The sequence below is a fragment of the Bradyrhizobium sp. WSM4874 genome (genome assembly GCF_055811835.1).
The window spans coordinates 1-47,269 of sequence record NZ_JBVVPR010000053.1 but is presented as its reverse complement, the minus strand read 5'-3'; the positions used below and the strand labels follow the sequence as shown (position 1 = coordinate 47,269).

The following is a 47,269-nucleotide window of genomic DNA, read 5'->3' as shown; positions in this document are numbered from 1 at the left end:
CAACGACAAAATCGTAAAGCCCCGCGTTCAGCATAACCCGGCAGGAATCCACTTAAATCCAGCGGGGCGCTGTCCAAACAACCGGGGCCAGCTCTGTGTATTTCCGGTTTCCCTTAAGCTTGCGCATGGTCGAGGAAATGCTGGCGGCGATAAAGAGGGTCCCGGGCGGTCGGCATGCCCGTCGTCTACCCCCTCGGCCGCTCCAATTCGTTAACTTTGCTACCGGGAATGACGTCATTCGGGGTTCATCCAGATTTGCACCTTGCCTCCTCGGCAGCGTTCTTCTTCCGCCGGAGAGCTCTTGAGATTAGGATTTCAGCATTGCGGCCGGCGCCTGATAGATGCCGCCTGCTGACCAGCAAGACCCAGATCGTGCGCGCAATCTTATTGGCGAGCGCGACCGATACGACCTTGACCGGCCGTCTTTGCAGCATGGTCCGAATCCAGAGTGGGACTTTCAAGCCTCGTTTAGCAAGCTTGATGATAGAGGTCGCACCAACGATCAAGAGCGTCCGTAGTTGCCGATTTCCACGCTTTGATATCGCGCCGAGCCTTTCTTTTCCGCCGCCCGACTGTGCCCTCGGTGTGAGCCCGGTCCAAGCGGCAAAATCTCGTGCAGTCGCAAAATCGCGAGCATTCGCGACGGATGTCCGAACGGTAGCGGCGATGAGAGGACCGACACCCGGTATGCTCATCAGACGCCTCGCATCGGGGTCCTTTCTGACGGCAACCAAAATCTCTCTGTCGAGCTTCTCTATGATCTGTTCAGCGAATAGGATCAGGGCAAAGCGGGCGGCGTCGGAGACCCTATTGTCTTTTTCGTCCCGGAGAAGCACCAGGAGTTTTGCGATGCCGGCCATGCCTGTCCCGGCGATAATGCCCAATTCGGCCATATGAGCACGCAGAGCATTTGCCGTCTGGCTGCGCTGCCTCATCAGCATCTCTCGCGTTCGCAAAATCATGCTGGCTGCTTGTTGTTCGGCAGTCTTCACCGGTATCCACTGGTTGGGCACTCGCCGGAGCTGTCCTCGTGCTGGCCGGATTGGTCGGATGGGTTTCAAAGGATCGCCAATCGCCCGATGCTGAAAAAACCACTGTCGGACCCGACGAAACGTCGAAAAGCGGCGAGAAATGAAACGACCCCAGTGCGTAACGCGCTGGGGTCGTTCCGAGGTAAGCGCCAGACTTGGGCTGGGGGGCTGAGGGTCAGGCGCCTACAACAACAAATCAGACACGCAGATTTTCCGCGCTGCTCTTACCCCGCTTCGGGTCGACTTTAACCTCGTAAGAGACTGTCTGCCCTTCGCGCGGGTCCGAGAGGCCAGCGCGCTCGACGGCGCTGATGTGCACAAAACCATCTTGGCCGCCCTCATCCGGCTGAATAAAGCCGAAACCCTTGATCGCGTTGAACCATTTTACAATAGCCTTCGCCACGTCCGTCTCCTATCAAAGTTCGGCTGTCGGGAGCCTGGCGATCCTGCTTCCATGCCAGAGAGTGGTCACAGCCGACTAGTTTGACGCAGGTGAGTTTTGATCTTTGCGCGATCCGCGTAGGCTGCGCTCATCGCATCGTTCTGATCCTCCATCCTGTTGCGTCACTTGGTTGACGAAGCTCACGTGCAGGGTAATCGGCCCCCTCGAACCATCAAGCAAGACGCGAAGCCTACTCCGCGTAGCGCTCGAACCCGAGAACGACTCTCTGCTTACCGCTGAGACGCGATCCCGCCGCATCGCAAACGACCACACGTTCTCCCGCGGTCCATTTGTGCCGCGTTCCTTCGCCGATGCATGCCACTTCGAGCGTCTCCAGGCTCAGAACACCAGCCCCAACGCCAGCCAGGCCGTAAAGAGACACGCAGAGGCCAATTCCCACGTAAGGCAATACTGTGCACATCGGCTCCCTCCCTGGTTCCGACACGCCATGGAATGCTGCAAGACTCCTCGTGGCACAACCTGTTTGGATAACACACGCGTAACAAACTTCGCCGAGGGCCACGCGCAGGCCCGGCATTTCACCCAAAACCCGACAGATGCTTGGGTTTGCGCTATCGACCATTCTGCGGCCGGTTTTCCTCGCGGTGAAGCCACGACATTGCATCGGCCCAGAAATCAGCCTCTTGTAGCGCAAGTCCCGTCAGTGTGACGGTGCCCCGGTACGCCACCTGCCCGGTCATGGCATCGACCACAGTCCACCCGAGCGCGTCACGGCGGATCATATACCGCATCGGTGCATCTAGAAGGCTCATCGGCCACCATTTTGCCGACATGCAGCGGCCTCGCAACTACCAAAAGGGGTCGCTGGGCGCGCGTACCGCACCAAGTTAGCCTCGTCCGATGACCGTTCGGGGAAACACACAAGATGGACTGGAAGAAGGAACTAGAGGCCGCTGCTTCAACAATCCGCGGCAATGTCGAACGCGCAGGAACATTAGCGCCTATTCCAAAGCCGACAGCGCCCATCGCGCCGATTGCAAACGCTCCCCAACGGGCTTCCACGCCCGAGCCAAAGTTAAACGATCTTAGGTCGTCAGTTTGCTGGTGCAGAATATGATGCCTTGCCAATATTGCCAGTAAGGCTGTCGCACTTGCGACGAATGTCGCAATTGCGACAGCGATCGTTGGGCTGGCTAGAGCCGGAGTCTCAAATTGCTTGTCATTGTGCGAGATTTCGCGAGCGCACTAGCTGGTACGACACTTGCTGGGCCAAGTTCAGGTCCGTCCGCCCGGAAAGAAGCACATGCACAGTCGCTCCATCAAGACGAGTATCCGACCGGGAGAAAGAGTGCTCTGCAGCGCGAACGAGAAGTATGCTTGTCGCATTCGGTCGAGAACTTCGCAAGCAAGAGGAGCCCGAAATGGCGCCGAAATCCCCTCAGACAGGCTTCAGTGAAACCACGCAGTACTGGCCTGCCTAAGTCGGCGGCGTGAGGCGCCAAATGGACTTATTTAGCTTCGTCGACTGTGCAAGACAAACGCGATCTCTCACGGCGCTGTTCGATCTGCTTGTGAGCTGTTCGAGCGAACTGGGGTTCGGTCAAGTGGCTTACGGGTCACTGACCGACACGGGGCCGACTCGCCTGCCAGAGTATCTCCGGGCGCCAGTGACGGTGAACTTTCCTTCCGATTGGTGCGAGCGCTATTCTGAACGCGGGTACAATGAGATTGACCCCGTGGTTCGGCGGACGACGATGCTATCGGCGCCGTTTCTATGGGATCGACTCGCCGACCAACATCAATTGCAACCGGGCGAAACGCGTTTGTTGAATGAGGCCAGAGAGGCCGGCCTGAAGCATGGCGTGACCGTACCACTGTTTGGACCATTCGGACGGCTATCCGTCGTATCGTTTGCGTCCAGTTTCGACGATGCCGACCCTGAGCATCGTCTCAGTCATCTCAACGCATTGGCTTGGCAGTTTCATCATGCGTTTGCAGAGATCGCGCCTTCATCGGAGGGCAGATGCCAAATGGAAGTGGCTCTATCCGAACGAGAGAAGGACTGCCTCCGGTGGGTCGAACAGGGAAAATCATCTTGGGAAATCGGGGTGATTCTAAAGGTCAGCGAGAATACCGTCAACTTTCACCTCAAGAACGCAATGCGAAAGCTGGAGACGAACAGCCGTACCCAGTGCGTCGTCAAGGCGATTCGCCTTAATCTTATTTGAATTGACATATGCGACCCAAGGAAGCGAGCGACGTCATTGTTTGACAATAGCTGCGAGCGCGCCCACTCCGATATCCCCTTAGATGCAGCCGCTGTTGCCATGAATAGGAGGGCGGACTATTAGCCGCATCGTTGATTGCGTGCCGTCAGAGTGATCTTCAGCGCAAGCGTAACCCGGCTGCTGATCTCAGCGGATGAAGCGCACCGCAAGCCAGATGACCCCCAGCCAAACCGCAACCGAGAAGAGCAAAGCACTTTGCAACGTCCTTGCGCGTATCCTGTGGCGCCATCTAAGGAGCTGCGATGAGCAACCGGTGAAGCGACGACCGCGTAAAACAGCTATTACTTCATCGTAATCTGTGAACCGGAAGTGAGAGCGATGCTTGCGAATATACGCCAGGCGCTCGGTGGGTGAGAGGCACTGTGCCCATACCTCCCATGCCTCATCATCAAAACACGCGCTGTTTTCAAGGACTTCGGCGAGGCGCTCGTCAGGCTTCATGATGCATCCGCTGTACTGACCATCGCGGATCGAGTTCTAGGAAGGAAACCGCACCTTCGAAACCTCTTAGTTTAGGTAGGCTAGCTCAACAATCGAACTCGGCCAGGAACTATTGGTCACGGTCAGCGCGACGTTGATCCTGACGCGAGATCAAAGCGACGTCCGGCAAGGTTTTGGATCTCTCTTCTCGTAGCCTGAGACAGCTCTGCAGGTCAGTCGTGGAGCAGTCCACGCCGTCATGGTTGCAGGAAAGAAACTCGTGATGGGCATCGATGTGGTGTGGTCAGTGGTGCAATCTCCCGACGGCATCGTCCCACCCGCTGCGCAATCGGCGCAACTGTCGTAGCGCGCCGGCTGTTTGAGGGTCGGCAGGCTGCCAGCCGGCCGCATTGAAGTGCAAGGGGGGCCGCACGCATCCTCTGAGATCGAGGGCCGGAATTGCGATTGTCGCCCTGATAGTGCCGGAGAAGGTGCCGCAGCCATGCTTCCCGCGGCCTTGCCTACTGACGAGACCATCTGTGATGAGAAAGACGCTGCTCTACGTGCACGAGTGAGTTAACCAACGTCTTAAGCAGAATTCCGCCAGGTGCTAGGCGAAACCTCGAGTTGGTTAGACGAGCAATGCCAAATGTCGCGGCAAGCGATCGATGGAGCGGAGCATGCATCAATGCATCTCGGGATGAGCGCTGGACATACCGACTTCGCTACGAGGATGCTGAGTGCGGCGCGGTTCTCTGGACATGAACATTTTCATTGCAGAATCGAGCGACCTATATGCTCGGTCGCGGGCCGCCTGCGGCAAATCGGGAGTTGCATCAATTGCAGCGCGCGCGTCGCTCATGATCTGATCCTTAGCGGCAAGAAGCTTTGCGTCTAACATGACATGAAGCGTCTCTCGAACATCAGGTGGGATCGAGCTGTCGCCGTCGATCAATTCTCTAAGTTTCCAAAACATACGCTCGACCGCTACCATCGACCCGAGGACTGACATCAGTCTTGGCGACATCATCGGCTATCTCCTTCTCCAGCCAGATTCTGGCGAGCATCCCAGCGAAATCAGATTGGTCCCCGTTTGACACCGGCACGCTAGCCGACGCCTGAAGAGGCGAATGATCTCGATACATTTTCCACTGCTACGCCCCAGCGGGTGTGAGACGGACGTTCGAGTTATGCTCAGGGAAACTCGCAAGGTGTGCGATTTGCGAGCAAAGCATCCTTCTTCCGATGCTCCAGGCCGTAAGCGTGCGGTGGCTCATGATCAAAACCGAGATGGAGCGTGTGTGCGGCGTTCCATTCGCCACAAGACTTGCAGCAGCCGGAGTGGAACTTTTGGTGGCACGCGTCCGTGCTCTTTCGTTTGTTCACTCAGATCGCTCTGTTGATGAGACCGAATTGACTGAGTGATCCCGGTCACGCAAACATGGTGATCCGATGTCCCAGTGCTCGGGGCGCCCACGCGGTGTGATTGCGTAGGGCATCGAGATCGAGCCTCGCGGCGGTGTGTTGGTCGTGCGCCAGGTTGACTTCGATAAATCTCTTGATTTTCCATTGGCTGTCCGGTCGAGCCCAGAGGAGATACCAACTTGAACGCACAGATCATTTCCATGTACCGCTTCCGGATCTTGATCCATTCTCTCTTACTGTCCTCGTCACTGCACGGCTATGCTGAGCAAAACGTGCATTTCACCCACCAGCGGCCACCGCGTTTCTCCGCACGCAACTTGCCGCGGCGGATCCGAGAGAGCACGGCTTCGGGGCTTATGTGATTCATAGCCGCGAACCGCTGAACAGTGAGGTAGTCATCATCGAGAGGTGGCGGGGTGCTAATGCCGTGCGCAGCCAGCAGAATGCGCAGTGCAGCCAACTCCGCCAGCACGATCTCGAGCTTGCGCGCGATCTCCTCCGTCTGGTCCGAGCGCCGCCGGCACTGCGTCACGACAGGCCCGACCGGACGATAGGGCACACCTTCGATTCGTGTGAAATGCGATAGACGAACTGGCGTGCCAGAGCGGGATCAGCGTGAGCTAACTCTCCTGTCCATGCCGGCCACTGTTCGGTCGATACCCACGCACGCAAAATTAGAGTCAGTGCATTTACTGCCGTAAAGCGTCCTGTTTGGTAATGTAGTCGAACGGATCGCATGCGCGTAATGGCCATTTGAACGATAAGAGCAGCCTGATCGATGCATTCGGCTGCGGTACTCATTGGCCTCGCTGTCGCCATTGCCGGGTCAAGGGCGAAGTTATTGAACCGCTGTCGGGTCACCGTCAGTGATCTGCCGCTATGAGCTCGGAGTGAATGGCATTTGCGGTGTTGAGGCAGGCATCCAGTGGTAGAGATCCGAAGGCGAGCTGGCAAAGGAGATAGTTGACGCCTGCCTCTTCGACGTGATCGAGAAGCGTTTGGCGCACCGAAGCGCGCGTGCCGACAACGCACAGTTCACTCTCAATTGCGGCATCCAATGTCAGGGGCAGGTTGGACGGAGGCAGGATGTCATTGAGGTCGTACAGGAACTTAAAGCTCTTGAGCCATGTTGCGTAGGCTCGCGCCGCGAGTGAGCGGGCCACTGCTTCAGAGCTGGCAATAACGACCATGCGGAGCAACGCGAGAAATGGTGCTGAACTGTTGACGTCACCCTCGGCGTTTTGATGAGCGCGATAGACATCGGTTATCTTACGAACGGCAGAAGAAGCGCCCATGCACGCGAGATTGGCGCCATTTGCCGCCGCCCAGCGGGCGGAGCCTGGCCGATTTGTCGCAATCCACGTTGGGGGACAAGGACGCTGGTGAGGTGAAAGCGTCAAAGGGACTTCGCGCAGCGCAAAATGCTGCCCTTCGTATGAGAGCGGGCCCCCATTCATCGCGCCAACGAAGATTTGGGAAGCTTCCTCGTAACGGCTCGAGGCCACATCGGCTCCAACGCCAAAATAGCTCAATTCGATCGGCAGAGAGCCGCGACCAAGGCCGACCTCAACCCTGCCGCCGCTCAGGTGATCCAACATGCAGATCTCCTCGAATGCCCGCAGCGGGTGATAGAGGTTGAGCAGCATGACCAAAGGACCGACGCGAAGTCGCCGTGTGCGTTGTATGACGCTTGACAGAAACAAGTTCGGCGACGGACCCAGTCCATGCGGAGTGCAATGATGCTCCGCCAGATGATAGGCATAGAAACCGAGCCGGTCGTAGGCCTCCGCCAGCGTAAGGCGGTCCGCGTATTGCCGTGCGATATCGCGGCCGTCCTCGTCAAGATGATCAAAGATGCCGCAGGTCAGATTTGAGGGAACCACGTTTCTCACTCACTCATCTCCTATATAGAGAGGACCGGAGTCCGCCGGGTTTTGGGAGTGCAAGAGGCGCTCGCTGGCAATGCGCTGTATTACTGCGAAGCCGTTCACAACGGGTCGTAATGCGGCGACTGGAGAACAAACTGGCTCGGGGCTGCCTCGCGAAGCTGCATCATGTGTGGGTCCGGATCGATTACGACAGACATCTGTGACATGAGTGGAAGGGACCATTAGCCACGACATCCCACTTTCCTAAGAATGCTGCCGACGGCGCCAAGAAACGCATCCATCTGGCGCTTTGTACCGATGCTAACCCGAATGCACTCTTCCAGGCCGGCATCCGGAAAGAAGGCAACAAGGACTCTCTGGTCTTGCAACGCCGCCTGCCACCATCTGCCACCCTGGCCTACCGGCACACGGGCGAGGAGGAAGTTCGCGTGGGAAGGCGTTACGCAGAATCCAAATTCAGAGAGGGCGGCCGTTACGCGCTGGCGCTCAAGCCTGACGTGGCGATGGTTCTCCTCATAAGCGTCGCGATGCGCAAGGACGCTCATCCCCACGGCGTGAGCGACCACATTCATATTGAAGACATTCTGGATGTTGCGAAGTCTCCCGATCAGCTCGGGATGGCCGAAGCCGAATCCGACGCGGATGCCAGCGGCGGAATAACTCTTGGAAAATGTGCGCAGGACCACAAGATTCGAATGTTGCTCAACGAGGCGTAGGCCGTCCTCAGGTGCGAAATCGACGTAAGCTTCGTCCAGTACGATCAATCGGTCAGATCGTGTAACGAGGCGTTCGATCTCGGCGAGCGGAACAAAGGTTCCAGTTGGATTGTTCGGATTGGCCAGCAGAATGAACTTGGCATGTTTAGCCGAACCGAAAAGCAGCTCGTCCATCGGCAAGCAGTCCGGTTCAGACCAGGGAATTTCAATGAAGCGGGCCCCTTGCAGCATGGCAAGCTTGCGATTGAATGAAAAACCCGGCGACATCATTGCAACGTCGTCGCCCGGGGCAAGAAAGGCTCTGTAAATGAGGCTGAGCAGTTCAGACGATCCATTGCCAGCCATCACGCGATCAGTTGCTATGCCATAGGCAGCTGCGGCCGCTTGCCTCAAGCTGACATTGTCGTCTTCTGGATAGCGGTATTGCAGCTCGAGAGCTGCAATTGCGCTTCGCATCACGACGCTTGGCAAAGGAAAGGGGTTCTCGTTCGTGTTTAGTTTCACGCAATTGTTGCCGGTGGTGGGCCGCCCGGACGGTAGAGCATCCAATTCGCGAACCACCGGCGAAAGCGAGGAAAGCATAGTCTGCAACTTTGCATCCAAAGTGGTGTTCTCCCTTTTTGTCGACGAGAGTAGTTGAGGGCGTTCGGCGAGCCTACGTGGGTGCGTGCGCTTTGTTCGGACCCGAGAAGCGCGAGGCCCGCGTGAATGTGAGTGTTGGGAGGCAGACTTGGCTCTAAGGGCCGTACCGGATCAGACTCCGTCTCAAGGTCCGATAGCGATCAGCACGGATCAGGCGTCGCACGGCGTTTTCCGAACCAATACCTGCTCCCAGGAAAGGGATGGAAGTCCCTCGACCGAACAGCGCAGCTAACGATTGGCTCAAGCTCGCGCAATCCGCAGACGGACTGCGCGTGACTGACATCGTTTCACGACGTACGGTCGTTCTAAAGAGGTCCTGACAGCTCACTCCCGAGAGCGAGGCGGGCATCAATTTCACTGACTGGAAGAAGACACCGGTCTTCGTCGGCCTTACGAATGTGGATGTGATGCTCACTGCAGTGGCACCAGACGAATGGGAACGTACTCTTCGGGCGGCCCTGCGAGCGCGCACGATAGCTGTGATAGCATTGCTGCGAGGGTGAGAAATGCTGCGACTGCCGCGATTGCGAGGCACGTGAGCAGCGCGTAATCGATATATCGAGGATGGTTCATCATTCGAACGCTCCGTACGGTGTTGGCACGGGCGGTCAGTTCTGCTCGACCGCTTCGACGGTATTGTCGCGCCAGCGGTAAACGATGAAACCAGGAGCGGCATTGTCTCCCTTGAAGTCGAATCTAACAGTGCCAATAGCCGTGTCGATTAACTCGGAGCGGAGGGCCGCAGCGACCCGCATAGCATCGAAGGTGCCGGCCCGTTTGACGGAGTCGGCCCATGCTTGAACCGCGGCATAAGCGTAGAGCGTGTAACCTGCGGCGGCTAGGCCCGAACCCTTGAGCTTGGCGACAGCAGCTGCGCCTGCAGCATTCTTCGTCGGGTCCGGCATAAACGTAAAGAGCGTGCCGTTCGCGGCCTCGCCGGCAATGGCCCAAAAGTCGGTTGTCATCAGCGGATCGTTGGCGATCACGGTCAGACGTGCGCCCGCCTCCGCGGCTTGACGCACGATCAGGCCGATCTCGTTGTAATAGCCGCCGATATAGACGAGCTGGATTCCCTCTCTCTTCAGTCGCGAAACGAGAGCGGTATAATCCTTCTCGCCTGCAACATAGCTTTGTCGAACGGGATGCTCGCCGGCTGCACGAAGGCGCGATTCAACGATATCGGCGATACCCCTGCCTGCTGTGCTCTTGTCGTCGAGGACTGCGAGCTTTGCACCTTGGTGATGCCGCGCGATGTATTCGGCGGCAACTCTGCCTTGCTGGTCATCGCGGCCGCAAATCCGAAACAGGGTCGTTAGGCCACGCTCTGTCAGACGGGGATTGGTGGACCCAGGTGAAATCTGAATTACCTCGGCTTCGGCGTATATGTCTGAAGCCGGAATCGACGAAGATGAACAGAAGTGACCAACGACGAGCTTGATTCCGTCAGTTGTCAGGCGATTGGCGACAGCGACAGCCTGCTTGGGATCGCATGCGTCGTCGGCGATTCTCAATATGAGCCTTGTGTCAGGCAGCAGACCCGAAGCATTTATCGAATCCACAGCTGCGGCCGCTCCATCGCGTATCTGCGCGCCGAGCGCCGCAGTGCTTCCCGTCATCGGACCCGCTATGGCAATGTAAACATCTTTTGCCCTGGCGCTCGAGCTCAGGGCCACGGAAAGGAGCGCAGCAGCTGCAAGCCTGTGAATGCGAAGGATCGTCATATTATGACTCCCGGTGTCTCGCGAGACGACTTGGTCTGCTTCGCCATTCTGGTATGACGCGGCGGCCAACAGTCTGGCGCAATGATGTTTGGATCGAACTCAGGTTGCGTACGAATAGGCTCAGGTTGTTGCCAGGTTGGGCCATAAGCTTCGGGCGGGCACGGACGAGCAGACGTTCCGACACTGGTCAAGAGAAGCGGTCGTCTAGGGGCTGACAGGACCAATATCGAACATTCTGCTGATACCCGGTAGATTCGCCAGTCTCCCGTGCTCGACAGGCGTGTGCCGAGGAGGCGCTTGGAAGGCGCGTACGACCATCCATCGACTTGTTCTCGTCGAGAACTCTCACCGAGAACTTCCGAAACTAATGCCGATCATTGGAGTCTACCTCGGTTTAACCGGCGCTCTGTCTGTCGCCCCGTCGATGCTTTAGAAGGTACAATGTGACGCTACGTACGAATCAAGTACTTCGAAGCGTGCTCGTTGGGGTTGATTGCCAAGATCGACAGAGCGAAAGACCCAACCGACAACGCAGAGTCCGAGGCGACTGCTAGGGACAAACCATCCGCGGTCAGACAGGATCACCATCACCTCATCCGGTTTAGAGACATTTCAGTAATAGGGCGTCGCAACGGGTGCGCTCAACTCTTTCCCAGCTGGTCCTCCAGCGCGGCGAGGGCGAGATCGAGGTATCGCATGAGGCTCGCATCCCAGCCGGCGAGATTGTGTGGTTCGGTCAATCGCGTCAGCACCTTAAGTATCATCGAGACAGTCGAATCAACTCCTGCGATCTCAGTCAGCAGCGAACGGGCCTGACGCGCGATTGCATTTGCCCGCTCGCAGCACGGAGGCTCACCCTGGTCCATGCAGCTTCGCAGCTCGTCCCGAATCTTTCGCCACCGATCTTCGCGGCTAGCGTTAGAGGCGCACGTGCAGATGGCAGAGGGGGTACGCTCCTCAATCCGCGACATGGCATCTAGCGTCGCCGGCAGCTCGTCGACACCGACTTCTCTCTTACCTTGCGTCGTCATAGTGCGCAATCGATCCCGTAATAATGTCGCGCGCGCGACTTGAAGCTCAATCCGCTCCAGATGGTTTCGCAACAGGTCCGTGAGAGATGTCCGCCCCTCGATCGCCTTGCGGATCTCAGGAAGCGAGAAGCCGAGCTCACGTAGAGCGCGAATCTGGGAGACGCGTTGTAGGCTTTCCCGATCGTACATGCGGTGACCGCCACAGGTACGTTCCGACACCGTCAATAACCCGGTATGTTCGTAATGATGCAGAGTGCGTACGGTTACACCGGTCGCCTCTGCAAGTTCTCCAATGCGCCATCGGCGCCGTCGTGGTATCGCGTTTGTCATGATCCTCAATTTGCAAGCCTACAACCTGACGTCACGTGAGAATCAAGTTATTTCAATGATCTAGATGATGCGTCTCTTGCTGCAGGCCCCAGAAGGTTAGAGTGCATGCCGGTGCTCAAGCGGCCGAGACAAGTGCAAGCATCAAGTACGCTAGCGACGCCAATTCGTCCCTCGCTGCGCGTTGCATCACCAGTCTGGCGATCGCCACGCGATTCTCGCTGGTTCGCATGCATGACGGTAAAGACGCGATCGCTTGATCGAACAGCCTTCCCAAGCTCGCGAGATCATCCGGATCGTAGACTCCGCTCGGCTTATCCAACAGAAAGCTCCCTTGATGATTGCACTCGCGCCGCACGTGACGAAGCCGTTTGGCTGTGGTGGGGCAAAAAGGAGACGGAGCGGCGACGTGTGCGAAAGAATGTGACGGGTGCGTCCACGTGGTGCCGTTGTGCAACACGGCGTTTGCTTCCCTTTTGCCCAAGAGCGCACTAACCGAACTGTACATGTCTCCTCGATCCTGCAGCAGCGGTGGCTATTTGCGGCCTGATCATCAGGAGAAGCGAAAGCATGTGCGTGGCAACCCGCTGAGACACGGCCTCCCGAAACGGGAAGCCCAGACACAGCACTGATCTGACCAGATGGCTCTTTTTCAGTCGCAATCCTTGCTGTGACGTCTATTACCTAGGCGCGCGGTGCGGTTGATTGGGTTGATTATCGTAGATCAGTCGCGCGATCACGTGCGCGGCGCGGCGCGGCGGCCGGCTCGGCGCCTAACAGCTTCTTCGACCGTCGGCTAGCCCTCTTGTGTTGGCAATGTGGGCTCGAAGGCGTCGCTCGCGCGATTGCTCCCAGGTTTTGAGTGCCGGAAGATGATGGCTGCTCTTCAACGACGCAGGTCCGCCGCCGTAAACGTCGGGAGAATGAGGGGAGGCGGAGCTCAAGACCGGTCCTGAAGACATCATCTCAACGCAGGCGCATCTGAAGCGCCTGGCAAAACGTTGCTCCCAATTTAAGGACCGGGTCTCGAACAATCGTGCCATATCCGTCGCATGTGGCGGCACTCAAAACGCGTCTACGGGCCGCCCCAGGTGCCGCGCGCTCACGCCCGGGGAAAGCCTTGGCATAACTAATACAGCAATAACTTGCGTGTTTAGGCTTGCGCCGGCTCGGTGTCGCGGAGCGCAGTACATCGGACGGCCCTCGGCAGATGTAATCCACCCGAAGTGCAAGGATTCCTAGCGACACAGCCTTTGCAGAATCACTTGGCAAGCCTTTGTTAGCCCCGCTATACGGCTCCGCAATAGCAAAGCAGAGATGCTAGAGATGCTGTAGCTTGGTGGAGGAGTTTAATGCGCGTCTTAAGACCGTGCTCAAGTCAAAGCGACTCCCCAGATCGGGGGGGCAGTGTCTGGCGGATTCGCCGCAAGGATCCCATCGAACATAAGGCTCGACGGCGAGCTGTCGCGGTATTGGCTTGCTCGTCCGGCCGCTCACTCACTCAATTCCAGCCTCTAACAGTATCGCTTTGGCAAGCGCGCTGGACATAGATGCTTCGGGTAAGATAGGCAAATCATCTTGCCGCAGCAAAGGAGCCCTTCGGGGTTAGCGGTGCGAGGCAGCAGCTCGAGATGGACGGCGGTGGCGCGGTGTGAGTCACGCCGCGATCTTTCGAAAAACACGATTGTTGCGACATCGGAAAGAAGGACCCCGCGCCGATGATCCGATTTGGCTCGGGTGAACATGTCGGCCGAAATGATCGAAAGCTGGAGGAGGAGCAGGCTTGGCGAATGGGAGCGGCGAGCGCTTACGCGGGCGCACCTTGGCACAGTTGCGGTCCTCTCATCATGAACACTCCTCACCGCAACACGCGCGCAGCCGGAAAAGTGCCGCCAGCTGATGTCACTTGATCCGGGTTGGTCCTGCGGTCTGCAAGCTTGCAGTTGCACTCGATCACGCGGCATCGCGCGCATCGAGAGGAAGATAAGCGCCGTTGAGAGAGGAAGTGTTCCGAATTTTCATTGTGACATTGTGCAAAGACACGCAGTCTTCCCCGCCCATCCGGGTTTGCGCGAGCTGGCGGTTGGCTTTGGGGTGCGCGATCGTGGGCGGCGTTTGCGTTCAGCTTTCATGTCGAACGACCTGAACGAGCAGGAAGCGCCTCTGCCGGTCATCAGCCATTTGTATCTAGTGGCGCGCTTCGGGACTAACTCCATCGCTGTTGAAGGCAAATGAGATCCACCAGTTCAGGCAAACAGCACGGGTTCGCTACCAGGTGAAGCCTGCAACTTCGATCGCAGGTGCTGGCCTTGAACCTGACGCGGAGTGCGATTCAGGCGAGTTTGGTGCTGAGGCCGAACATTGTTCGCCGGACACGCCACATAATTTCTGCGTACTCTGAAGCTGGCGCATGCACCTGTGATGCGGTCCCGTCCGAATCAGCGGAAAGTCCTTAGCCGCCAAGCGAGCTGTGTGATGCGCAGGATCGTCACGGCACGGCGAGTCAATCGGCTGCGACCCGACCAAACTACGCTTAAGCGCGCTTTTTTTCACTATGCCAAACGTCAATCAGAGGACCGGGGGCTTCGGGCCTGGCGTAAGTTCGGTCAGCGGGAGCAGGCCGCAACCGGCCCGAACAGTCCTACGACGGGCCGTGACATTGGCTGATCTCGGATGGAGAGACCATCGTGGATGCCTGCTGCAAGAATATGTTGCGCAACCACATGCTTGCAGGATCAGTATTATGAATGGCGGGCCATTGGACGGCCTCTGTGAATGTGAGAAGTCGCAGGGGGGGTTCGACAACCCGCAGCGGCATCGTCTGTGCGAAATGGCTGACCAATCTTGAGGGCATGCTCGCTATACGGTTGGTGCCCAATAACATAGGCGGAATCATGCCAAAACCCTGCACCGCGACCTCGGTGCGTATCTTGAAACCATGCTCGAGCAAGAGCCATTCGTGGAAGGAGGGCCTCAGGGAGCGCCCGAACTGGGCTTCCACGTGCCCGATCGAGATGTATTTCTCGAACGTGAGACGCGATGCTAGCTGCTTGTTCATGGGGCAGCCCACGCAGACGAAAGTGTCCTCGAACAGAGCCGCCTTCGGATGCGCGCTCGACATGAACATCTGCGGATACATGAGAAAATCGACTTCACCGCGCCGGAGAAGCTCATCAGGTTCCTCTGCGGGCGGCAGCAACTCGAAACTGATTGTTGGTGCTTCCCGCGCGACGCGGTCCACGACCCCTCGAAGAAACACGACGGTCATGAAGTCAGACAGGATGATCCTAAATCGCCGATTCGATTGAGACGGATCGAAGCCGTCTGGAGAAATAATGGAGTGCTGAATGTGAGCGAGAGCCTCGCGAATCGGGGCTGCGAGCGCTTCAGCCCGCGGCGTTGGGACAAGCTTACGTCCTTTCATGGTGAATAGCTCATCGCGAAAGTAAGTGCGAAGCCGCGCGACGGCGGCACTCATGGCAGGTTGACTGAGGTTGATGCTTCTTGCCGCCGTAGTGAGATTGCCTTGCGTCACCAGGGCGTCGAACGCGACGAGTAGATTCAGATCAAGGCCCTTGAAACGCATAATCCGGAGCGATCCACGCTGTGAATGTGTTCTATCGATATAATCGATTTTACCATTTGTACCGAATGAGGATAGCAAACGATAGTTTAGAGAGATGTCAGATCCATCAGAATGGTTACAAACCGTTGCGCGTCTCAGCCCAGCGCTAGGTATCAATCAAGACGTCTCGATCGAGCGGTCGCAGTTTCGCGCGTGTTGCGCAAGCCATATCGCCGTGAGCTAGAACGATCGGAATCCGCAAAGTTGCGTGGGCGTATACGACGAGCAAACCATCGTATGGCTTCGCCAACCCATTCTATATCCACCGTGTACCGCCGTAGACTTGAGCGAACCCTCAACCAGGCCGTAGATTGCCGTCCGGTCGCACCCCTCCGGTTGCGGGTGCCAAATGTGCCTTGGTCGCATCCGATTGGATTGCGTCCTTGCGACGGTGAAATCGTGCGGAACATGCAAGCGAAGGCGTCCTTGGCGAATCTGATGAAAGTTGCGCACACGCGCGATGTGGTCGCGATTGTGAATGCAGATCAGTCAGTGCGTGAAGATCTGACGGATATGGTGTTTTCCGCAGGTTACGTGCCTGAACCATTCGAGAGCGCAGAGGGGTCCTCGAAATCAGACCGCCGTTCGATCACGTCGTGCTTGATCGCGGACATGCACTCGAGCGCGATGAGTGGCCTCGAGCTCTTCGATCATCTGGTTGCATCCGGATGCGCGATTCCCGCCGTTCTGCTCACAGGCCATTCCAAACACGATGTGAGGCGAGGCCCTGGACTCCAGTTCATGAGCAAGCCTTTCGAAGGTAGCGAACTGCTGGCCAGGAGCCAGATAGCGAACAGGAATGACGCCCTATGAACATGATCGTGCCAGAATCCACACGAGGTGTTTCGGCGCGCCCTCCAGTCCGTTGGAGGTTGTGCTGGGAGAATGACCTTGAACTTGCTGACCACATTGAATTATCCGACTTCTTCCGGAAGACCTATGGTCCGACCGGGGAATTCAATGCAAAGCCCTTTGAAGGTCATCGAAGCTGGGCCGGCGCAAGGCCTGAAATTCGGGCAATCGGCTACGATGATCGTGGCGTTGCGATTCACATCGCGGCACTACGCCGCTTCATAAAAATTGGTCAGACCGATCTGCTCGTGGCTGAACTCGGATTGTACGGGGTTCGCCCGGATCTGGAGGGGCTTGGAATAACCCACTCGATCCGAGTGATGTATCCCGTATTGCGAGATCTTGGCGTGCCGTTCGGCTTTGGCACGGTCCGAGCTGCCCTGCAGAAACATATTACCAGGCTGCTCGGGCGACAGGGATTGGCGACTGTTCTGCCAGGGCTCCGCGTCCGGTCCGCTCGTCCGGACATCTACCTCACTGTGCCTCCGACGCGTGTGGAGGACGTGGTCGGCCTCGTTCTGCCGATTGCGAGACCCATGAGCGATTGGCCGGCGGGTGACACGATCGAACGGAACGGGCCAGAACTGTGAGGTCCACAAACGACGCGACTGAAGCGCGGAGCGACTACCCCGATGCCGGCGGAGAGCCTTGCGTCTATCTGAGCTTTGATGATGGTCCCAACCCGCTTTGCACGCCGGCTATCCTGGATGTTCTGGCGCAGCATCGGACGCCCGCCACCTTCTGCGTGATCGGTGCATACGCGGCGGCCCAGCCACAGCTGATCCAGCGCATAATTGCAGAAGGGCACGAGGTCGCAAACCACACAATGACGCACCCGGACTTGGCCAAATGCATAGCGGATGAGGTGGAATACGAGATCCTCACGACGAATAAGGTCATTGGAATGGCCTGCCCCGGGGCCTCTGTGCGGCACATGCGTGCGCCGTACGGGATCTGGAGCAAGGAGGCCTTCGCCGTGTCGGCGAAGGCCGAACTGGCAGCCCTGCACTGGTCAGTCGACCCGCAAGACTGGTCGCGTCCCGGCGTTGAGGCGATTGTTGCCGCGGTGCTGGCCTCGGTCCAGCCGGGCGCAATCGTGCTCCTGCACGACGGATGCCCTCCCGACGAGTTGGGACGCTGCCCTCATGCTGGTCGGCGCGACCAGACCGTGACGGCGCTCGCGCAACTCATTCCAGCACTGCATGACCGTGGATTTGCAATCCGGTCGCTTCCTCAACCTCACTGAATAGATCGATTCCCATGAGCCTGCTTGCCACCATCAGCACCGCTGCTGTTGCCTCCTACGCGTTGCTCTCCAGCGTCCACAAGAGCGCGCAGGCGCTTTATGCGCTGCGAAGCGACGCTCCCCTGCCGCCGTACGACGGGGTCGACGCCGATGCTCTGCCCAGCGTCGATGTCATCGTGCCCTGCTTCAACGAGGACCCGCGCACGCTGGCGGCCTGCCTGAAGTCTATCGCAAGTCAGGATTACCCAGGGCGATTGCAGGTCTACGTGGTCGACGACGGCTCGGCAAATGTCGGCGCAGTGGCCGCGGTCCATGCGAGCTACGCGTATGACCCGAGATTCACCATCATTCTGCTGCCAAGCAATGTTGGAAAACGCAAGGCGCAGATCGCAGCAATTCGCCGCTCATTCGGCGATCTCGTGCTCAACGTCGACTCTGACACGGAAATCGACAGCGACGTGGTCAGCAAGCTCGTGCGCAAGATGCAGGATCCAGCCGTCGGCGCGGCCATGGGCCAATTGAAGGCCAGCAACCGAAACGACAGCTGGCTGACCCGATTGATCGACATGGAGTACTGGTTGGCTTGCAACGAGGAGCGCGCGGCGCAGACGCGGTTTGGTGCCGTCATGTGCTGCTGTGGGCCGTGCGCCATGTACCGGCGCTCCGCGCTGCTGTTGCTGCTCGAGCAATACGAGACGCAGTTCTTCCGGGGAAAACCCAGCGACTTCGGTGAGGACCGTCATCTGACCATCCTCATGCTCAAGGCAGGGTTCCGAACGGAGTACGTTCCGGACGCCATCGCCGCCACGGTGGTACCGGACACGCTCTTGCCGTATCTGCGCCAACAGCTCCGCTGGGCGCGCAGCACCTACCGCGACACCCTGCTCGGTTTGCACCTGCTGCCCGGCCTCGACCGGTACCTCACGCTGGACGTGATTGGACAGAACCTCGGCCCGCTGCTGCTCGCCATCTCATCGATTGCCGCGCTCGCTCAGCTCGCGCTCACGGGCACCGTGCCCTGGTGGACCGGTCTGACCATCGTCGCGATGACCCTGATTCGATGCAGCGTGGCCGCCCTGCGCGCCGGCGAGCTTCGATTTATCGGCTTCTCGCTGCACACCCCGATCAACATCTTCCTCCTGCTCCCGATGAAAGCCTATGCGCTCTGTACCTTGAGCAACAGCGATTGGCTCTCGCGAAAAATAGCGAAATCACCAGACGTTGATGAATCGAAGGGCTCGACCGAAGACGCGACAACTGGACCAAGCCTTAACCCCGGATCGGAAATGCCTGGCGCAATTCGCAGGGCAGGTCTTTCGCGCGCTCCATCGCAGCTGATCGCGCCGGATGGCATTGCGGCCGAGACTGAGTAAGCAGCTTTGTAGGAGATTAGGTCGTGAACGTGCACCAGACATATCAATCGTTGGAACGGGAGCTGTCTCATGAGGATCCGTGGCGGCTCGACGACAATCCGTTCGAACGTGAGCGTCACACCCAATTGCTGCGGCTGTCGCTGTCGAACAGCGCCGTCTCAAATGGCCTCGAAATCGGGTGCGCGGCCGGTGCGTTTACAGAGAAGCTTGCTCCTCACTGCAAACGGCTCACGGTCATCGATGTTATGCCGCGAGCGATCGGTCGCGCGGTCCAGCGGACCAAGAGGTGGTCGCATATCAGCTGGGCGGCGACTGACGTTCTGCAGTTCTCGGCCGCAGAGCTGTTCGATCTGATCGTGGTCGCCGAAGTTCTCTATTATCTCGAAGACATGACACAAATGCGTATTGCAGTCGACAACATGGTCAAGATGCTTGCTCCGGGTGGGCATCTGGTCTTCGGATCTGCACGTGATGCGACCTGCAAGCGCTGGGGGCATGTCGCTGGCGCCGAGACGGTCATCACGATCTTGACTGAAGCCCTCATTGAGGTCGAACGCGTGCAGTGCCAGGGGCAGTCGGCTGACGAAGACTGCCTGTTGGTCCGCTTTCGGAATCCGGAGCCATCTTCGATCCCACCCAACGGCCGAGGCTGAGAGGAGCCACTATGCGTATCTGCGGTATCAAGTTGACGCATGACGGGGCCGTCGCTCTGATTGAGGACGGGCGAGTGGTGTTCTGCGTCGAGCAGGAGAAGCTGAACAATAATCCGCGTTATCAAACCATCGACAACCTGGATTCCGTTGTTAGCGCCTTGGCGGAGCACGGGCTCGATCCGAGCGATGTCGATCAGTTCGTCATTGATGGTTGGGATGGAGAGTTCGAATCCCAGTTTGAAGTTCTTAGTGGGACGACGACCGTCAAGCTCAAGGGCGCGCCGTATATCGAACGCCAAGGCGATAGCCCCCTCGCGTCCCGTGATCGCATCGGCCTTATGCTTGATGGGAAACTATATCCCTATCAAAGCTATCCGCATGTCACCGGGCACGTAGCATCCGCATACTGCACCAGCTCGTTTGCCAAATCCGCACAATCTGCTTTCTGCTTGGTGTGGGACGGCTGCATGTTTCCGCGCCTCTACTATGTCGAGCCGCACGGCATCCGGTTCATCGAGTGCCTGTTTCCGATGATAGGCCACGCCTATGCGACGGCAGGACATCACTTTGGACCTTACAGGCGGGCAGACCGGACCAGCTGGGATCTCGGCATCGCCGGCAAGCTGATGGCCTATATCGCACTGGGAGCTCCCGACGAGGAGATTATTGCGACGTTTCAGGAGCTTTATCAGGCGCACTTTGCCACGGATGCTGAGGGCGCTTGTCATGAGCTTGCACAGATCAACAGCTCACTATCACCACTTGAAGCTCTGCACGACTTCTTCGATGCGTGCGCACTGCGATTGAAGGCCAAGCAGGCCGAAGACATCCTTGCGTCATTTCACGTCTTTCTAGAGCGCCTGCTGGTTCGCACAATTGCCGATGTTGTGCAGCGACATTCGGATCTTGCGGGGGTGCGTAACCTCTGCATAGCCGGCGGCTGTGGCCTGAATATCAAGTGGAATAGTGCATTTCGTGCGACCGGCCTGTTCGATGACGTGTGGGTGCCGCCCTTTCCGAACGACAGCGGCTCAGCGATCGGTGCTGCTTGCTCTGCACTGGCGGCACAGCAAGGCTTTAGAGCTCTGGAATGGACGGTCTACAGTGGACCGACCGTTCGTCCCAGCGAAGTCCCGCCCGGATGGGACGGCGCGCCCTGCACTATTGGCGAACTTGCGGCAATCCTCGCGAGTGACAAGCCCGTGATCTTCCTTGCCGGGCGTGCCGAGCTTGGACCACGTGCGTTGGGTGGCAGAAGCATTCTCGCGGCTGCGAGCTGGGAGGGAATGAAAGACCATCTCAACGACGTCAAGCTTCGAGAGCATTTCAGGCCGGTAGCGCCGATATGCCTGGAGGATCGTGCCGCGGAGATTTTTAGCCCTGGAGTACCTGATCCGTACATGCTGTTCGATCACCAGACGCGACCGGAATGGCGGGACAAGATTCCCGCCGTCGTGCATCTCGATGGATCCGCTCGCCTACAGACGGTTTCCAGAACATCTCAGCATAAAGTGGTCGAGCTTCTCATCGCGTACGAGAAGCTCACAGCCATTCCGCTGCTTTGCAATACCAGCGCCAATTTGCATGGACGCGGCTTTTTCCCGGATGCTGCCGCCGCGTGCCAGTGGGGACGCGTCGATCACGTGTGGTGTGACGGCCTGCTTTGGACGAAAAAGCACGCAACAAAGGACGCGGTGCGAACAACGTCCGTCGCGATCGCGTAAGCAAATGTCAACCCCGGCAATCGACCTTTTCGAGGTGAGCAAGTCCTACAACGACCGGACCGTCGTGGACGCTCTTTCGTTTACGGTCTCGCCCGGAGAGTGCTTCGGTCTGCTGGGACCAAACGGCGCGGGTAAAAGTACGCTTGCGCGATTGATCCTTGGTGTTGCATCACCCGACGCAGGTAAGATCTACGTGCTTGGCGAGCCGGTGCCGGCACGTGCGCCCTTGGCGCGTCGGGGCATCGGGGTTGTTCCACAGTTCGATAACCTCGATCTTCAGCTCACCGTGCGCGAAAACTTGCTCGTTTTCGGTCGCTACTTCGGCATGAGCGCGACCGAGGTCAAAGCGGTGACGCCGTCACTGCTCGAATTCGCCCGCTTGGAGAACAAGGCGGACGCCCGCGTCGCCGAACTGTCCGGCGGCATGAAGCGGCGGTTGACGCTGGCACGTGCCCTCATTAACGACCCGCAGCTCTTGGTGCTTGACGAGCCGACGACTGGCCTCGATCCGCACGGCCGGCACCTCATCTGGGAACGCTTGCGCTGGCTATTAGCGCGCGGCAAAACGATTCTTCTCACCACCCATTTCATGGAAGAGGCGGAGCGATTGTGCGACCGCCTGTGCGTGCTTGAGCACGGCCGCAAGATCGCCGAAGGACAGCCTCATGCTCTGATCGAGCAGCAGATCGGGTGTCAGGTGATCGAGATTTACGGTGGTAACCCGCATGAGTTGCTGCCGCTGCTCAGAACCCAAGTGCAGCACGCTGAGGTGAGCGGGGAGACGCTGTTTTGCTATGCCGCGGATCCCGAGCAGGTGCGTCGCCGGCTTGCCAACCGTCCGGATCTCCGTCTTCTGCAGCGTCCTCCAAATCTGGAGGATGTCTTCTTGCGGCTAACCGGGCGAGAGATGAAGGACTGAACGATGTGGCAACGTTTTGCGCCCGCGCTCCCTGCTAATCCATGGAACTGGATCGCGGTATGGCGTCGCAACTTTCTGGTCTGGCGGAAAGTCGCTCTGGCATCGATTCTTGGGAATCTGGCCGAGCCGATGAGCTCTCTGTTCGGTCTTGGCTTTGGCCTCGGAATAATCGTAGGTGGCGTTGAGGGAACTTCATACATTGCGTTTCTGGCGGCTGGTATGGTCGCCACAAGCGCAATGGTCTCCTCAACCTTTGAAACCATCTATGGGGCTTACGCTCGCATGCAGACAGGTTGCACGTGGGAGGCGGTGCTCTGTACGCCTCTTACGCTCGGCGACATTGTTCTAGGTGAAGTGGCATGGGCAGCGAGCAAGGCCTTGCTCGCCGGGACGGCGATCACGATTGTTGCCGTCGCGCTGGGGTATGCAGAGTGGTCGTCCATTCCCTATGCGTTACCAGCCATCGCCCTCACTGGCGCTGCTTTCGCGAGCCTCGCGATGGTCGTTTCAGCTCTTGCACCGAGCCACGACTATTTCATCTTCTACCAATCACTTATCCTCACCCCCATGATGTATCTGAGTGGCGCGATCTTCCCAATCAGCCAGTTACCGGGTTCATTTCAACGCATATCGGCCTTGTTGCCCCTGACACATTCGGTCGATCTCATTCGTCCAGTAATGCTCGGTCGGCCGGTCGACAGCGTCGGTTTGCATGTGGGCGCACTTTGCATCTGCGCAGCGTTGCCCTTCTTCGTCTCGGCCGCGCTGCTTCGGCAACGCCTGATGCGGTGAGAGGAATAAGGCGTAAAGCGAAGCGCCGCGCGTGCGAGATCAGACACCGGACGTAACGAACGCTCGATTCGCGGCCGACGCTTATATGAACCTCGTTTCGTTGGCGATGCCTGCGGCCCCGCAACGACGTGCGGCCGACTCGCCAAGCGAGCGATACGAAATAGGTCAACAGACCTCTCAGAATGAACGGAGAACAAGATGCTGTGTCTAGGATTGAGTGGCGGGCTTGACAGGGTCTATGAAAACCCGCTGCAACTACCGAACACGTTTCTGCACGACGGCGCCGCGGTGCTCGTCAAGGACGGTCGCGTGATCGCTGCCGTCGAAGAGGAGCGTCTCAACCGCATCAAACATTCAAACAAGCTTCCGAGTAGTGCGATTGAATACTGTCTAGCAGCCGCGGGCGTGGAGCTTCGCGACGTCGATCGTATTGCGTTCTACGCGACTGAAGCCTACTGCAATTCGATGCTCGAACGGTTGTTCATCTCACAACCTGAGATCTCAATACCGCTGGATGCGAATCTCCTGTTGCGGCACCTTCTCGCGGCAGAGTTCGGTACCCAAGTTGACCCTTCGCGGGTGTCATTCGTAGGCCATCATCAGGCCCATGCCGTAAGCGCTTTGGCGATGTCCGGTTTTGAAGAAAGCCTGGTTCTCGCGATCGACGGCTGTGGCGACTTCCTCTCGGGTCTGTTGGCGGTGGGGTCGGGCACCGAAATGACCGAGCTCATGACGTTTCCAGAGACCAACTCTCTCGGACTGTTCTATCTGGAAACGATCCGATACCTCGGCTACGGCCTGTTCGACGAATATAAGGTCATGGGATTGGCTCCTTATGGAGATCCCGCTCGCTATCGAGAGCTTTTCTCCCAATTTTATGAGCTCTCCCCCAACGGTGCCTACCGCGTTCACCTCGACCGTATCGGCCCGGCATTGCTGCGCAATATCGAGGTCCGGCGAAAGGGAATGCCGTTCACGCAACAGCACCGAGATGTGAGCGCTTCGTTGCAGGAGGCGCTGGAGCGGATCGTCTTTCACATTCTTCGGCATTATCGTGAGCAGACCGGAATGAAACGGTTGTGCCTGGCTGGCGGGGTGGCCCACAACTGCACGCTAAACGGAAAACTGCTGTACTCAGGCCTGTTCGAAGACATTTTTGTGCAGCCGGCCTCGCATGATGCCGGATGCGCATTGGGCGCAGCACTGATGGTATCGAACGAGGCCGGGCAGGCTCCGCCCCGTGAGCGACTACAGGCGGTTTATTGGGGGCCCGATGTCGGCAGCGACGACAGCATTGAACAGCAACTGAAGGGATGGACCGGACACCTCGAGATTGAACGGACCGCTGACGTCGCAGCCAGAGCAGCCGAGTGGATCGCTGATGGCGCTGTGATCGGGTGGGTACAGGGCCGGTCCGAGTTCGGCCCTCGTGCGCTCGGCAACCGCAGTATTCTTGCGGACCCGAGGCCCGCGGCAAACAAGGACCGGATCAATGCGATGGTCAAGAAGCGCGAGAGTTATCGACCGTTTGCGCCATCGGTTCTCGAGGAGGATGCGGGCGCGTTCTTTGAGTTGCCGGATGGTCGCGCAGAATATCCCTTCATGAACTTCGTCGTTCGCGTGCGCGAATCCATGCGTGCGTTGCTGGGCGCGATCACGCATATCGATGGTACGGCTCGGCTGCAAACGGTGTCCCGCACGAGCAATGCCGCCTATTGGGAACTTATCAATGCGTTCAAAGCTCGGACGGGTGTCCCGATTCTGCTTAATACGTCGTTCAACAACAATGCCGAACCGATCGTAGATTCCGTTGCCGATGCGATTGCAGCCTTCTTGTCGACCGAGCTGGATGGCCTTGTGATCGGGTCATTCCTCATCAAAAAGCGGGCAACAACGATCGAAAATTGGACTGCGCTCGCTGTATCACTGCCGCCCCATGTATCTCTTTACCGGGTTCGCGCTCATGCGGGCCGAGACCGCCAGGAGACAATCTGCGAGATCCGCATGGGTCACTCCAGCCATGACGGCGTTCGCGTCTCGCATGACCTATTCGACATGCTGATGCAAATCGAGAAGGAAGCTGTTCTTGCCGATCTTCTCGCCAGGGTCACCTCTGACAGGACCAGGCGCGAAGCTCTCCTGAACGAGCTGCGCGGGCTGTGGGATCAGCGTCGTATTCGGCTGCATCCGTCACAGACTGTGCAGTCGTAAAAAGTGCGCAATGTGACACCTCTTGCATGACCTGCCAATCACAGTGCCGTGCAGGATGAGTTTGCGGGTTGAGTGACTTGCGTCCAGGTGACCAGCGTCCGGCGTGGATCGGCATCGCAGATCAGTTGGTGCGCCACACTCGCGGAACGAGAAGGATTTGGTAAACGTGACGAAGGAACGCTTTGTTGTTTCTCGGAGGCGCACCGGCTTTGGTGATTGCCTCTGGTCGTTGGCATCAGCCTGGTCGTACGCGCAGCGGACCGGGCGAACGCTCGCTATTGACTGGCGCGGTTCCTGTTATGTCGACCAACCGTTCAGCAATGCCTTTCCGGTGTTCTTCGAGCCGGTTGAGGAGATCGCTGGCGTGCCGGTGATTTGCGATGACAGGGTCAACCAGCTCTCGTTTCCCGGCCCATTCTTCCCGCCGTGGTGGAATAGGCCATCGATCGACTGTATCAATCGTCCGGACGAGCAGATCTTCCGAGAACGTGACGAACTGACTGAGCTGTTCCAAGCAGGAGACGATAACGAGGCCAACACCATTGTCTGTGACGCTTGCCTGATGTGGCGTTGTGGTGAGGAAGCCGAACGACTGATCTTCCGAAACATCAAACTCAGGTCTGAGATTCGAGCGCGGATCGAGGACTTGTATGAGCAACACTTTAGCGGCCATAGTATCATCGGCGTTCATGTTCGGCACGGCAATGGCGAAGATATCATGGGGCATGCTCCGTACTGGGCCGATTCGGAGCTCGCTCTTCGTCAGGTCTGCATGGCAATCCGTAAAGCCATGGCTTTGCCATATCCAAAGCCTGTTAAGATCTTCCTGTGCACGGATAGCGCACAGGTGCTCGATCACATATCGGGTCTGTTTCCCGATATCTTCGCCGTACCAAAACGGTTCCAGGCCGATCTGGCAGGGCCGTTGCATAGTGCGGAAATGGGAATTGAAGGTGGAGCTTCCGCGCTCATCGACATGTATCTTCTTGCGCGATGCGCCACCGTGATCCGCTTTCCCCCCACCAGCGCCTTTACGCGCTATGCCCGTCTGCTCGTGCCACGCATTATTGAATTCGATCTAAGCAATCCGGAGCAGTTGACCCTGGTCGATAATCCATACGAGCATTTCGCGGCTTCATGAGGTGCCGCGAATCTGAACCTGAGCAATCGTCGCCTAGATCGTCGGCCTGATACTGCTGGCTTCCACAGCATCGGGTTTCGCAACGTCCGCAGCTGAGGGCTGACCGACGCACTGCCGGGATGCAGTGGTACAGCGAATGCCCGGCGAAGCGTAGGCCAATGCCGGCGAGCGTCGGCGGCCTTGTCCCAGGATACGTCGGACCGCGACGTGTAAGTCGACTGGCCGGAGAAAAGGTTAGGGTCCCGGCATCGCCGGGCCGAAACCGCCATCGGTGGCCACGCGGTGAAGAGCACGGCAATGGTGGCCCGGGCCGCCGAGGAATTTGACGTAGCAGACGGCCACGTCAGAATGTCCCAGCAGCAAGGACGCGCGTCAGGTAGACGTACCGCCGTTTCTGCGTTAATCCCTTCGCGGTCAGCTCGTCTTCTGGACGACGGCCTTGTTCATGCGCTGGTTGCGAAATACTTTCGACCGCATCTGATCAACGGCACGAGCCCCAGCCCATCGATGTCGAACCAGAGCCGCATCTGCGGCGGCGCGTCCAACCGAGGAAATTGAACGAACTGGCCATCGATCCTGATCTCCGCACAAGGCAGCTAAACTATTTCCGCCAATTCGAATGAGCCACAGACCACCCCTGGAGTGCGACGCGGTCAACGGGCCGGGGGGGTGACGCGGCGTTGCTGTTGTCGAAAAGCAAACAGGCCAGATGTTCAGAACCTGCCATTTGTCGCAAAAGTGCGCCCCTTATGCCCTGCGTCGCTTTGGCCCGGATCCTGCACCAGGTGCACAGCCGATGGGAGCGGAAGGGAGCCGCGTGTGAATCTAGATCTACCAGATGACAAAGCGGTCGTACCTCAATCGTCGGAAACGGACCCTAGCGGTCCAATTCACGCCGATCGAGCGGGCCGTCCGCTGCGTGAGCGAAAGACGCTGGTATTGACTGGGGCATCGCGCGGTATCGGTCGCGCCACCGGAAAATTGTTTTCGAAAGCCGGTTGGCGCATCATTTCTTGCGCGCGCCAACCATTGGACGCGGCGCGCCGGCCATCAGACTCAGAGGGCGACAGCTATATCGAAGTCGACCTGGGCGATCATCGGATGCTGCCGCGCGTGATTGCCGAGATCAAGGAGCGCCTTGCTGGCGCACCGTTGCACGGACTGGTAAACAATGCCGGCAACTCACCAAAAGCGGCAAACGGTACCAGGCTGACATCGCTGGCGACCTCAGTCGACACCTGGATGAGCGTGTTCCACCTCAATCTGGTGGCACCGATCCTACTCGCTCAAGGCCTGTTCGACGAATTGAAAAGGGCGTCAGGCTCGATCGTCAACGTGACGTCGATCGCCGGCTCGCGGGTGCATCCAGTTGCAGGCTCGGCATATGCGACTTCGAAAGCTGCGCTCGCTTGTCTCACGCGCGAAATGGCGCACGATTACGCCGCGCATGGCATTCGCGTCAATGCGATCGCGCCCGGCGAAATCAAGACGGACATTTTGTCGCCTGACACGGAAGCGCATCTTGTGCCAAAGATCCCACTCCGCCGAGTGGGTACACCCGAAGAGGTCGCCAAGGTCATTTTCTTCCTATGTTCCGATGCGGCAAGTTATGTTACCGGCGCCGAAGTGCCGATCAATGGCGGGCAACACTTATAATTCAATCCGCCCCTAAAGAGCCCCGGCTGTTCTGAGCTTCATCGCTGGGAAGTCATGTTGGTTGGGGTGAATCCGCGCAGCGAGTTGGAAAGAACAAAGCGGCAAAGCTAGTCACTCTAAGTGCTGCCGACGTGCCATGAAGAGGGGTAATCTCTCGTTCCGCCCTGAGAACTAGATGTCAGATCGGCATGCAACACGAATCCAGCAAGTCCGATGGGGAGGATCGAGAAAGGAACGGAGAAGTCGGCATGCTAGACAGCATATCCCTGCGCGAAAAGCCAAACTCAACCTCCGACGCGGACGCTTCCGCTTGTATTGTGCGGTCCCAAGAGAAATCGCTAAGCACGATTGTTGAAATAGCGCACACGCTCACTGGCCTATGTCGGCTCGAGGCTAAGCTGACGAGCGTCATCGAGCGCCTGGGATCGCTCGTGCAGATGCGGCGCGGCATCGTATGTTTGTTCGAGCATGACGGCGGGCCGGAGATCATCGTAGAGGACGGCAGGAGCGAAGACCGCGATGCGCACTGCCGGGTGCGCTTGCCGCAAGGAGCAATCGATCAAATCGTCGCCTCGGGGCAGCCGCTCATCGTGGAGAATGTAGCGCTGCATTCGGCCTTCAGTTCTTCGGAGGTCGATATGCTAAATGGCGGCGGTCATACGCGTGTTGCGTTCATCGGCGTTCCCATAGACGTTGACGGCAAAGTTGTGGGTACGCTGAGCATTGACCGCATCGCGGACAATGGGACGCGTGCGCAGCTCGAGGACGACCTCCGCCTTCTGACGATGGTCGCCAGCCTGCTAGGCCAGACGACGAAGCTGCATTGCTCGTTTGTGCGCGATCGCGGGCGCCTTATGGACGAGGAGTTCCGGCTGCAGAAGCAACTCTCCGAGCTCAAGCCTCATGGGCGTGACCGTAAGAAGGTCCAAGTCGAGGGAATGATCGGCGACAGCCCGGCGCTGCGCGCGCTACTTGACAAGATCGAGGTGATCTCAAAATCAAATAGCACGGTTTTGTTGCGTGGCGAATCGGGTACCGGCAAAGAGCTGGTCGCGAAGGCTATTCACGAGCGTTCAGCGCGCGCCAAACGCCCCTTTATCAAGCTGAATTGCGCAGCCCTCACCGAGACCGTGCTGGAATCCGAATTGTTCGGACACGAGAAGGGGGCGTTTACGGGCGCATTCAACGCGCGCAAGGGGCGCTTCGAGATCGCCCACAAGGGAACGCTGTTTCTGGATGAGATTGGAGAGATCTCGGGCTCGTTCCAGGCGAAGCTTCTGCGCGTGCTTCAGGAGCAGGAATTCGAGCGGGTGGGCGGCAATCAGACGATCAAAGTCGACGTTCGCGTGATTGCGGCCACGAACAAAAATCTTGAAGAGGCGGTGGCAAGGAACGAGTTCCGTGCCGATCTCTATTACCGCATCAGCGTTGTTCCTCTGCTATTGCCGCCGCTGCGGGAAAGACGCACTGATATTCCGCTTCTCGCCGCTCGTTTTTTGAAGAACTTTAACAATGAGAACGGCCGTACTCTGGTATTCGATTCAAGTGCGATTGAGGTTCTCATGAATTGCGGATTTCCCGGTAATGTCCGTGAGCTCGAAAACTGCGTGCAGCGGACCGCGACGCTAGCGCGAGGATCGTCGATCGTAAGAGATGATTTTGCGTGCTGCCACGGGCAATGCCTGTCGGCTTTGCTATGGAAGTGTGGACCGGCGGAAATGGCCCGACAGCCGAGCCCGACAATCTCACTGCCTGCTAGGCTGAGCATGCCGCCAACACAAGCCGTCACACCCGTTCAGCCGGTGAGCAGCGAGCTGACATCGCTGGGGCCACCCGGGCGCCCCGTGGTGGGTGCCGCGAAAGTCACCGATCGCGAGCGCGTCATCGCAGCCATGGAAAGATCCGGGTGGGTACAGGCGAAGGCGGCGCGCCTGCTTGGACTGACCCCGCGCCAGATTGGCTACGCCTTGCGAAGACACGGCATCGAGATCAAATGCTTCTGAGCCAAGCGTCGAGCTCGCTCCTCTCTCTCTCGCTCGGCCGACTGGCATAGGAGAGCGTGGAAAAGAGGCGGTCGCCAGCTCGGATGCATGATGGGATGCTAGCGTTGTGCCTTGGTTGGGATTTACTCGTCGGCGACGCGTAGGGCGTCTTCGCTTCGGCCAGTCTTGTCATCGTCTGTTTGCAACGTACGCGCCCTGAAAATGGCTTTGGCTCGAAGCGGCGCGTGATCGCTGCGGCTCCGTTGCCGCCCCTGAATCCGATCAGCTTGAGATCACGCCGGTGCGTAAAACATCGCAGTTGCGACAACCGGCTCGTTCAGCCTGCATTCATTCCTCGTTGGCGAAATGCCTTGGATGGTATGACATTTGCTGAGTCGGGAGTTGGCTCGGCATCTTAGGAGAAGTACATGCACAGCATCGTCTGCATCAAACAGGTCCCCGACTCCGCGCAAATCCGCGTGCACCCTGTTACGAATACGATCATGCGCCAGGGTGTGCCGACAATCATCAACCCCTATGATCTCTTCGCATTGGAAGCTGCACTCGAGCTAAGAGATCAATTCGGCGGCGAAGTCACCGTCCTGACAATGGGACCGCCGTCGGCCGAAGAATCTCTCCGAAAGGCGCTGACATTTGGTGCCGATCGCGCTGTCCTGCTCACCGACCGTAGCTTCGCGGGCTCGGATACGCTGGCGACGAGTTACGCGTTGGCGAGCGCGATTCGCAACATCGGCAAGGAATATGGCCCACCGGACGTCATATTCACCGGCAAGCAGACGATCGACGGCGATACGGCGCAGGTGGGACCTGGCATTGCAAGGCGGCTCGGGGTCCAGCAGCTCACTTATGTTTCCACGATCAAAGCGTTGGACCTCAAGCTACGGACCATCGAGGCCGAACGGCGCTGCGAAGGGGGCGTCCAGGTGTTGGGTTCCAAGCTGCCGTGTCTCGTCAGCATGTTAGAGGCAACAAATCAAATTCGCCGCGGCGCAATGATAGATGCGTTGCGTGCCGCCCGCACCACAATCGTAAAATGGAGCGCCCAAAGCGCCGGCGTGGATGACATGACTAATTGCGGTCTGAGGGGTTCGCCGACCGTCGTCAAACGTGTTTTCGCGCCCTCCGCGCGAGCGGAGAAAGCGACGTGGGTGGAGGCGGCCGAGCAGCCGGCGCAAGCATTGATCGACGCTATGTTCAAGCGCAACCCTGTGCTCGAAACTGAGCTCGCACAGCTCGCCTCATCCGCGCAAGCTCGCGGTGCGTGAAGTCGCGTCTGATCGAGCGGAGCGAGCAACGACCTCGGTGGTGGTTATGCATTGGCCGCGGCTCGTTACACAGGCACGATGAAACTTCTCGACCACTCCCGCCAGACGAAGAAGGTGAGCCTTCAACCTGCTTGTCCGAGGGCCGAGAGGCCGGCATCGGAGCAGGATACAAGACGACTGGCTACGCTAACGTTCGGCGCTACCTGCGAGAAGACCAGGCCACTGGGGGACTTCACGCAACCCGACGATGAGCGCGCTCGAGTTTTGTGACAGTCGCACAGAATATCAGCGCGTGGAGCTCGCGCGAGGGATCTCAGTCCTCGCGCGAGATCTGCCGTGTTTCACGCGACTGCAAAGTGCGGGCAGTGCACCGTCCGACCGCAGGACTGAATGGAGGTTAGATAGACTCAGCCATCCTCGGTCAACATCGCCGCCAGTTCGTTACTGCCCCAGATCACATAGGAAGAAACCGTGTCGGGCAGAACGGGCCGCTCACCATCGTGAAAATCACCGCAGGGATAGTCGCGCACCAATTTCAGTTCAGCCTTGGGCGGTCAACGTCCCGCGGGCGCGCGCGTGCTGGTAAATTGCGCGCTTACGGCACGGTTAGAGCGCTCGGGTCGCAACGGCTTCGCAACTCTCTTGGTGTTTCCTGGATAAACCGTGAGTGCGGCGATAATGCCGAGCAAAGCCGCAAACATCAACCAGAAACCGGGCGAGGCCTTGTCATCGGTCCGCTCGATCAGCCAGGTTGATGCGAGCGGGGTAAACGTGCCAAAGAGAGCGGCGGCGAGTGCGAAGGCCAAAGAAAAGCAGGTTGTGCGAACGTGCTTCGGCACGATTTCGACCAGAGCGCCCAACATGGCGCCGCTATAGGTACCAAAGTAAAACGAGAACATCATCTCCACTATCAGCATCTTGCCGAAGCTTGGATCGGTTACAAGCCAAGACAACGCCGGATATGCAGTCGCCAAGGCAAGGCCGGCAATGGTCAGCAGGACCGGTTTCCGGCCGATTCTGTCGGAAATCGCGCCGCCAATTGGGTTCCAGATGAAGTTCGTCACCGCGACCAAAAGCGTCACTAAGAGAGTGTTCTGCGAGGACAACTGCAATACGTGCCTGCCGAACGTAGGCGTGTACACCGTCACGAAATAGAAAGTCGTGGTCGTCAGCATCGCGATCATCATGCCGAGAATGACGATGCGCCAGTTCGCAAGTGTGGAGGCAAAGACCTCGCGGGCCGTTGGGTGGTTCTTCATGACCAGAAACTCCGGAGTTTCCTCCAGCGTCCGGCGCAGGAAGAAGATAAGCGGTACGATCAAGCAGCCAAGGAAGAACGGGATCCGCCAGCCCCAAGCGGCAACCATTTCGGCCGGAAGTGCTTCGCTCAAAAAATATCCGATAAGAGCAGCGACAAAGATCGCAACCTGCTGGCTCGAGGACTGGAAAGATGTGTAAAAACCGCGGTTGCCCGGAGTGGCAATCTCGGAGAGGTAAACGGAAACACCACCAACCTCAACGCCGGCAGAAAAGCCCTGCAACAGCCGTCCGAACAGCACGATCGCAGGTGCGGCAATGCCGATCGTCGCATAGCCCGGACAAAAGGCGATGATGATGGTGCCAATGGCCATGATCGAAAGCGTGATGATCAGGCCTTGCCGACGGCCAATCTGGTCAATATAGGCTCCAAGCACGATCGCACCAACAGGTCGCATCAAGGCACCCAGCCAGAACACACCGAAGGTGTTAAGCAGTGAAGCGGTTTCGCTTCCTGATGGAAAGAACGCGTTTCCGATGGCACTGGCGTAGAACCCGAACAAGAAGAAGTCGAACTGCTCGAGGAAGTTGCCGCTCGTGGCACGTAAGATGGCGCCAATGCGCGATTTGGCATTTGAGGCGTGCGCAATGGGCGCTGGTGACATGGCGAGTTTCCTCTCGATTTTGAAATGGCCGCTTCCGGAGAAAATCTCACCGCAGCCGCGTGCAGTTTCATGGCCGCGAATCGGCCATTAGGGCACTGTCGACCAAGCCGTAAGCGCCTGACGTTTCCGGCATATTTTCGGCAATTGCCGCAAACCCTCACAATTTTCGCTCGTTATTCCGCTCGTGCAGCAGGAGTGGCTCTCAAGCTACTGAACCCTCGGGCAATTCTCGGCGCCAAGGTCGGCGACAAGGTTGTTGTCTGTGGCGTGGCCGAAGTTCTCATCAAGCGTACCGATATGCAGTGAAAGGGGAAGAACGAGATCGGTGGCATACAAGCCGCAGCGAGGAGCTCCGTGAGATGTCGTGCTAGAGCAGCTCGCGAGCCTGCGATTGGGGCCGAACTGCGCTATTATCCCGCCCGATCTCCAGCGATGTCGATATGCTCAAAGTTAACCGGAGGTTCCCGGATAGGATTTTGTGAGCGCGCCGGCGATCAAGCGCGGCGCCGATGGCTATGCTTGTAAACAGCCACGTTGTCTTCGAGCGAGGCGCGCCTCGTACTTCGAGTGGCGCTCCGGTTCGTATGTGGTCCAAACCCGGCGTCTCCGTAAACAGGGCAAGAACAGGCACAAGCCTCGGTGGCATCGGGGCCTGGAGCTGGGCGGCACATCGCGAGTCGATCTGACCGCGGCTTGCGCATTCGGAATCTGACCACGACAACCGAGGTCGCATCACTTTGCCTTATTCGACGGTTACCGATTTCGCGAGATTTCGGGGTTGGTCGACGTCCGTGCCCATGAGGATGGCCGTGTGGTAGGCTAGGAGCTGCACCGGAATCGCATAGACAATCGAGGTGAATGTCGCACCCATCTCCGGCAGCACAATGGTCGCGAGTGAATCCATGGATACTTCTGCGGCTCCCCTGGCGTCCGTTATCAAGATAATCTTGCCGCCGCGTGCAGCGACCTCCTGCATGTTCGAGATGGTCTTTTCGAACACCCGGTCGGAAGGAGCGATGACGATTACGGGAACACTCTCGTCGACCAAGGCGATCGGGCCGTGCTTGAGCTCCCCGGCCGCATAGCCCTCGGCGTGAATATAGGATATCTCTTTCAGCTTCAGTGCCCCTTCCATGGCCAGTGGAAACGACGTGCCGCGACCAAGATATAGCACGTCACGCGATTTGGTGATGTCGCGTGCGAGCTTCTCGATCTGCGGCTCGTTGGCCAGCGCCGCTGAAACGAGCCGAGGAATTTCGATCAGCTCGCGTACCAGATCGATGCTGTCGCTCTCCGACAATTCACCGCGGGCCTTGCCGGCAGCGACTGCCAGCGCCGCCAGGACGACCAGCTGGCATGTGAACGCCTTGGTCGAGGCAACACCGATTTCGGGCCCCGCGAGTGTCGGCAATGCTGTCCCGCTTTCGCGCGCAATGGTCGAACTGAGTACGTTCACGATCGAGAGGGTATGCAGACCTTGCGATTTGGCGTAGCGGAGCGCGGCCAGCGTATCGGCGGTCTCGCCTGACTGCGAGATGAAGATAGCAAGATCTCCTTGGCGCATCGGTGCCTCACGATACCGAAATTCGGAGGCGACATCGAGCTCGACCGGAATACGAGCCAGCCGCTCGAACCAGTATTTGGCGATGTGGCCGGCGTAGCCTGCCGTACCGCAAGCCGTGACCGAGATATGTCCGATCTCATTGAAGTCGAACGGAAGCTCCTGCGGCAGTGCCACGCTCTCGCGGGCAATATCGACGTAATGCGCCAGCGTCTGCCCGATCACCTCTGGCTGTTCATGGATTTCCTTCGCCATGAAGTGCCGGTAGTTCGCTTTATCGACGAGTGCCGACGACGCGCCAGAGTTCACCACATCCCGGCGGACGACTGTGCCTTGTGCGTCGTAGACCACGCTGAAGTTGCGGTTGAGCACAGCCCAATCGCCATCCTCAAGGTAGGTGATCAAGTCGGTAAGGGGCGCGAGCGCGATAGCATCCGATCCGAGATACATTTCGCCTTCGCCATGCCCGATCGCGAGTGGTGAGCCCTTGCGCGCACCGATCATGAGGTCGTGTCGGCCCTTGAACAGAATTGCAAGCGCAAACGCGCCCACTAGCCGCGGCAGGGACGCTTTTACTGCCTCCTGCGGCGAGCTGCCATTCTTCAGATAAGACTCGATGAGATGCGCCACCACCTCCGTGTCCGTTTCAGAGGCGAAACAGGCGCCATGCTGTTTCAGCTCCGCGCGCAGCTCCCGGAAATTCTCGATTATGCCGTTATGTACGACTGCAACATTGTCCGTTGCATGCGGATGAGCGTTGTGTTCGGTTGGCTTGCCATGAGTAGCCCAGCGCGTGTGCCCAATCCCGACATGGCCTGAAAGCGGATGGCAGCGAACACGTGTTTCAAGGTTTTTCAGCTTTCCCTCGGCGCGTCGAAGCTCGATATGATTTCCTTTGAGCGTTCCGATGCCAGCTGAGTCGTAGCCGCGATATTCCAGTCGTTTAAGTGAATCGATGAGGCGATCCGCGACCGGACCGCGCCCCAAGATGCCTACAATTCCGCACATGGCAACCAGTTTACCTCAACTTCAAAACAGAGCGTCTCGCAAGACGCGCCTGACCAATTCGCTCGCTATTTATCGACCGGTGTAGTCGTGCCGGCCTTCCATCGCGCACGCGTCACTCGGCGTGCGCGAGCTCAAAGCAACACCGGAAGCTTAATCGAAGTCGCCAGACGATCTGAAGCAACTTTCTGGGAATCGGACAATGAGCGCCGTCAGCAATTAACAGCTGCATGATTCTCTCCTTTGTCCGATTTGGCCGATACCGCTAAGAAGTCCTGGTAGGTCTGCCGCATTCCATCTGTAAGCCATGTCCTCGCGCGCCAGCCGAGCTTTGCGAGGCGGCTGACGTCGAGCAGCTTGCGCGGCGTGCCGTCGGGGCGCGAGGTGTCGAAAGCGATCTCGCCGCTGTAGCCGACGATCTCTGCGACGACGCGCGCGAACTTGGCGATGGTGATGTCCTCGCCGGTGCCGATGTTGATCAGCTCTGCTCCCGAATAGGTCTTCATCAGGTACACGCAGGCGTCTGCCATGTCGTCGACATAGAGGAATTCGCGCCGTGGCGTGCCGGTGCCCCACACGGCAACGCTTTTGGCACCCGCGACCTTCGCCTCGTGGAAGCGCCGGATCAGCGCCGCGACGACATGGCTCAGTTCGGGATGATAATTGTCGCCGGGTCCGTAGAGATTGGTCGGCATCACGCTGATGAAGTCGCTGCCGAACTGGCGGCGATAGGCCTCCACCATCTTGATGCCGGCGATCTTGGCGATCGCATAGGGCTCGTTGGTCGGCTCCAGCGGACCTGATAGGACCGTGTCCTCGCGCAAGGGCTGCGGCGCCAGCTTCGGATAGATGCAGGAGGAGCCCAAAAACATCAGCTTCTCGGCGCCATTGAGATACGCAGCATGGATCACGTTCGCCGCGATCGCGATGTTGTCATAGATGAATTCGGCACGCAGCGTGTCGTTGGCGACAATGCCGCCGACCTTGGCGGCAGCAACGAAGATCACCTCTGGCCGCGTCTTGGCGAACCAGTCGAACACGGCGGCCTGGTTGCAGAGATCGACCTCGCGCCGGTCCACCGTGACGAGATTCACGTTCTCCCGCCCCAGCCGGCGCACCAGCGCACTGCCAACCATGCCGCGGTGGCCGGCGACATAGACGCTTCTGCCCTTCAGCTCAAATGGTGCGTTTGCCACTGGCCACATCCCGTTTGGCATCCGCCAGGTCGCTCGCCATCATTTCCGCGACGAGTTGGGCAAACGTCCGCTTGGGCGTCCAGCCGAGTACCTTGCGCGCCTTGCTGGCATCGCCGACCAGGAGATCGACCTCGGTGGGGCGGAAATAGGTGCGATCGATCCGGAGTACGGTGTTGCCGCTCTTGGTATCGACGCCGGTCTCCTCGATGCCCTTGCCGCTCCATTCGATACGGCGGCCGACTTCGGCAAAGGCAAGCTCGACCATCTCTCGCACCGAGCGCATCTCACCGGTGGCGAGCACGAAATCGTCCGGCTTGTCGGCCTGGAGGATCTTGTGCATGCCTTCGACATAATCCTTGGCGTGACCCCAGTCCCGCTTGGCCTCGAGGTTACCAAGATAGAGCGTCTGCTCCAGCCCGAGCTCGATGCGGGCGACGCCGCGGGTGATCTTGCGGGTGACGAAAGTCTCGCCTCGGATTGGGCTCTCATGATTAAACAGGATGCCGTTGCTGGCGAACATGCCGTAGGCTTCGCGGTAGTTCACCGTGATCCAGTAGCCGTAGAGCTTGGCCACGCCGTAAGGCGAGCGCGGATAGAACGGCGTGGTCTCCTTCTGTGGGACCTCCTGCACGAGGCCATAGAGCTCGGACGTCGAGGCCTGGTAGAACCGCGTCTCGTTCTCCATTCCGAGGATGCGGATCGCTTCCAACAGGCGCAACACGCCAATCGCGTCGGCATTGGCGGTGTATTCCGGGCTCTCGAAGCTGACGGCGACGTGGCTCTGGGCGGCGAGATTGTAGATCTCGGTCGGCCGGATCTGCTGCACGAGACGAATCAGGTTGGTCGAATCCGTCATGTCGCCGTAATGCATCAGGAACGGCACATTGCCGAGATGCGGGTCCTGGTAGAGATGATCGATCCGTGCGGTGTTGAACGAGGACGAGCGCCGTTTTATGCCGTGCACGATGTAGCCGAGCGACAACAGGTATTCAGCAAGATAGGCGCCGTCCTGGCCGGTCACGCCGGTGATTAGAGCGACCTGCCGTTTGCTCTCTTGGTTTAACAAATGATTCCTCTGCGCAGGCTAATGTCGTTCCCCGATCGACGACGTCAATCGCGTCTGGCTCTTCGAAATGCGGAAGCGTCACGCTCTCGAACTGCCGAAGTGTGGACCTCTACAGGTATTGCGTCGATTGCTCAACTGTACGGAGGTAAACCCTCCACCTCGAAAGAGTTTTGAAGGACTATACGAAAGTTTGTAGTCCGGCAGAGTTTGTTCGGCCTTCGTCAGGCGCTTCTCTATTGCTTGGGGGGCCCAATGAATTGCAGGGCAGCTAAGAGGTAGCAGACCATTTGGTCGAGAAGCGTTCTACAGTCTCTCCGTGCTCAGCTTGCGCGTCGAGCCAGGGAGTGTCCCTCATTCCTTGTCCTTGCCTAGAAGTTTTCTAGTCTTGCTGTTCATCCAGGTGCGACTGCGAGCAAGCCGGCGCAAGCAAAGCCTTGAAAGTTGTTCTCTGTCGCGCAGTCCGTATCATCGATCAATTCCTGGACGATCGTGTTGGTGGTCGGACAAGCAAAGGGGAAGGCGCGCATGTTGCAGCCCCGCGGCAGAAACACGCGGGATGAGCTGATCGTGGAGGGAGCCGACTCGGGCTGTTCAAGCACGCGCCGCCTGCTCGAATGCGCCAAAAGGGGCGTGAGCTTAGAGGCGCGCCATCGAAATGGATCGCTGGCTTATCGGGTTTGAACGCCGCGTAGCGCTCAATCAAGGTGCCGAGATCAATCTTCGATCGCTCGCGTGTCTAAACTTCCACATCATTTCCGTTCCAAGGCGATCACATGAGGTTTCCAATGCTCGTTCGTCGGGTGTTAAAGGGCTCGTTGCCTGCATCGGCGTCGGCCCTGGGGCAATCGTCCGGCCTGCATCTCGAGCAGGCCCAGCTCGCGGAGCTAGCGGCAGCTCTCTTGCTGCCGCAATCAGCCGCTATCCATGCCGCGCGCTCGTCCCGGACTACTCGTTGTCTTCTAGTCTGCTTTCATTCAAGGACGGGCGCGTCCGTCCGACCATGGCATGACGTGCATTCGGACATGGTGATAAGCGCACCATGATGACGGCTTTTGGCGCAGTCCCGTCACAATTGGTTCCCCGCACATATACGCTCTTCCAGGATCGCCATTCTTGAAGCCAACAATTGCCCGACATTGGCCCTCACAATGGTCGACGAGCAACACCGTGTTGGATCCATCGGGTCTTCTCACATCACCGCTCCAGGATAGCGCATCAATCTCGCAGCGGCTCGTTGGCACTTGGCGCTCGCAACCGTATTTCGAAGTCTCCAATGCTGGATTGGTCCTTCTTACATCTGGGCAATCGTGACGTCATGCGACTTGACGATTTGCGTAGACAGAACAGGAACAGCGTCCCTTCGTACTCAGCGCGATTCCTCAGCCGCTTTGGCAGAACACCTCTCATCACACGCGATCGGCTTGCTTCGCTTTTGTCCACAGGAATTCTAGGGCGAGTGACGATTGGAGCCACCTAGCAGGGGCACTCTACAATCTGACGCTACGTACGATTCAATCCCCTGCGGGGATTATTGCGGGAATATCTCACGCCAGGAGCCAGCCGCGACGGGAGGAGGGCGGGAGGCGCTGCGCCAAAGCGGCTGGCTTTCGCTATTCGTCCTCCGCGGAATTGCGCAGCCAGGGTCTGCCCAAGTGTGCCGGCATAGCTACGCCGCGGCGGTGAGGCGGCTGGTCGTGCTACGAGCGACCACGCGTGTCAATGAAGTTCTTGTAAAGGTCCATGGAATAGGAGCGCGCTCGCCGGCCGAATCAAGCGTCCATGGCGAGGATGCTCTGTGGCATCTGTGCGAATTGGCGCCTCGTCTATCCGGCCGAGCTCTCCCGCTACACTGTCTGGGTGGGGCTGTTTCCCGGGATTTCTCGGGGCTGGTGCCGCGGGGCAGAATGGGAAACGAGATCCATCGGCAGCGGTTATTCTGGTCAATGAGTGCAATTCCCGCCAAGGCACTGAGCAGTGACTTTGCCGTTCCAGACAAACTTTGGACGATGGACCTCGAAAGGCGCCGTCAGGTGCAGGCCGCGTCAGGTCAACGATCATTGCGGGTTCGATCCATGTGGGGGCCGTCATGCGTTGGAAGACGGCGCCCAGCGGTGCTCAGCCCTGGACCCGTTCAGAGCGTCGCGGTTTAGGTCCGGATTGGTGCGTTTGCTATAATCGTGGCTGGTCTCCAACAGTTGCTATGGGCGCGTGCAACTCCAGAGCGGCCAGGGAAAAGGCAGTAAGTCTGCCGGCAATCAAACGGCTGTTGGAACGAGCGGCGCAGCCCATGCTCTCTGATCGCCGGGCAGGGCCTCGTAGGCGGCGCCGATCGGCGCTCCTCCCCATTCATCTTGAGGCGCGAGCGACTGTTAGGCCGGCATTCTCCAGTGCATCCAAGATCCTATCAGCAACCACCCGGGGATCGCGCCGGTCCTCTATGCTCACGCTACAGGCCAAGGTAGCTGCCATGATCGCGTGAGCCGTTTTGCGCTGGAGGCTGTTGTACTCGGCATACTCGCCGCAAGTGTTGCAGGTGATCACTGGTCGGCCGGTCCAGGGATCGTGCATTGCGATCTCGCACCAGTTATCTCTGTGACATTTCTGGCAGAGCATAATTAGAGAGTTCCCTGTGATTTGAGCTCGCGCTACATGGTCGTCAGTTGAACGACTGCTTGGCATCCAAAGCTGCAGAAGCCACTGCACTCTGGAGGCGCTGTTGCCGTCCCGAAAAACACGATGGACGCGGGCTCGGAAGCAATCCGCCCGAAAGGGCTGCGGCGTGAGCGAACACTTGATGCATCTCTGCCGAGAGCGGCGGCGATGACGCCGCCTCCGTGCTCTTCTGGAAACGCCGTTGAACGCAGAGCGCCGAGCATCTGCAGAGATCTGCAGCGGCCGTTCAATGTACCATTCGACATAGTGCCGCCCGTCAAAACCTCGCTACTCACTACGCGTGGATCATTGCCTCGATGGCTAAAAGTACGACCAGAAATCCGCCCCGCTGAACGAGGTTGCGAGCCCATCTCGTCGCCTATCACGATCACCTCGCGCCTAAAAGTGTGGTGCCGTTGGTCGCGCCGCTTGCTCGCGTGATCCTGCATTGAGTTATCGTCCTTTGGACCAGCGCAGCCCTTCGTGCCTTACGAGCGGTGTACAGCCGTGTTCCGTTTGCTTCAAAACGCCGCATGTGATGGTGTTCATCGTCGGTCACCTAGCGCTGTCCAATTGCCGATAGCCGCAGCGGCTCGATGACAGATCGCCACTTCGGGCCACTTGCCTAACCCATTCGCCAAGTGTGCGAACTCTTGCTCGGTGAAACGCGCAGTCCCGGTGAGGCGGCGCAGGACCTCCTGGGAGATCACGACTGCGACTTCGCGAGAGGTGACCTCCTTCGGCCAGTGACTGAACGCACGCATGAGCTGAGCAAGCTCCTGCTCGCTAAAATCACAAACCTGGAAAGTGCGGCGAAGAATCTCCTCCGCGATGGCTACCGTCGCATGGCGAGAGACCTCCTCTTGTCGCCATTTGCTGAAGCCGTTGGCGAGGATCGCCAGTGCTCGACGCGTAAAATGGGAAAGCCGGTCGGAACGGCAGGCCCGAGAAAGGACCTCTTGCGCGATCGCAGTCTTAGCTTCGCGCAGCGGAACTTCCGTTGGCCATTTGCTAAAGCCGTTCAACAGAATAGCCAGTCCTTGCTGCGTAAAATCACAGAGCTGACCGGCCCGTCGGGCACGGTAAACGACCTCCCGGGCGAGCGCAGCCGTCCCGTCGCGAAGAGACAGCTGTTGTGGCCACTTGCTGAACCCATTTACGAGGTTTGCCAGTGCCTGTTCAGTAATGCAGGAGACGCCGTCGGCGCGGTCACAGCGGGCGAGCACTTCACCGGCAATTTCAATTGTGGCTTGGCGGCAGCTCGGGTCCTGCCGCCATTTGCTGAAACCGTTTACCAGCATCCCGAGTTCCTGGTAACGAAAATAAGAGAGGCGCTCGGCACCGCGAGCGTGACGGATGACTTGATCCGCGATCGCGACGCTCGCCGCGAGACAGGCAACCTCCGCCGTCCATTTGCTGAAGCCGTTTACCAGACTCGCCAACTCATGGTGATCGACGGAAAGCCCGCGACGAACGAGTTCTCCTGCAATCTTGGCGGTGGCTTGCCGAGGCGCGAGCTCGCCCGGCCACCTGCTGAATCCGTTTACGAGCTTAGCCAGACGCTGCTGACTGAAATCGGAGAGCTGATCGGAGCGGCGGAGAAGTTCGTTGCTGATCGCGATCGCTGCCTTGCGACAACTGGAATCTTCCGGCCGCTTGCTAAAGACGCTGATCAGATTCGCCAGGTGTTCCTGGGTAAAATCGGAGAGTCGATCGCTTCGGCGCACAAGCTCATCTGCGATGATCACAACTGCCGTGTGAAAGCGTTCCTCTCCTAGCCATTTTCCGACGCCGTTCACGAGCATTGATAGATGCCGCGGGGTGAGCGCTGAGAGGCGATCATCCGAACGCGTCCGGCAAGAAATCTCAGTTGCGATCCTGAGAGCGGCTTCACGAACCGCCGGTTGATCCGGCCACTTGCTAAAGCCGCTTATCAGCAATGATAGGTGCTGGCCGGTTAGGTCCTGGAGGGGCTCGCTCTCGTCGCGGCAAACTTCAGCAATTCTGATCATGCCATCGCGGCAGTCGGAAGACCCAGGATGGCGGCCAAATGAACACGCAAAGAGCGAAAGTGATGTGAAGTCGACTTGTTCCATCAGTGCGTTATTAAGGCGGGAGAGCTGAGCCGCCAGAGCTTTGGAAAGATCGGTACCTGCCTGACCGCCAGACTGCCGGCTGAGCGCATCACATATTGTGGCGTATTTCGATGCTAGCTTGAGGCGGATGTCTTCCTCGAATCGTGGAACAAATACGATCTTGAACGCAGTCGCGGCCTTTCGCAGGAAGCGTGCGCGATTTGATCTCGTGAGCTGCTTGGAATCGTCGAATAGTGAACCTGAGAATGCGCGCACGTCCTGACAACGGCAAGCGTCGCTGATCGTTGCGAGAAGCTCATCGAGTGTGGCCATCGTTCGATTTGGTGGCTCTGAGTGTTCCGCGCGAACGTGCTGCTCCAAGCGGAGGCGGTCGAGTGAGACTGCTTGTCCAGGGCGCGTCATCTGTCGACCCTTCCCCGACCAGGATCTCGAACTGAAATCGGATCGCGACATTGCTCACGCAAGCTGACTGGAGTTCGGACAGGTAGCGCTGGTGCCCTCACACCGTATATGTCTGCTGCACAGGCCACGTGCGTCCCGTCTGTAAGTCGTCGCTCCCAAGCCATCGGCAGGCGATCGTGGACGCTCGCTCGCAAGAAGACCCTACAATCTGACGCTGCGTCCGATTCAAGCCATTTATGTCGAGAGCCGCGCATTTCGCGCAGAATTCTGCGTCAGCGGCCGGTGAAGCCAAATCTCGTCCATCATGCTCCGTTCGCGTGGCCTTTCCAATCGGCCTTCTCAACCGAGGGATTTCAGTAAAGCTTACTCGCCGCGCTTACGTCTCTTGCCAGCGGCTTGTAGCATGTCGGACATTAACAAAGCGAGTGGCAGCGCTGACGGCAGATGAGGTGCTTTTGCGAAAGCCAGCCTACGGGATCTTACGTAGGGGCCGTGTCGCATTTTCTTGATCTAAACATTGCATCCTCTTTTGCATGAAGCAGAAAAATCTATTGTCAGACGCCAAACATTGGCGAGGCCGTGCGGAAACGACCCGACTAAGAGCGGAGTCGATCGAGGACGATACATCTAGATGCAGGCTCCTCAAGGTCGCTGAGGAATATGACAAGCTGGCTCGCCTCGCGGAGAGGCGGCAAAGAAGCCAGCTTGACGGGCAGTTCTGATCGCTACCGGAGCGAACTGTGACTGGCGGCCAGCGAAGTCTCTCCGTGTTGGAGCTCGAGGCACTCTAGGGCTGAACTGCGAAACTTCGTCACGCGTTCCCTGGCCGTGGATCCATTGTGACCGGCCACATAGATGACGCATTGACGGTGTCTCAGGCGGTAAGCCGGCTAACCGCTCGACATGAAAAGGACTGAGATGAAAGCCCACCGTCAGATCGTCGCAAGAGCAAAGTCTCTCGTTGACGAACTGGCGAGACATTGGCGTCGCTTTGCATCATGTGCTGAAGCCGATGACGTTTGTTTGGTGCCAAACTAGCCGGTTCGCCGGATCATGCCGCGCCAAATGGCCTCCGCCGCCATTGTTGCTCTGAGGCGTTTCAGTCGGTTCTGGCATCAAGCACGGTTAGCCCAACGCCATACCTTGCGGACTTGTTTAGGCGAAGGGGCGGCAGCAGCTCCTGCAGGCCCGGCTTGCCGCGACAACCATCGTAGATGTCTGTGCCGATTGTCTGCATGAGGCAAGTTCGCAACGAAGGCACGAATGACGAGAAAATCCAAGGAAAGATCAGATGTCGAAAGATAAACTGCAGGAGAAACTCTCCGCTGGACGATCCGGAGAAAGCCGATGTTCGTCTTCCAACTAAGTTCGGTGCAGATGGTCCGCAGTAGTTGGGATTGCCCATGCCGGCGCGGCGGCCGGTCGATGTATGAGTCGGACAACACGAGTGGTGCCGGATTCGACCCTATCGGTCAAAAGAGGGAGGAGGTGTGAGGAAGCAAATTGTAGAAAGGCTCGAAGCGGGACGCGTGCGCGATGGCCGGTTCGCCACCGCGCCCGGATCTGGTCCTTCCGGTCTCTTCTTCGTGCAGGGGCCTTGTGGCTGCCAGCTCAAGATCATCGGCTTCGTTCGTCCGGGATGGGAGCATGTCTCTGTGTCGACGCCACGGCGATCTCCAAATTGGGAGGAGATGTGTCTCGCCAAAGATCTGTTTTGGCATCAGGAGGAATGCGTAATGCAGCTGCATCCTCCTCAGTCACAGTATGTGAACAACAGTCGCTATTGCCTGCATCTCTGGAGGCCGACCCGTCAGGTCATTCCGATGCCTCCGTCAGCCTTCGTGGGCATCGTCGGGCTGGGGCCGTCCGAAGCGGCAATTCTGTTTGCGCAGATGCGTGCCATGTCTTAACGGATCCGGCCGCATCGATGCCAACTCGAGCCGCGGCACGTAATCGAGAGCGCAGTGGCGCTGGAGCCTAGGCGGCCACAGGCCCGCCAAGGGCCCGCGGGCACCACTCTGCGCACCAAAGGCCGCTGCGCTTCTCGAAGCGGCAAGGCACGCCGCAGAATCGGCTCGTCTATTGTGCGCAATGTGACGCGCATAACAACGCCAGCGAGGAATCGGCCAGGTGACGAATTAGAGCGGATCGGTCGATCCGGTACACATTGCGGGCGGCCAAATCCTCGCATCAGTAAAGGACCTACGGGGCGCAACTACGTACGCATCGGCTAGTGACCTGGGTGAGGCGCGTCGGGCAGCGTTGTTGCGCGTGCCTCGATGCTGCGATCAAATCCTGGAAGGCGGGCCGGCTATTAGCCTGATATGCGCGCGATGGCCCGCGCAACTCGGCGATATTTCTCCTTCAATACCGGGCAAGCGTGTAGTTTCCGGAGCTGCGCATGTGGGTGTTGTTTGTATCCACTGGACTGAAGGCGGCTCGCTTGATGGATCGGTCTGACGTGGTCGCCGCCGCCTAACGGGCCAAGGCCGCCGGGGCGACCCGCTTCTGCGTGGCCGGTTCCTTGCGCAATCCAAAGGACCGCGACCTCGATCAGGTCTGCGATATGATTGCCGCCGTTAAAGATTGTGGCATGGAGACGTGCGTAATGCTCGGCATGCTCACGCCAAAGCACGCCGCACGGCTCGCCGACGCCGGCCTCGATTTCTACAATCACAACGTGGACACCTCGCCTGAGTTCTACCGCAGCATCATCACGACCGGGACCTTGCTAGAGCGAATCGACACTCTTACGCCCGTGCGCCAGGCGGGCATCAAAATCTTCTGCGGCGGAATTATTGGCATCGGTGACGACGCCGAGAACCGTCTCGGCATGCTGCGACTGCTCGCCAATCTTCCGAACCATCCGGAAAGCATCCGGATCAAGCTCTGGAACGAGGTGAATGGCGTGCCGGTGAGGTTCACGGCGGAGCGTCCCGATCCGATTGCACTGGTGCGCCTGGTGGCGACCGCGCGGATCATGATGCCCAACAGCGTCATACGGTTGGCCGCCGGGCGTCAGTACATGACTGATGAACTCCAGGCCCTATGCTTCTTGGCTGGTGCGAATTCCATCTTTGTCGGCGATGTGTTGCTGACGACCAAAAATCCGCAAGTTGACCGCGATGCAAGTGTGCTAGCCCGGCTCGGTATTATGTCTGACCCGCTTAAGTCATCCAGAACAGGGGCGTGCCGCGCGCAAGCCATCAGCGTAGGTAAAGAAATGCAGATTGCCCTGATTGAAGGGAACGATTCATTGCGCCTCGGTCACTGAAACCGACCTGCACTATGAAGGCTCGATCTCGATTGATCGCGCGCTGCTGGACGCGGCCGGTATCCGATTAACGTTCGCGTCGAACTGTACAACCTTCGAGACGGGAACACGCTTTGCAACGTTTGTGACAGAAGCGCCAGAAGGGTCCGGCACCGTAGACGTAAACGGTGCGGCGGCGCGACTGGCGAGGCCCGCAGATAAGATAAGTATCGTTGCATACGCGTCACTTGACGAGGAGGATGCGGAGCATCTTCAGGCCGCGCATTGTGCCGGCTGATCGAGAAAATCCGATCCTACAAGTTTGACCCAACAATCCAACGCGGGAAGACCCTGTCCGGCCAGCTGGGAGTTTTGTGGCGTCCATCGTTGCTCAGCGAATGATGAATGATTCCGTCATTGCGGGTATGTTGCTGTGCTGACAAGGCTGTCGCAACAAGACGACCTGCTCGTCCGTGATTCGCTGGTTCACGCCAATATTCATGAAGGAGCGCGAACGGGCCGAGCTGCGTTTCGAATCAGTGCCCATAACAATCCGCTGGCTATCGAAAGCGCAATTTGCGACTGGCGCCCCGCCGCAGGAGCCGGGCGGGTCTGGATCGTAGTTGACGTGCCCCCGCCAAATTAGGCCAGTTTGAACTGGAATTTTCCACTTATGATCCCCTGATGGGGAGAGGAGAATTCCATGAAGGCATCGAAGTTTTCAGAGGCGCAGATTGCATTCGTGCTGAAGCAGGCTGAAGAC

The 47,269-nt window shown here is 58.4% G+C and carries 33 protein-coding genes and 3 pseudogenes; 19 read left to right on the top strand and 17 right to left on the bottom strand.

The window, feature by feature from the left end:
• Positions 1-307: 307 nt before the first annotated feature.
• From AC0L3P_RS34400 to AC0L3P_RS34390, 3 genes and pseudogenes are all read right to left on the bottom strand, one after another.
• Positions 308-1,004: pseudogene (locus AC0L3P_RS34400) on the bottom strand (IS110 family RNA-guided transposase); the annotation flags it as partial.
• 223 nt (positions 1,005-1,227) lie between these two features.
• Complete coding sequence (locus tag AC0L3P_RS34395; RefSeq protein WP_473308696.1) at positions 1,228-1,434, bottom strand: cold-shock protein; 207 nt, start codon at positions 1,432-1,434, stop codon at positions 1,228-1,230.
• 611 nt (positions 1,435-2,045) lie between these two features.
• On the bottom strand, positions 2,046-2,267 hold the full coding sequence (locus tag AC0L3P_RS34390; protein WP_473308695.1) for a hypothetical protein: 222 nt from the start codon (positions 2,265-2,267) through the stop codon (positions 2,046-2,048).
• Positions 2,268-2,936: 669 nt separating this feature from the next.
• Between AC0L3P_RS34390 and AC0L3P_RS34385 the strand changes: the two genes are divergently transcribed.
• The gene (locus AC0L3P_RS34385) at positions 2,937-3,662 is read left to right on the top strand and encodes a helix-turn-helix transcriptional regulator (protein WP_473308694.1); all 726 of its coding nucleotides are present in this window, start codon (positions 2,937-2,939) and stop codon (positions 3,660-3,662) included.
• 186 nt (positions 3,663-3,848) lie between these two features.
• Here the strand turns inward: AC0L3P_RS34385 and AC0L3P_RS34380 are convergent, their stop codons facing one another.
• The 8 genes from AC0L3P_RS34380 to AC0L3P_RS34345 all read right to left on the bottom strand — a co-directional run bounded on the left by AC0L3P_RS34380 (position 3,849) and on the right by AC0L3P_RS34345 (position 15,479).
• Complete coding sequence (locus tag AC0L3P_RS34380) at positions 3,849-4,163, bottom strand: hypothetical protein (RefSeq protein WP_473308693.1); 315 nt, start codon at positions 4,161-4,163, stop codon at positions 3,849-3,851.
• Positions 4,164-4,827: 664 nt separating this feature from the next.
• On the bottom strand, positions 4,828-5,172 hold the full coding sequence (locus tag AC0L3P_RS34375) for a hypothetical protein (protein ID WP_473308692.1): 345 nt from the start codon (positions 5,170-5,172) through the stop codon (positions 4,828-4,830).
• 651 nt (positions 5,173-5,823) lie between these two features.
• Positions 5,824-6,126 (bottom strand): hypothetical protein, encoded by a 303-nt coding sequence (locus tag AC0L3P_RS34370; protein ID WP_473308691.1) that lies wholly within the window; start codon positions 6,124-6,126, stop codon positions 5,824-5,826.
• 304 nt (positions 6,127-6,430) lie between these two features.
• Complete coding sequence (locus tag AC0L3P_RS34365; RefSeq protein WP_473308690.1) at positions 6,431-7,459, bottom strand: LLM class flavin-dependent oxidoreductase; 1,029 nt, start codon at positions 7,457-7,459, stop codon at positions 6,431-6,433.
• 218 nt (positions 7,460-7,677) lie between these two features.
• Complete coding sequence (hisC, locus tag AC0L3P_RS34360; protein WP_473308697.1) at positions 7,678-8,754, bottom strand: histidinol-phosphate transaminase; 1,077 nt, start codon at positions 8,752-8,754, stop codon at positions 7,678-7,680.
• Positions 8,755-9,422: 668 nt separating this feature from the next.
• On the bottom strand, positions 9,423-10,535 hold the full coding sequence (locus tag AC0L3P_RS34355; protein ID WP_473308689.1) for a branched-chain amino acid ABC transporter substrate-binding protein: 1,113 nt from the start codon (positions 10,533-10,535) through the stop codon (positions 9,423-9,425).
• Between the two features lie 641 nt (positions 10,536-11,176).
• Positions 11,177-11,896 carry a MerR family transcriptional regulator gene (locus AC0L3P_RS34350; protein ID WP_473308688.1) on the bottom strand — a complete coding sequence of 240 codons (720 nt, stop codon included), beginning with the start codon at positions 11,894-11,896 and terminating at the stop codon, positions 11,177-11,179.
• Between the two features lie 2,638 nt (positions 11,897-14,534).
• A complete protein-coding gene (locus AC0L3P_RS34345; RefSeq protein WP_007605762.1) occupies positions 14,535-15,479 on the bottom strand; it encodes a LysR family transcriptional regulator in 945 nt (314 codons plus the stop codon).
• Positions 15,480-15,944: 465 nt separating this feature from the next.
• Between AC0L3P_RS34345 and AC0L3P_RS34340 the strand changes: the two genes are divergently transcribed.
• The 13 genes from AC0L3P_RS34340 (at position 15,945) to AC0L3P_RS34280 (ending at position 31,353) form a co-directional block, all read left to right on the top strand.
• A complete protein-coding gene (locus AC0L3P_RS34340; RefSeq protein WP_473308687.1) occupies positions 15,945-16,331 on the top strand; it encodes a response regulator transcription factor in 387 nt (128 codons plus the stop codon).
• Entirely contained in the window at positions 16,328-16,960 is a 633-nt protein-coding gene (locus AC0L3P_RS34335) for a NodA family N-acyltransferase (protein WP_473308686.1), read from the top strand. Before AC0L3P_RS34340 ends, AC0L3P_RS34335 begins: the two co-directional genes overlap by 4 nt.
• A complete protein-coding gene (gene nodB / locus AC0L3P_RS34330) occupies positions 16,957-17,616 on the top strand; it encodes a chitooligosaccharide deacetylase NodB (protein WP_473308685.1) in 660 nt (219 codons plus the stop codon). The genes AC0L3P_RS34335 and nodB overlap by 4 nt, the downstream gene beginning before the upstream one ends.
• Before the next feature lie 14 nt (positions 17,617-17,630).
• Positions 17,631-18,989 carry a chitooligosaccharide synthase NodC gene (gene nodC / locus AC0L3P_RS34325; RefSeq protein WP_473308684.1) on the top strand — a complete coding sequence of 453 codons (1,359 nt, stop codon included), beginning with the start codon at positions 17,631-17,633 and terminating at the stop codon, positions 18,987-18,989.
• Positions 18,990-19,012: 23 nt separating this feature from the next.
• Complete coding sequence (nodS, locus tag AC0L3P_RS34320; RefSeq protein WP_473308683.1) at positions 19,013-19,642, top strand: nodulation methyltransferase NodS; 630 nt, start codon at positions 19,013-19,015, stop codon at positions 19,640-19,642.
• 11 nt (positions 19,643-19,653) lie between these two features.
• Positions 19,654-21,366: a nodulation protein NodU gene (gene nodU, locus AC0L3P_RS34315; protein WP_473308682.1), complete on the top strand. Its 1,713-nt coding sequence runs from the start codon at positions 19,654-19,656 to the stop codon at positions 21,364-21,366.
• Positions 21,367-21,370: 4 nt separating this feature from the next.
• Positions 21,371-22,285, top strand: a complete 915-nt coding sequence (nodI, locus tag AC0L3P_RS34310; RefSeq protein ID WP_473308681.1) for a nodulation factor ABC transporter ATP-binding protein NodI — start codon at positions 21,371-21,373, stop codon at positions 22,283-22,285.
• 3 nt (positions 22,286-22,288) lie between these two features.
• Entirely contained in the window at positions 22,289-23,077 is a 789-nt protein-coding gene (locus tag AC0L3P_RS34305; protein WP_473308680.1) for an ABC transporter permease, read from the top strand.
• Positions 23,078-23,275: 198 nt separating this feature from the next.
• The gene (locus AC0L3P_RS34300) at positions 23,276-25,288 is read left to right on the top strand and encodes a carbamoyltransferase family protein (protein WP_473308679.1); all 2,013 of its coding nucleotides are present in this window, start codon (positions 23,276-23,278) and stop codon (positions 25,286-25,288) included.
• A 166-nt stretch (positions 25,289-25,454) separates the two neighbouring features.
• Positions 25,455-26,429, top strand: a complete 975-nt coding sequence (locus AC0L3P_RS34295; RefSeq protein ID WP_473308678.1) for a nodulation protein NodZ — start codon at positions 25,455-25,457, stop codon at positions 26,427-26,429.
• Positions 26,430-27,248: 819 nt separating this feature from the next.
• Complete coding sequence (locus tag AC0L3P_RS34290) at positions 27,249-28,085, top strand: SDR family NAD(P)-dependent oxidoreductase (RefSeq protein ID WP_473308677.1); 837 nt, start codon at positions 27,249-27,251, stop codon at positions 28,083-28,085.
• Positions 28,086-28,333: 248 nt separating this feature from the next.
• A complete protein-coding gene (gene nifA / locus AC0L3P_RS34285; RefSeq protein ID WP_473308676.1) occupies positions 28,334-30,088 on the top strand; it encodes a nif-specific transcriptional activator NifA in 1,755 nt (584 codons plus the stop codon).
• A gap of 407 nt (positions 30,089-30,495) precedes the next feature.
• The gene (locus AC0L3P_RS34280) at positions 30,496-31,353 is read left to right on the top strand and encodes an electron transfer flavoprotein subunit beta/FixA family protein (RefSeq protein WP_473308675.1); all 858 of its coding nucleotides are present in this window, start codon (positions 30,496-30,498) and stop codon (positions 31,351-31,353) included.
• A gap of 407 nt (positions 31,354-31,760) precedes the next feature.
• On the opposite strand, the gene AC0L3P_RS34275 is transcribed toward AC0L3P_RS34280, so the two are convergent.
• Both AC0L3P_RS34275 and tcuC read right to left on the bottom strand, forming a co-directional pair.
• Positions 31,761-31,883 carry a hypothetical protein gene (locus tag AC0L3P_RS34275; protein ID WP_473308674.1) on the bottom strand — a complete coding sequence of 41 codons (123 nt, stop codon included), beginning with the start codon at positions 31,881-31,883 and terminating at the stop codon, positions 31,761-31,763.
• Positions 31,884-31,907: 24 nt separating this feature from the next.
• Positions 31,908-33,275 (bottom strand): tricarballylate/proton symporter TcuC, encoded by a 1,368-nt coding sequence (gene tcuC, locus AC0L3P_RS34270; RefSeq protein WP_473308673.1) that lies wholly within the window; start codon positions 33,273-33,275, stop codon positions 31,908-31,910.
• Between the two features lie 24 nt (positions 33,276-33,299).
• Here tcuC and AC0L3P_RS34265 point away from each other — a divergent pair, with 24 nt between their 5' ends.
• Positions 33,300-33,581 (top strand): hypothetical protein, encoded by a 282-nt coding sequence (locus AC0L3P_RS34265; RefSeq protein ID WP_473308672.1) that lies wholly within the window; start codon positions 33,300-33,302, stop codon positions 33,579-33,581.
• A 436-nt stretch (positions 33,582-34,017) separates the two neighbouring features.
• Here AC0L3P_RS34265 and glmS read toward each other — a convergent pair whose 3' ends face one another.
• From glmS to AC0L3P_RS34245, 4 genes are all read right to left on the bottom strand, one after another.
• Positions 34,018-35,844, bottom strand: coding sequence for a glutamine--fructose-6-phosphate transaminase (isomerizing) (gene glmS, locus AC0L3P_RS34260; RefSeq protein WP_473308671.1), 1,827 nt, complete (start codon positions 35,842-35,844; stop codon positions 34,018-34,020).
• Between the two features lie 209 nt (positions 35,845-36,053).
• Positions 36,054-37,046, bottom strand: a complete 993-nt coding sequence (gene fcl, locus AC0L3P_RS34255; RefSeq protein WP_473308670.1) for a GDP-L-fucose synthase — start codon at positions 37,044-37,046, stop codon at positions 36,054-36,056.
• Complete coding sequence (gmd, locus tag AC0L3P_RS34250; RefSeq protein ID WP_473308669.1) at positions 37,018-38,103, bottom strand: GDP-mannose 4,6-dehydratase; 1,086 nt, start codon at positions 38,101-38,103, stop codon at positions 37,018-37,020. Before gmd ends, fcl begins: the two co-directional genes overlap by 29 nt.
• 3,197 nt (positions 38,104-41,300) lie before the next feature.
• Positions 41,301-43,163 carry a hypothetical protein gene (locus AC0L3P_RS34245; RefSeq protein WP_473308668.1) on the bottom strand — a complete coding sequence of 621 codons (1,863 nt, stop codon included), beginning with the start codon at positions 43,161-43,163 and terminating at the stop codon, positions 41,301-41,303.
• Between the two features lie 1,580 nt (positions 43,164-44,743).
• Between AC0L3P_RS34245 and AC0L3P_RS34240 the strand changes: the two genes are divergently transcribed.
• From AC0L3P_RS34240 to AC0L3P_RS34225, 4 genes and pseudogenes are all read left to right on the top strand, one after another.
• Positions 44,744-45,163, top strand: a complete 420-nt coding sequence (locus AC0L3P_RS34240) for a DUF7694 domain-containing protein (protein WP_473308667.1) — start codon at positions 44,744-44,746, stop codon at positions 45,161-45,163.
• Positions 45,164-45,675: 512 nt separating this feature from the next.
• Positions 45,676-46,527 (top strand): annotated as a pseudogene (bioB, locus tag AC0L3P_RS34235) (biotin synthase BioB); the annotation flags it as partial.
• Complete coding sequence (locus tag AC0L3P_RS34230) at positions 46,493-46,804, top strand: aspartate 1-decarboxylase (RefSeq protein ID WP_473308666.1); 312 nt, start codon at positions 46,493-46,495, stop codon at positions 46,802-46,804. The pseudogene bioB and the gene AC0L3P_RS34230, both read left to right, overlap by 35 nt.
• A 123-nt stretch (positions 46,805-46,927) precedes the next feature.
• Positions 46,928-47,134: pseudogene (locus tag AC0L3P_RS34225) on the top strand (8-amino-7-oxononanoate synthase); the annotation flags it as partial.
• Positions 47,135-47,269: the final 135 nt, after the last annotated feature.

Bases quoted from the DNA above. Each gene is read 5' to 3' on its own strand.
- AC0L3P_RS34300 (WP_473308679.1), top strand. From the start codon at position 23,276: ATGCTGTGTCTAGGATTGAGTGGCGGGCTTGACAGGGTCTATGAAAAC.
- AC0L3P_RS34390 (WP_473308695.1), bottom strand. From the start codon at position 2,267: ATGTCGGCAAAATGGTGGCCGATGAGCCTTCTAGATGCACCGATGCGG.
- glmS (WP_473308671.1), bottom strand. From the start codon at position 35,844: ATGTGCGGAATTGTAGGCATCTTGGGGCGCGGTCCGGTCGCGGATCGC.
- AC0L3P_RS34350 (WP_473308688.1), bottom strand. From the start codon at position 11,896: ATGACAAACGCGATACCACGACGGCGCCGATGGCGCATTGGAGAACTT.
- AC0L3P_RS34280 (WP_473308675.1), top strand. From the start codon at position 30,496: ATGCACAGCATCGTCTGCATCAAACAGGTCCCCGACTCCGCGCAAATC.
- tcuC (WP_473308673.1), bottom strand. From the start codon at position 33,275: ATGTCACCAGCGCCCATTGCGCACGCCTCAAATGCCAAATCGCGCATT.
- AC0L3P_RS34245 (WP_473308668.1), bottom strand. From the start codon at position 43,163: ATGGCCACACTCGATGAGCTTCTCGCAACGATCAGCGACGCTTGCCGT.
- AC0L3P_RS34265 (WP_473308672.1), top strand. From the start codon at position 33,300: ATGGCCGCTTCCGGAGAAAATCTCACCGCAGCCGCGTGCAGTTTCATG.
- nodC (WP_473308684.1), top strand. From the start codon at position 17,631: ATGAGCCTGCTTGCCACCATCAGCACCGCTGCTGTTGCCTCCTACGCG.
- AC0L3P_RS34385 (WP_473308694.1), top strand. From the start codon at position 2,937: ATGGACTTATTTAGCTTCGTCGACTGTGCAAGACAAACGCGATCTCTC.
- AC0L3P_RS34345 (WP_007605762.1), bottom strand. From the start codon at position 15,479: ATGCGTTTCAAGGGCCTTGATCTGAATCTACTCGTCGCGTTCGACGCC.
- AC0L3P_RS34335 (WP_473308686.1), top strand. From the start codon at position 16,328: ATGAACATGATCGTGCCAGAATCCACACGAGGTGTTTCGGCGCGCCCT.
- nifA (WP_473308676.1), top strand. From the start codon at position 28,334: ATGCTAGACAGCATATCCCTGCGCGAAAAGCCAAACTCAACCTCCGAC.
- AC0L3P_RS34305 (WP_473308680.1), top strand. From the start codon at position 22,289: ATGTGGCAACGTTTTGCGCCCGCGCTCCCTGCTAATCCATGGAACTGG.
- AC0L3P_RS34380 (WP_473308693.1), bottom strand. From the start codon at position 4,163: ATGAAGCCTGACGAGCGCCTCGCCGAAGTCCTTGAAAACAGCGCGTGT.
- AC0L3P_RS34375 (WP_473308692.1), bottom strand. From the start codon at position 5,172: ATGATGTCGCCAAGACTGATGTCAGTCCTCGGGTCGATGGTAGCGGTC.
- hisC (WP_473308697.1), bottom strand. From the start codon at position 8,754: ATGCTTTCCTCGCTTTCGCCGGTGGTTCGCGAATTGGATGCTCTACCG.
- nodI (WP_473308681.1), top strand. From the start codon at position 21,371: ATGTCAACCCCGGCAATCGACCTTTTCGAGGTGAGCAAGTCCTACAAC.
- AC0L3P_RS34355 (WP_473308689.1), bottom strand. From the start codon at position 10,535: ATGACGATCCTTCGCATTCACAGGCTTGCAGCTGCTGCGCTCCTTTCC.
- nodU (WP_473308682.1), top strand. From the start codon at position 19,654: ATGCGTATCTGCGGTATCAAGTTGACGCATGACGGGGCCGTCGCTCTG.
- fcl (WP_473308670.1), bottom strand. From the start codon at position 37,046: ATGTGGCCAGTGGCAAACGCACCATTTGAGCTGAAGGGCAGAAGCGTC.